This window comes from Paraburkholderia antibiotica, assembly GCF_012927125.1.
Lineage (GTDB): Bacteria > Pseudomonadota > Gammaproteobacteria > Burkholderiales > Burkholderiaceae > Paraburkholderia > Paraburkholderia antibiotica.
The window spans coordinates 170,035-227,705 of the sequence record NZ_JABBFZ010000005.1 but is presented as its reverse complement, the minus strand read 5'-3'; the positions used below and the strand labels follow the sequence as shown (position 1 = coordinate 227,705).

The following is a 57,671-nucleotide window of genomic DNA, read 5'->3' as shown; positions in this document are numbered from 1 at the left end:
CGCCGGGCAGCCAGATTTCATCGAGCACGGTGACTTCGCCGTCGAACTGCAGCAGGCGCTTGATCAGCACGACCGGATCGGCCGGCTTCAGATCGAGCTGCCGGGCGATCTCCGCCGAGGCCCGCAGCCGCCGGCACTCGAGCAGGCGGCTTACGTGCGGATGTTCGGCGCCGTCGTCGGCGAGCAATCTCAGAAAGCGGAACTGCGCCCGCTCTTCATTGTGCGTCGCAACAAAAGTGCCCTTGCCCTGACGGCGCACCAGCAGGTTGTCGGCCGCGAGTTCGTCGATCGCCTTGCGCACCGTGCCCTGGCTCACCTTATAGCGGGCGGCCAGTTCGACTTCGCTGGGAATGATTTCACCGGGCTTCCACTCGCCGCTCTCGAGGCTCTGCGTAATCAAGCCCTTGATCTGCTGATACAAAGGGCTGAAAGTAGGCGACGCGGCAGGCGCGGCGGCGGATACACCTTCGCCCGCGGCCCCATGGCCATTCGGGTTCGCAGGATTCGCCGGGTTCGAATTCATCCGGGCATTTCATCATAAAGCCCCCGGTTGCGTCTAGGCTTTTCCCTGTCATAGATATGTCTTATATAAGACATAAGATAATGTTGACTTTGTCAGTGTCGACTCCTACACTCCTTGGCGAGCAAGGGTTTGCGGGTTTTCCGCTGCTGTTCGATGCAGCGCCGCGATGCTCCGGCAGCCACTCTGCACCATGCCGCTCCCTCCGCAGTTCAGCTTTCGATTCGCCGCCATCCGCTGGCCAGACGCTTGCCGAAACGCGCTGTTTGCGGGAGTCCGCACCGTGCAGCGGCAGCCCCGGCGCAGTCGTCATCCCGTCCCGCTCGGTAGTACAGGTTTCCGGCACGGCGGTCTTGCCGCAGCGCGCCCCGGCCTCGGCACATTACGGGCCGCACGCGAACAGTGAATTCCGCCGTGTTTCACAACGCTACGCTGAACGCGCATATAGAATGGCGTTTTCCCTAGCGTCTAACGCATCGTCCTGGAGATTTCTCAATGGCTAAGCCCGCAAAGCGCGTTGCCGTCACCGGCGCCGCAGGTCAAATCGCTTACTCCCTGCTGTTCCGCATCGCCAATGGCGACCTGCTCGGCAAGGACCAGCCGGTGATCCTGCAACTGCTCGATCTGCCGCAAGCGCAAGGCGCCGTCAAAGGCGTCGTGATGGAACTGGATGATTGCGCATTCCCGCTGCTGTCGGGCGTCGTGATCACGGACGACCCGAAGGTCGCATTCAAGGACGCAGACGTCGCCCTGCTCGTCGGCGCACGTCCGCGCTCGAAAGGCATGGAGCGTAAGGACCTGCTGTCGGCCAACGCCGAAATCTTCACGGTTCAGGGCAAGGCACTGAACGACGTCGCCAGCCGCGACGTGAAGGTGCTGGTGGTCGGCAACCCGGCTAACACCAATGCTTACATCGCGATGAAGTCGGCGCCGGATCTGCCGAAGAAGAACTTCACCGCCATGCTGCGTCTGGACCACAACCGCGCGCTGTCGCAACTGGCCGCCAAGTCGGGCAAGCCGGTCGCGTCGATCGAAAAGCTGGCCGTGTGGGGCAACCACTCGCCGACCATGTACCCGGATTTCCGCGTCGCAACGGCTGAAGGTCAAGACCTGACCAAGCTGATCAACGACGAAGAATGGAACCGCAACACGTTCATCCCGACCGTCGGCAAGCGCGGCGCGGCGATCATCGAAGCGCGCGGCCTGTCGTCGGCGGCGTCGGCGGCTAACGCTGCGATCGACCACGTGCGCGACTGGGTGCTCGGCACGAACGGCAAGTGGGTCACGATGGGCATCCCGTCGGACGGCTCGTACGGCATCCCCGAAGACATCATCTACGGCGTGCCGGTGACCTGCGAAAACGGCGAGTACAAGCGCGTCGAAGGTCTGGCAATCGACGCGTTCTCGCGCGAAAAGATGGACGGCACGCTGCAGGAACTGCTGGAAGAGCGCGAAGGCGTTCAGCACCTGCTGGGCTAAGCATCCGATGCATAAAAACCGGAACTCCGAAGCTTCATCGCGACGGGTTCCGGTTTTTTTCGTTCCGGTTGCCGTGCAGTCAAGACCGTGGTCACAGCTGCGGTCACGGCATCCAGCCTCTGATCCGAACGTGTTTTGCCGCTGCCCGATCGCAGCCGCACAGAGCACGTCCGGATCCGGTCGCCTCTAACCCTCACCCACGCCCCACACGCCGACGATGCGCGTTCTCACCCCCGCCGAAGTGCTGTTTGACGGCGAAACGCCGCCCGCTGTGCTGCCCGCCTGCGATCACTACGCCGGCAGCGAAAAGCTGATGCTGAAGTCGCTCGCGTTGCAGCAGCAACTCGGCCCGGTGTTCGATATCACGCTCGATTGCGAAGACGGCGCCCAGGTCGGCCGCGAAGCCGAACACGCGGAGCTGGTCGCATCGCTGCTTGGCGGCGAACAGGATCGCTTCGGCCGCGTCGGCGTGCGCATCCACGATTTCGCTCACGCGCACTGGCGCGACGACGTGCGCCTGATTCTGCGCGCCGCGAAGCGAGCACCCGCTTACATCACGCTGCCGAAAATCCGCAACGTACCCGATGCCGCCGAAATGATCGCGTTCATCGAGGCGACGCGGCGCGAGCTCGGCATCGCGCAACCGGTGCCGGTGCAACTGCTGGTCGAAACGCACGGCGCGCTCACCCGTGTGTTCGAACTGGCCGCGTTGCCGGGCGTCGAAGCGCTGAGCTTCGGCCTGATGGACTTCGTGTCCGCCCACGACGGCGCGATCCCCGACACCGCGATGCGCTCGCCCGGCCAGTTCGATCATCCGCTGGTGCGTCGCGCGAAACTCGAGATTTCGGCGGCCTGCCATGCGTTCGGCAAAGTGCCGTCGCACAACGTCAGCACCGAAGTGCGCGACATGAGCGTGGTGGCGAACGACGCCCAACGCGCCCGCAACGAATTCGGCTATACGCGCATGTGGAGCATCCACCCGGCGCAGATCGAGGCGATCGTCGCCGCGTTTGCGCCGCGCGACGAAGAAATCTCGACGGCCACCGCGATTCTGCTGGCCGCCCAGGCGGCGCAATGGGGGCCGACGCGTTACGGCGATACGCTGCACGATCGCGCGAGCTATCGCTATTACTGGTCGGTACTACGCCGAGCGCAAGCCACCGGCCGCGACATCCCGCCAGACGCGGCGCCCCTCTTCGCGAAGTAGGCGCTAACAGACCAGCGGCGGGACCAACGGCAGCACCAGCGGCGGTATAGACGAAGCGGCATAAAAAGCGGTTCAACGGCGGCAGCAAGCCGGCACACAGGAGAACGCGGAAGATGAGCGAGACGACGCAAACCGCTGGTGCAGCAGGCAATAACGCGGGCAACAACGCAGACAGCAACCCCGGCAGCAACGCAACGCCAGGCGCCTTCAAGCCGAAAAAATCCGTCGCGCTGTCCGGCGTGACCGCGGGCAACACCGCGCTGTGCACGGTCGGCAAGACCGGCAACGATCTGCATTACCGTGGCTACGACATTCTCGACATCGCCGGCGCATGCGAATTCGAAGAAATCGCCTATCTGCTGGTGCATGAAAAGCTGCCGACCGCCGCCGAGCTGAAGGCCTACAAAACGAAGCTCAAAGGCATGCGCGGCCTGCCCGCCAACGTGAAGGCCGCGCTCGAATGGATTCCGGCCGCCGCGCACCCGATGGACGTGATGCGCACCGGCGTGTCGGTACTCGGCACCGTGCTGCCCGAGAAAGACGATCACAACCTGCCGGGTGCGCGCGACATCGCCGACAAGCTGATGGCCTCGCTCGGCTCGATGCTGCTCTACTGGTATCACTACTCGCACAACGGCAAGCGCATCGAGGTCGAAACCGACGACGACTCGATCGGCGGCCACTTCCTGCATCTGCTGCACGGCGTCGAGCCGTCGAAGGCGTGGGTCGACGCGATGCACGTGTCGCTGAACCTGTACGCCGAGCACGAATTCAACGCGTCGACGTTCACCGGCCGCGTGATCGCGGGCACGGGTTCGGACATCTACTCGGCGATCACCGGCGCGATCGGCGCGCTGCGCGGCCCGAAGCACGGCGGCGCCAATGAAGTCGCGTTCGAGATCCAGTCGCGCTACCAGACGCCCGACGAAGCGGAAGCCGACATCCGTCGCCGCGTCGAGAACAAGGAAGTGGTGATCGGCTTCGGCCACCCGGTCTATACGATCTCGGACCCGCGCAACAAGGTCATCAAGGAAGTCGCAAAGAAGTTGTCGAAGGAAGCGGGCAACATGAAGCTGTTCTCAATCGCCGAGCGGTTGGAGTCGGTGATGTGGGACGCGAAGAAGATGTTTCCGAATCTCGACTGGTTCAGCGCGGTGTCGTATCACATGCTGGGCGTGCCGACCGCGATGTTCACGCCGCTCTTCGTGATCTCGCGCACGGCCGGCTGGAGCGCGCACATCATCGAGCAACGCATCGACAACAAGATCATCCGGCCGAGCGCGAATTACACCGGACCAGAGAATTTGAAGTACGTCGCGCTAAATAGGAGAAAATAGCGGTCGCTGTGCGCTCCACAGCGCGCGCAGTTCAACCCGTGCGGCCGCCGGACCGGTCGTCCGCACACTGTTTAACTGAATCTAGATAGAAAGGTTTTCTCCATGAAAAAGCTGATGATCGCCGCCATGATCGGCGCCCTGTCCACGACGATGCTGTCCGTCGCGACTGACGCCGCCGCAGCGGACACGGCCACCACCGCGAAGAAGCCCACCAAGGCCGTCGCCAAGCGCCCGGAACCGCGTCGCCTGATCAAGCGCAAGCCGAGCGCGACGAAGGAAGCGAAGGTCGATCCGATCCCGGAAGGCGCTGAAAAGTGGTCGTGCAAGGACGGCCTGGCTTTCGAAATGAAAGGCGACATGAAGCGTGACCAGATCGTCACGGTTCACTGGGCGAACAAGAACTACAACCTGCCGCGCGAAACGACTACCACCGGCGCGGACCGTTTCCACGACGCCGCCACCGGTATGGACCTCGTCGTGATCCCGACCAAGGCCATGCTGTTCCAGGACAAGGACAGCTCGCGTCTCGCCGACGAGTGCAAGACGGTCGCGATGGAGCAAGGCGCTCCGGCCGCGACGCAATCGAACGCGATCAACCGTACCGGCAACTGATCGTCGCCATCAGGGACGCCTGACGATGTCCGCCCCGATTTCCAACGTACGACCCGACCCGGACACCGTCCTGGTCGATATCGTCGATTACGTGCTGGATTACCGGATCGACAGCGCGCTCGCGCTGGAAACCGCGCGTCATTGCCTGATCGACACGCTCGGCTGCGGACTCGAAGCGCTCACCTACCCGGCCTGCACCAAGCTGATGGGACCGATCGTGCCGGGCACGATCGTCCCCAACGGCGCGAAGGTGCCGGGCACGTCATTCCAGCTGGACCCGGTTCAGGCCGCCTTCAACATCGGCGCGATGATCCGCTGGCTCGATTTCAACGACACCTGGCTCGCAGCCGAATGGGGCCATCCGTCGGACAACCTCGGTGCCATTCTCGCGACGGCCGACTGGCTCTCGCGCACCGCCATCGCAGCCGGCAAAACGCCGCTGACGATCAAAGACGTCCTGATCGCGATGATCAAGGCGCACGAAATTCAAGGCTGCATCGCGCTCGAGAACTCGTTCAACAAGGTCGGGCTCGATCACGTGCTGCTCGTCAAGCTCGCGTCGACCGCGGTGGTCGGGCAGATGCTCGGCCTGTCGCGCGACGAGCTGATCAACGCGGTATCGCAGGCGCTCGTCGATGGACAGGCGCTGCGCACCTACCGCCACGCGCCGAACACCGGCTCGCGCAAATCGTGGGCCGCCGGCGACGCCACCTCCCGCGCCGTGCGTCTTGCGCTGATTTCGAAGACCGGCGAGATGGGCTATCCGTCGGTGCTCACCGCGAAGACCTGGGGCTTCTACGACGTGCTGTTCAACGGCAACGCATTCCGCTTCCAGCGCCCGTACGGCTCGTACGTGATGGAAAACGTGCTGTTCAAGATTTCCTTTCCGGCCGAATTCCACGCGCAGACCGCCGTGGAAGCCGCGCTCGCGCTGCATGCGCAGCTCGCGCGCCAAGGTCGCCGGGTCGAAGAAATTCGCCGCATCACGATTCGCACGCACGAAGCGGCGCTGCGCATCATCAACAAGAGCGGTCCGCTGAACAATCCGGCCGATCGCGATCATTGCCTTCAGTACATGATCGCGGTGCCGCTGATCTTCGGCCGCCTCACCGCCGCCGATTACGAAGATTCCGTTGCGCAGGACGTGCGCATCGACGCGTTGCGCGCGAAAATGACATGCGTCGAAGACACGCAATTCACGCAGAATTATCACGACCCGGACAAGCGTTCGATCGCCAATGCATTGACGATCGAATTCGACGACGGGTTTAAATTCGACGAAGTCGTAGTCGAATATCCGATCGGTCACAAGCGCCGTCGCGAAGACGGTATCCCGCTGCTGGTCGAGAAGTTCAAGACCAACCTCGCGCGGCGCTTTCCGGTCAGGCAGCAACTGGCGATCCTCGACGTATCCCTCGACCAGGCCAAGCTCGAAGCGACGCCGGTCAATGAATACGTCGATCTCTACGTCATTTAGGTTGAGTACTGTAGTTCCGCGATCCAAACCAAGGAAAACACCATGGCCCACAACCTCCACAAAACGCTCAAGGAATTTGACAGCGGTTCCGGCAAAGGCAAGTTCTACTCCCTGCCGCAACTCGGCAAGGCGCTGAACCTCAAGATCGACCGCCTGCCGGTCTCGATCCGTATCGTGCTGGAATCGGTGCTGCGCAACTACGACGGCAAGAAGATCGCCGAAGAACACATCACGCAACTGGCGAACTGGAAGCCGACCGCCGCGCGCGTCGACGAAATTCCGTTCGTCGTGTCGCGCGTCGTGCTGCAGGACTTCACTGGCGTGCCGCTGCTCGCCGACATCGCCGCGATGCGCGGCGTCGCGAAGGCCGTCGGCAAGAATCCGAAATCGATCGAACCGCTGGTGCCGGTCGATCTCGTCGTCGACCACTCGGTGCAGATCGACCACTTCCGCGAAAAGAACGCGCTCGACCTGAACATGAAGCTGGAATTCCAGCGCAACAACGAGCGCTACCAGTTCATGAAGTGGGGCATGCAGGCGTTCGACACGTTCAAGGTCGTGCCGCCGGGCGTCGGCATCGTTCACCAGGTGAACCTCGAATACCTCGCGCGCGGCGTGCACAAGAAGGCCGACGGCGCGGACACCGTGTACTACCCGGATTCGCTGGTCGGCACGGACAGCCATACCACGATGATCAACGGCATCGGCGTGGTCGGCTGGGGCGTGGGCGGGATCGAAGCGGAAGCCGGCATGCTCGGCCAGCCGGTGTACTTCCTGACGCCTGATGTTGTCGGTGTGCATCTGAAGGGCAAGCTGATCGAAGGCGTGACCGCCACCGACCTCGTGCTGACGATCACCGAACTGCTGCGCAAGGAGAAGGTGGTCGGCAAGTTCGTCGAGTTCTTCGGCGAAGGCACGCGCTCGCTGTCGGTGCCGGACCGCGCGACGATCGGCAACATGGCGCCGGAATACGGCGCGACGATGGGTTTCTTCCCGGTCGACGAAAAGACCATCGACTTCTTCCACGGCACGGGCCGCACGGACGCCGAAATCTCCGCGTTCGAAAACTACTTCAAGGCGCAGGAACTGTTCGGCATCCCGAACGACGGCGACATCGACTACACCAAGGTCGTTACGCTCGATCTCGCCACGGTCGCGCCGTCGCTGGCAGGACCGAAGCGTCCGCAGGACCGCATCGAAATCGGCCACGTGAAGTCGACCTTCACCGACCTGTTCTCGAAGCCGGTCGCCGAAAACGGCTTTGCGAAGAAGCCCGTCGATCTCGACACGAAGTACACGACCAGCAACGGCGTCGACGTGAAGAACGGCGACGTGCTGATCGCCGCGATCACGTCGTGCACCAACACGTCGAACCCGAGCGTGCTGCTGGCCGCCGGTCTGCTCGCGAAGAAGGCCGTCGAGGCTGGCCTGACGGTCGCGCCGCACATCAAGACCTCGCTCGCGCCGGGATCGCGCATCGTCACCGAGTACCTGACGAAGACCGATCTGCTGAAGTACCTCGACAAGCTCGGCTTCACGCTCGCCGCTTACGGCTGCACGACCTGCATCGGTAACGCGGGCGACCTGACGCCGGAACTGAACGAAGCGATCACGAAGAACGACATCGTCGCGGCAGCCGTGCTGTCGGGCAACCGTAACTTCGAAGCGCGTATCCACCCGAACATCCGCGCGAACTTCCTCGCGTCGCCGCCGCTCGTCGTCGCGTACGCGATCGCCGGCAACATCACGCGCGACCTGATGACCGAGCCGGTCGGCAAGGGCAAGGGCGGCAAGGACATCTACCTCGGCGACATCTGGCCGACCAGCGAAGAAATCAACGCGCTGCTGAAGTACGCGATGGATGCCGACGCGTTCCGCAAGAACTACTCGCAGCTCACGAAGAAGGGCGACCTGTGGAGCAAGATCGAAGGCGAGGAAGGTCAGGTCTACGACTGGCCGAAGTCGACCTACATCGCCGAGCCGCCGTTCTTCGGCAAGGACTTCTCGATGACGCCGTCGGGCAGCATCGAGCAGGTCAAGGGCGCGCGCGCACTGGGCATCTTCGGTGACTCGGTCACGACCGACCACATCAGCCCGGCAGGCTCGATCAAGGAAGACTCGCCGGCCGGCAAGTGGCTGAAGGAAAACGGCGTGCAGAAGGCCGACTTCAACAGCTACGGCTCGCGTCGCGGCAACCACGACGTGATGATGCGCGGCACCTTCGCGAACGTCCGGATCAAGAACCTGATGATCCCGGCGAAGGCGGACGGCTCGCGCGTCGAAGGCGGTCTGACGATTCACCAGCCGAGCGGCGAACAGCTGTCGATCTACGACGCGGCGATGAAGTACATCGACGCCGGCACGCCGACCGTCGTGTTCGCGGGCGAAGAGTACGGCACGGGTTCGTCGCGCGACTGGGCGGCGAAGGGCACGCAACTGCTGGGCGTGAAGGCCGTGGTCGCACGCAGCTTCGAGCGGATCCACCGTTCGAACCTCGTCGGCATGGGCGTACTGCCGCTGCAATTCAAGGGCTCGGATAGCGTGCAGTCGCTCGGCATCACCGGCGAAGAAACGTACGACATCGAAGGCCTCGGCGACGACTTCAAGCCGCAACAGGAAGTCACGCTCGTGATCCACGGCAAGAACGGCGACAAGCGCGTGCCGGTGCTGCTGCGTATCGACACGCCGATCGAAGTCGACTACTACAAGCACGGCGGGATCCTGCCGTTCGTGCTGCGTTCGCTGCTGGCTGCTTAAGCCTCGCGGCAACGCAAACAGCCTCGCTGTTTTGCAGGGGCTGCGTCCTGTGGAGGGCGCAGCCGACTTTGAAGCCCGACCTCAGGTCGGGCTTTTTTTATGGCGGGGGGTTTTGGGGGGGTTGGGTGGTGCGGAGCGCGAAGTGCTGAGTGCGAGCACACGCGCCGCTGACTGCGCGGCGCGTGCGGCACCCGCTTACTTCAGGCCGAAATCGACTCGCGTCGTCGCGCCCTTGTCCTTGATGTCGTCGGCATTGAGCTTCGGCGCGACGATGAACACGCGGCTGCTGTCGATCTTGCCTTCCAGATACTGCTGCACGCTCTGCGCGCGCTGCTGCGCGAGCTGGCGCAGGGCCGCGTCGTCGATCGGCGCGTTGGCCGCGAGCGCGCTCTTCATGTCGTCGTCGGGCACGCTCTTGGTCAGGCCGATGAAATTGCGCGGCTTCTTGAAGTCGGCGGATTTGTAGGCCTTGGTCAGATACTTGTCGTAGTCCTTCTGATCGACCGTGACCGTCGACAGATCGACGCTCTCGCCATTGCCCACCACGTCCTTGATCTTCTGCTGCTTGACCAGCTGGTCGACGTACTGCGTGCGCAGAGCCGGTTCGTCGACCTTCGGATCGACGCGGCCGATCAGGTCCATACGGATCGACGGCTTGTCGGCGAGCGCCTTCACGATCGTGTCGAGCTTCTGCCTGTCGGTGTCCGTCAGCTGCGCCGAACCCGCCTCGAATTCGACGTAGCCGAGTTCCTGGCCGTTGCCGCCGAACGCGTTCGCGATCAGCGAGAACGGCGCGGTCACCGCCTTCTCGATCAGATTCAGCACCGCGTGCCAGATCAGCCCGCCGACGCTGAACTCGGGACTCGACAGCGAGCCCGACACCGGCAGATTCACGTCGATCTCGCCGCGCGAGTTCTTCAGCAGCGAGATCGCGAGCCGCACCGGCAGCTTGGTCGCGGTGTCGTTGTCGATGTGATCGCCGAACGTCAGTTGATCGATGAACAGATGGTTGTTCGCGTTCAGCTGATCGTTGTCGAGCTTGTAGTGCAGATCGACGTTGAGCTTGCCCTTGGTAATCGGATAGCCCGCGTACTTCGACGAGTACGGCGTCAGGTTCGTGAGCTCGATGTCGTGCGCGGTCGCGGTCAGATCGAGCGCCGGTTTCGCGATCAGCGGATTGACAGTGCCGCGGATCGTCAGCGGACCGTTGGCCGCGAGTTTCGCGGCGACGTCGACCGGTGCGGGCGTCGTCGATTCCGTACCGAACGCGCCGACCGTGCCCTGAATGTCGACGAGATTCGCCGTGTAGTTCGGCTTGATGAAGTTGTCGGTGTAGGTCACGCGGCCTTGTTGCAGCAGCAGTTGACCGAAGTGCAGTTTGACGGGGCTCTGCGGCGGCGTGGCGGCCGTGACAGTGGCGACGGGCGCTGACGCTGCGGACGCCGCCTTGACCGGTGCGACCGCCGATGCCGCCACGGGCGCCGACGCCGCCACCGCTTCCGACACCGCTCCCGGCGTCAGCGGAATCGGCTCGGCACCGCTCTTGTCGCGCGTCAGCGACTGCGCCGCGCCGCTCTGATGCGCGACCACGTCCTTCAGGTTCAGCTTGCCTTGCGCGTCGAGCAGCACGCGCCCGTAGAACTTCGAAAACGTCACGCGGCTCGCGTCGACCACGGTGCCGCGTTCGTCGTAATCGGCCTTCAGGTTCGACAGCGCGAGCGTGCCCCAGCCCGCGAACGGGTCCGAAGTCGCCTTATCCAGCATGCGCACGTCGACGAGCGCCATGTCGCCGTGATAGTTCGCTTTCAGCGCCTTCGCCTGCGAGACCGCGAGTTCGCCGTTCGCGTTGAGCAGCGCGCTCGCGATCACCGCATTGAGCTTGTCGCCGAAATACGGCTCGAACGCGGCCGCGTCGAGCCGGTTCGCGTTGATCTTGACGGCGACCTTCAGCGGCGTCGCGGTCACGTCGCCCTTCAGCGCGAGCGTGCCCTTTTTGTTCAAGGTTGCCTGCAGATCGACCGGCAGCGGACGGCTCAGGTCGTCGCTGATCTGCTGCACTTTCAGTTGCAGCGGCGTGATGCTCAGCTTGACCGGCTGCGACGTGGTGTTGTCGGTGAAGTTCGCGGTCGCGTCCTTCAGCGTCAACTCGCCGATCTTGTAGTGCCACGCGGGCCCTTCGGCCTGCGCCTTTTTCGCCGCGTGAATCGCGGTGCGCTGCGGCGCCGCCTCATGCGCGCCGGCCAGCGAGCTCAGATTGATGTTGCCGTTCTTCAGGCGCTGCGCGTCGACCGCGAGGCCGGTGGCGTCGACGCTCGTCACGTCGGCGGTGCGCGCGGCCACGTCAACCTGCTTGACGACGACGTTGCCCTGCGCGAGCGCGATCACCGGCGCCTTGTCGCCGCGCGCCGCCAGCTTCAGCGACTGCACGCCAAGCTGCGTATCCGCGACCGTCACCGCGGCCGGCGACTTCGACCAGTTCGCATCGATATTCGCAGTCGCGGACAGCGCGCCGTCGAGCACCTGCGCGGACGTCGCGGTGTCGAGATACGGCTGCAATTGCGGCAGTTTCAGCGACTTCAGATCGAGCTTCGCGCTCGCGGTTTTCGCCGCGAGGCCGAGCGTGCCATCGCCGGCGAGCGAACCGGCGCCGTCCTTGAGATTGGTGTTGAGCGTGTAATGCGCGGGGCTCGATGCGAGCGTCGAAAAATCGCTCAGCGTGACCGCGAGGTTTTGCAGACCGACATCGACCGGACGCGATGCGGCTTCGTCGTGTACGTTCAGCGTGCCGTCGTTCAGCGCGAAACGTTTGATCGCGAGATCGAGCGGCGGGGCGGCTTTTTCGGCGGCCGCGGTTTTGGCGCCGGAGGCGGCTTTTGCCGCGGATGCGGTGGCCGACGCGCTAGCCGCCTGGGTCGTAGCGGTGGTTCTGGCCGCTTTCTGCGGCGCCGGCGCGAACATCTTCTCGACGCTCAGCACGCCGTCCTTGTCGCGCGCGAGATTCGCGCTCGGCGCATCGATGCGGATCTCGTCGAAGTGATAGACGCTCTTCATCGGCTCGAGCGACGCCGCCGCCACGTGCACCGCGCGCGCCGCGAAGAACGGCGCGCTGCGCTGATCCTGCACGTCGACGCCGTTCAGATCGACGGTACCCGCGACGCGCAGCGACGGCGCGTCGTTCGACATCACGAAGTTCAGCTTCAGATCGGTCGACAGCTTGCCCGACTGCACGATCACAGGCAGTTTGGTCGGCGAGTAGGAGATCAGCTTCGGCACATCGAGTTCGTCGAAACGCAGCGACACTTCCGACTCGCGCGACGCCGCGAAAGGCTTGGTCTTGCCGTCGATCGCAAGCTGACTGTTGCCGTCGATCCGCGCGCGCAACAGCGGCTCGACAAAGATATTGGTCTTCGACGGCAGCGTCGCGATGAACGGGATGCCGAGCTTCCACTGATCGATCACGTGGCTCGTGCCGAGCAGGCGGTCGTCGAAATGGATCTGGCCGTTTTCGACGCGAATATTCGAGACGGAGAACAGCGTCGGCTTGCTATCGGGTTTCGCCGGCTGGCTCGCGAACTTCTCGATCAGGTCGGTGAAATTGAAACGCTGCGCGTCATAACGAACGATATGAAAGCGCGGCGAATCGAGTTGCACTTCATCGACGATCGGTGCGCCGCGAAACAGCGAACTCCACGACGGCTTCACGATGAGCCGCGAAATATCGACGAAATCTCCGGCGCCGCCGCGCTCGCCGATATGCACGTTATCGGCCTCGAAGCGCAGCGTGTACGGATTGAGCGCGATACGGCCAATCGACGCCGGCCGGTCGAGCTGCTTGCTCAACTGCTGGCTCGCGATATGGCGAATCAGCGGCGGCGCGGCGAAAAAGCCGAGCAGACCGAAGACAACGAGAAAGATCAGCAGACCTATCAGAATGCGACGCGTACGACGCGACTGTGCGACTTCTCGCACGGTCTGCATGGAGGAGGCTAATGATGCTTTATTAAGGCTTGCCATGCTTGCTCTGAATGAATGCGGCGGCAAGCCCGCCGCGAAAAACAGAAATCCCGCTAGCGGCAGTATAAGTCGTGAATCCGTTGGGGAGGCAGTAATGTCAGGGGTGGCTTGACGATTCGCACGGCTTACGGAGCATTTTCAGACACTTTCGCTGCGTGGCGGGAAGGCCGCGGACAGGCATCGCTCGATGCATCGGACAGCGATGGGCTAGCTCGGGACAGCTAATGGAGACGCGCCGCCGTCATCTCGACGACGCGCTTTTCATCAGTGCGGTGCAGTGGGTTTTCGCGACCGGAGCGTGGGCTGCTCGCGCATGGAACGAAATGGAGCGAAGCAAAGCAAAGCGGCGCGCGTCAGGGCGACGCGCCCGCCTGCATCATTGCCGCACGACCGGCGGCGGTTGCCAGCTGCCGTCGGTGGCTTGCGGTTTCGGTGCGTACAGACGCAGCACCAGTTGCATATCGGCGCGCGGCGCGGGCAGCCAGTTGCCGCTGCGGCTGCGCGTCGACGACACCACCACGTCGAGCGAGCCGTCGCGATTACGGCGCGCGCCATTGCGATCGCCGACCGCGAGCCACGCCGGCGCGCTCTCGCTCAACGCGCCGTCCTTCGAGTACGCGGTGATCGACCAGAAGCCGCGCACCGGCGGCAACCGGTTCGCCGCGAAGTGGATCACGTAGCGATTCGCGCCGTTCAGCGTGTTGCCGTCGCTGTCCTGCGTAACGACCGCGCGCACTTCGTCGTCTTTCGTACCGATGCCCGGCTGCGTGCTCGCCGCATACGCGCGCAACGCGTAGTCGGGGCCGTAATTGCCGACGCCGTCGCCGAACCAGCTCCAGCCGTTCGCGCTCAGCAGATTCGACGGCGCCGTCGCGACGCGCTCGCGACCGTCGGCGAGACCGGCCGCGAGTGCGTCGGCGGCCTTCGGCAGCTTCACCGGATCGCCCGGCGTGACGCCGAGATCGGCGAGGAATTTCAGCGCATGCGGATCGGCCGGTGTCGGCGGATTGTCAGGCAATGCGTCGGCGAGACGGCTGAAGAAGCCGCTCGCGTCGAGCGCGGCGACCTGCTGGGCCGGCGTGCCGTTGGCACCCGCGCCGCCGTTGCTCGGATTGCCGCGCGCCGGCGCGGCCGGCGCCGCGTCGTCTGCGTAGACGCTCAGCGGCGCGAGACGGATCGCATGTTGCAGCTTGCGGATCGCGGTCAGATCGCGCGCGCCGTTCGACTGCACGCGCACGCCGATCCATGCATTGCGGGTCGGCACCTCGACGCGCTTCGCGCCCTTCGGCAACTCGCCCTGCCAACCCGGCGTGACGAATGCAATCGTTTGCGCGCGCACACCCTTCGCGCCAGCGCTGCCCGCGACGAACTGCGGCCCCGTCGACCACACCACGTTGCCCCACATGTCGAGCACGCGCGCATCGACGTAGCGGCCACGCGAATCGGGCAGCGACAGAATCACCGGCTCATCGGCGAGATCGAGCCAGCCGGTCGAATCGAGCGTATCGAGACTCGGCTGCGGCGGATTGGCCGCGCCGATCGGCGGCAATGCCTGCGCGTGACGCAGCGTGTTGAACGGTGCCTGCCCCGGATCGGTGCCGACCGCCGCGTCGCGCGCGGCGCTCATCAGTACCAGCGGATAACCGAATACATAGGAATCGGCGACTTCGTCCTTGATCCAGCCGGTGCTTTGGTGCGGCACGCTTGGGGTGGACGCACAGCTGGCCAGCAGTGCGATGCCCGCGAGCGACGCGCAGGTCCGTTGAAGAGAAAACAGTTCTCGGCGATTTTTTATCATTCGTTCAGAGTGCGGAACGTGCAGTCCTATGGGAGATGCCGGTGCGCAGCGCCAGGAAATATGCGCGGTTCTCCCCAAACACTGCGCAGCCGATCCGCGGATTGCGATTCCGACAACATCGCGTTGTATCGTATCCTTGCTGACGAGGCAAGCACAAGGCAGGAAATTGCGCCCGCCAGCGCGCATGCGGCTCATGGACAAGACGAACGGCACCACGCCGCACCCTCGTCCGTCTGCCGGTTCCGAGTCCGCCGCAGTGCACATCGGCGTGCCTTGCTTTTCGATTCGTCGCTTCATCGAGTTGCCCCCACTCTTTTGCCGTCCCCCCATCCGGAGCGCTTCAATGTATATGCCCGCCCATTTCGAAGAGAACCGTCCAGAGGTTCTTCATCGCCTGATCGCCGAGCAACCGTTCGGCGCGCTGATCACGCACGGCCCGCATGGGCTCGATGCGAATCATCTGCCATTCGAGGCACAGTTGCTGCCGGCCGCCGACGGCACGTCGGAAGCGTCGCGCTACGTGTTGCGCGCGCATGTCGCGCGCGCGAACCCGGTCTGGCAGGAGGCCGCGACGCATCCCGACGCGCTGGTGATTTTCCAGGGACCGGCCGCCTACATTTCGCCGAGCTGGTATCCGAGCAAGCACGAGGCCCACAAACAGGTGCCGACCTACAACTATATGGTCGTGCATGCGCATGGCAGGATTGTGGTGCACGACGATGAATCGTTCGTGCGTGGTCTTGTCGCGCGACTGACGCGCAAGATGGAAGCCGGCGAGGCGGTGCCGTGGAAGATGGGCGATGCGCCCGCCGATTTCATCGCGCAGATGCTCGGCGCGATCGTTGGCATCGAGATCGAGGTGACGCGGCTGGTCGGCAAATGGAAACTCGGGCAGAACAAGGCGGCAGCCGACCGGCGCGGTGCGGCGCAAACGCTGCTCGCACGCGACGGCGACGAGCAGAAAGCGGTTGGACAGGCGATGCTCGATGCGCCGCCGGCGTTTTGAGTCGAGCGCATGCCGGCGCTATGACTGCACTATCACCGCCGCGGCACTGTTTCGACACCTCTTACATCTCGCCATCTAGCGCGCTGCGGTGGCACGCTTACGTTCCGTACTCTCTCCACGGCCGCGCGCCTCTCAATGGCGCGCGTTACGCGGCAGCCGCATAATCCGTCCTTGACCTTCCAATGATAGGAAGGTCGATACTGGATCGATCATGCGGCCTCATGCCGCCACGAGCCTTCTAGCCATGACTGGACTTGCCAATCCGCCGCGTTCCGCCGACGCGGCTTCCTCCTCCACGCCTGCGCGCGTCGTCGAAATCGATGTCGGCGGGATGACTTGCGCGTCGTGCGCGATGCGGGTGGAAAAAGCGCTGTCGAAAGTGCCGGGCGTCGCGCGCGCAACCGTGAATCTCGCCACCGAACAGGCGCGGGTTGAAAGCGACGCCACCGTCGAACCCGAGCGACTCGCCGAGGCGGTCCGCAAAGCCGGCTACGAAGCCACGCTCCACGCGAATGCCGATATCTCTGTGCCAACGGAAACACTGCATGCAGCACCGCAGGCCACCGAATTGCAGATCGGCGGCATGACCTGCGCGGCCTGCGCGACGCGTGTCGAAAAAGCGCTGGCGAAAGTGCCGGGCGTCGCCCGCGCGTCCGTGAATCTCGCCACGGAAATCGCCACCATCCATGCTGAAAACGTTGCGTCCGCCGACACCGATGCGCTGATCGCCGCCGTCAAAAAGGCGGGCTATGAAGCGATGCCGATCGTGACGCCAGGCACGCCGTCGGCAACCGTCGAGGCGATCGACGCCAGCGCGCCCGCCGCAACTGGCGAGCACCACTCCGCGACCCACCCCGCCACCGCCGCCGAGCGCAAACAACGCGAGGCGCACCGCGATCTCGCCGGCGTCATCGCGTCCGCGCTGCTGACGCTGCCGCTCGTCGCGCCGATGTTCGGCGAATGGTTCGGCGTCCACGTGATGCCGCCGGCATGGCTGCAGTTCGTGCTCGCGTCGATCGTGCAGTTCGCGTTCGGCGCGCGCTTCTATCGCGCAGCCTGGCGCGCGGTGCGTGCCGGCGCCGGCAACATGGACCTGCTGGTCGCGCTCGGCACGTCGGCCGCGTATGGCATCAGCGTCTACGAACTCGCGCTGCATCCGGGCGACACAATGCATCTGTACTTCGAGGCGTCGGCGGTCGTCATCACGCTGGTGCGCTTCGGCAAATGGCTCGAAGCGCGCGCGAAGCGCCAGACCACCGACGCGATCCGCGCGCTCAACGCGCTGCGCCCCGATCGCGCGCGCATCCGCGACGGCGCCGGCGAGCGCGACGTGCCGCTCGCGCAGGTGCAGGTCGGCACGGTCGTGATCGTGCGACCGGGCGAGCGCGTGCCGGTCGACGGCGCGGTGCTCGAAGGCCGCACGCATATCGACGAAGCGCTGATCACCGGCGAAAGCCTGCCGGTGCCGAAGCAGGCCGGCGACGCGGTCACGGCCGGCTCGATCAACGGCGAAGGCCTGCTCGCGGTGACGACCACCGCGATCGGCGCGGAAACCACGCTCGCGCGCATCATCCGGCTCGTCGAAAGCGCGCAGGCGGAGAAGGCGCCGATCCAGCGGCTGGTCGACCGGGTCAGCGAAATCTTCGTGCCGGCGATTCTCGCGATTGCCGCGCTGACGCTGATCGGCTGGCTCATCGCCGGCGCAGGCGGCGAGACCGCGATCCTCAACGCGGTCGCGGTGCTGGTGATCGCCTGCCCGTGCGCGCTCGGACTCGCGACACCCGCCGCGATCATGGCCGGCACTGGCGTCGCGGCGCGCCACGGCGTGCTGATCAAGGACGCGGAAGCGCTCGAAATCGCGCATCGCGTATCGATCGTCGCGTTCGACAAGACCGGCACGCTGACGCTCGGGCAACCTTCGGTGACGGCGTTCGAGTCGGTCGGCGCAATCGGCCGCGACGACGCGCTGGCGCTCGCCGCGGCGGTGCAGCGCCATAGCGATCACCCGCTGGCGCGCGCGGTGGTGAACGCTTATGAGGCCGCGCAGTCCGGTGGAGCGGACAACTCGGTGGCTCAGGCGAGTGAGACGGTTGGAGCAGGTCAAGCAGTTGAGGCAGTTGGTGTGGTCAATGCAGGCGAAACGGTTGGAAAGGCCGGCGCGATTGGTGCCGCTGAAGCGACTGAGGCGACTGAAACGGCCAACGCCTCAACCGGACAAACTCCGGCGCAAGCACCACGTGCGTTGCAAACCGCAGCAGCGACGGCCACGACGCCGTCGACCCACACCCACGCAGCCGCCCCGCAAGCCACCGCCGCGCGTGCCGTTGCCGGCCGCGGCGTCGAAGCCGACATCGACGGCCGCACGATCGCGCTCGGCAGCACGCGCTGGCTGCGCGAACTCGGTATCGCGTTGTCGCCCGAACTCGCCGCGCGCGCGAGCGAACTCGAAGCGGCCGGCAACACCGTGTCATGGCTAATGACGCGCGCGCCGCACGCGCCCGCCGCGCTCGCGCTGATCGGGTTCGGCGATACGGTGAAGCCGAGCGCGCGCGCGGCCGTCGAACGGCTCGCGCGCATGGGCATCCGCAGCGTGCTCGTGACCGGCGACAACCACGGTAGCGCGGCGAGCGTCGCGCGCACGCTCGGCATCGACGAATTCCACGCCGAAGTGCTGCCCGACGACAAGGCCCGCGTGATCCGCGACCTGAAGATCCGCCACGCCGGCATCGTCGCGATGGCGGGCGACGGCATCAACGACGCGCCCGCGCTCGCCGCCGCCGATATCGGCATCGCGATGGCGACCGGCACCGATGTCGCGATGCACGCGGCCGGCGTCACGCTGATGCGCGGCGACCCGGCGCTCGTCGCCGACGCGATCGACATCTCGCGGCGGACCTGGCGCAAGATCCAGCAGAACCTGTTCTGGGCCTTCGTCTACAACCTGATCGGTATTCCGCTCGCCGCATTCGGTCTGCTGAACCCGATGCTCGCGGGCGCGGCGATGGCGTTTTCGAGCGTCAGCGTCGTGACCAACGCGCTGCTGTTGCGCGCGTGGCGCGGCGCGCGCCAGTAAGACCGTGGATGTCCCGCGCGTTGGGCCGCGCGGGACATGAGCCCCTTTCAGCCACCGAACTCGATCACGCAGTCGGCCGGAACATCTGGAACATTTCACCGATCTGCGCATAGTCGGCGCGATAGCCCGCGCGCATGATCGGCTGCGCGGCCTGCGTGTCGAACAGGCCGTCTTTCAGATACGCGTCGTTGATATGCACGCCGACTACCTGGCCGAGCGACAGATAGTTGTCCATCGGCTTACCGTCGACGTCGTGCAGACGCACGATCTGCAGCAGCTTGCATTCGAGCGCGGCCGGCGACTCGGCCACGTGCGGCACCGCGACGTTGCGGCCCGGCGCGGGCGTGAGGCCGGCCAGTTCGAACTCGTCGACGTGCGGCGCGACCGGCGCGGACGAGCGGTTCATCTGCTCGGCCAGCGGCCGGCTGGAAAGATTCCACACGAATTCGCCGGTCGCCTCGATGTTGGCCAGGCTATCTTTGCGGCCCTCGCTGCAAAAACCGATGATCGGCGGAAAGGTCGCGAACGCGCCGAAGAAACTGTACGGCGCGAGATTGAGCGTGCCGTCGGCAGCGCGCGACGAAATCCAGCCGATCAGCCGGGGCGCGACGATCGCCTTGAACGGATCGTGCGGCAAGCCATGACCGGCGGCGGGATCATAGAAGTAATGAGACATGACGTGGGTTCGGGTTGGCGTGTGACAGGAAAGGCCAGAAAAGATGGCGAACAAAGCGCCGCACGCGCATACGGTGCGCGCGGCGAACAGCCACTACTTATACCGCACTGAGCCGCACTAAGCCCGCGCTAGCCGCGCTCGATCACGCGCTTGCGCCCTTCCCGCACGCGCGCGAGCCGCGCTTCGTCCCAGTCGTGAAAGCCCGCGCCGCTGCGTACGCCGACGCGTCCCGCGTCGACCTGCTCGCGCAGCAGATCGATCACGTCCTCGTCCTTCGCGAGTTGCGGCAGCAGATGCGACGCGATGTCGACGTAGGTATCGAGCCCGCCCATATCCGCGCTTTCGAATGGTCCGACGATGCCCCACCGGCGTCCCAGCGAAGCCTTCATCACGCGGTCGACCACCTCAGGCGTCGCCGCCCCCGAGCGCACGATATTCAGCGCCTCGCGCAGCACCGCGAACTGCAGCCGGTTGCCGACGAAGCCCGGAATCGCCTTCGCGAGTACGACCGGTTCCATGCCGATCGCGCTCATCAGCGTGGCGGTTTGCGCGGTGACTTCGGGCGCGGTCGCGCTGCCGGGCACGACTTCGACGAGCGGAATCATGTGCGGCGGATTCCAGAAATGCGCGATCACGAAGCGCTCTTTCGCGCGCAGCGGCGTGGCGAGCTGATCGGGCGGGAAACCGCTGGTATTGCTCGCGAGAATCGCATCGGCGGCGAGCAGGCCGTTGAGCGTCGCATACAGACGGTGCTTGAGTTCGAGCACCTCGGGAATCGCCTCGATCACGAAGCGCGCCTCGGCGATCGCGTCGAGCCGCACCTGCGTTTCGATGCGCGCGAGCGCTGCCTGTTTGGCGGCAGCGTCGATGCGGCCCGCGTCGATCAGCTCGTCGAGCACCGCTTGCGCTTTCGGCGCGACGCTCGCGAGCCGCGTCGGATCGACGTCGTGCACGATCGTCCGATATCCATGCAAGGCCGCCTGCGTCGCAATGCCGACGCCCATCAGCCCCGTGCCCACCACACCTACCACCAGGTCCTGCGTTGCCTTGTTCACAAGCGCTCCCGCTGCCGTCGATGAAAGCTTGGAAGCATAGCGCAGCGCGCCGGTTCAGCAGACCGCACCCACAGACCGCGAATTCGAAAGTGCGGCCCCAGACGCGACGAAGCCGGCCTTTCCGTGAGGAAAAGGCCGGCTTCGTGGACTCACGCCGCGCGAGGCGGCGCCGTCATGCCCGCATTAGTAACGCGGCGGGGGCGGACGATGGTCATCGTCGTGGTGGCGCGGATCGCGGTCGTGCGGATGATGGCGCATCCACTCGTCGTGCTCCCAATAACGGTGGCCATCCCAGTAACGGTCGCCATGCCAGCCGATGTTGATCGACATGCCCACCGGCACCATGTGCGGCTGACCGTACACGACCGGCGCCGGGCCGTGATCGATGATCACGCGTTCCTGAGCGACTGCGCTGCCTGCCGCGATGAGCGCGCCGCCAGCCAACAGCGTTGCGATAACCGAGCGCGATGCCTTGCTGAAGTTTTTCATAATGACCTCCCGTCAAAGTTTTGTGCCAAGCCAGCGTCCGTGTTGGGCCGGGCTTCACGATTCGATCGAGGCGATTCGCGAGAGACCCGAAGCAGACGCCGTACGCTTGAGAGCCACTTTAGCGGCCCCAATCGCATGAAGACGTGAGGACTTGTAAGCGCGCATTTCATAGATGGGGACGGATGACGAAACCCCGTTTCCGCCGTCGAGCCCCATACCGCAAGCCCCAGCGCGCGACGCCACGATTTAGCCTGACGAATTGACGTCAGAGCCCGTTACATTCATTTCGCGGGCGAAATATTTGGCAAGGAGTGGGGAGGCGCTGATGAAAGGCTATCGCAAGCCTGTGGCGTGAGCGGTGTGCCGCAAGAGTTGCGAGAGCCGCTCCCTTGGAAACCACCACCCAAACAAAAAGCCACGATCCGCATTCACGAACAGTGGCTTCATAAGATGCGCACCCGATGTGCGCGCCCCGGCGCGTTGTCTCGCGCTCAGGAGGTGATGCAGGTCTTAGTCGGACAGCTTGATGCCGAACAGCGTGGCTTGCGCGCGGCGCATACGTTCCGCTTCGCGAGCACGCGCTTCGTACGAGTAGTCCGAATCCAGCGGAAGATGGGGCGACGCAAAGAGGTCGCTGACCTTTTGGAACAGTGCAAAGATGAAGCTCATGGCGACTCCCGGTTAGTAACTGCAATGACTAGGGTTTTCCCTTAAAAAGAATTATAGGGTTTTCCCTAGTTAAAATCTAGTGCAATGCAGCAAATTTTTAGCCGGAAGGCAACCTGATGCGTCGAATTCCTCATGATGCGTTGCACTATGACAACGTCCCCATTTAACAATTTAGGGGTCGAAAGCGTAGTGCTACTGAAGCGTGATCGGCGCTGGCTTGCGGCTGCGTGGAAGCTTGACGCCGGAGGCCGGTTTGCGCGGATTGACGACGGCCGCATCGAGCACACCTGCGGCGTCGCGGCCCAGGGGCATCTATCCGTTTGCGGGAGTAGCAGCAGGAGACAGGGCGCCGGAGAATGCGACGCCGGAGGGAAGCCGCCGCGCGCCGCCGGTTCGAGGGCTGGCGCGGCGGATGGTTGTAACGATCAGTTCGGGTTGACCGCTTTCGCCCGATGGCCATGCGGCGCGCGGGCATGTCGGCCGCGAGCCGGCGTTGCGCCGACCTGAGGTGCGGGAGTCGTCGCGGCCGGCGCGGAGCCGGCGTTCGCGGTCGCCGCGGCGGCCAGGGCCGCGTGCGTGTCGAGCAGGCTCACCATCGCAGCCTGCTGGCTCTGCATCATCTGCTCGAGGCGGTGTTGCTGCGCGGTGGTCTCGCGTGTCAGACGCATCAGCAGCAGCGTCTGCGCGATGCCGATCGCCACCGAGACCAGCAACGCGCCGACCACGATCGACAGCATCCATTTCATGCGGCGCGAATGATCGGTCGCGGCGCGGCGCTGGTCGGCGATCACGCCGTAGAGCGCATCGACGGTGTCGGCGAACGCGGTGACGCGCGCGCGATCGAGTTCCGGTTCGGCGCGCAGCGCGGCGGCGGCCGCCTCGGCGCGGCGCGCTTCGAGCCATGGCGCGGCGGAGGCGGCTTGAGTGTCGACAGAGGTCGGCGCGGCTGCCGGCGCTACGGTCGAGGGCGCGTCGGTGTCGGCGGCGAGCGCCGTCTCGGTCGATGCGGCATCCGTCGTCGCAACGACGGCCGTTGACGCGGTGGCCTCGTCGACGGACTGGTTCGCGCTGTTCGTATCGGTCGTCGCCGGTGAGGCAGAAGCGGAAGCCGGCGCCGGAATCGACGCCGCGTCGCGCGATGCCGTCGCGGCTTTCGCAAACGTCGCCGCGAAACGCTGTGGCGGCTTGCCACCTTGAGCCGACGCCGCACCACCCGCTTGCGCCGCCTGACGCAACGCGGTCACGCTGCGCATGACCGTTGCCGCCGCCATCGCCGGACTCGGCGGCAACGGCTGTTCACGCGTAGGGGTTGCCGGCTTATTGACGGTGGAAGCCACGGTGGAGGCTTCGGCCGTCGGCGCTCCGGCGTCCATAACGCTCGCTACGTCCTTCGCGGCGTCGCCCGTCGATGCATCGCCCGTCGTCGCACCAGTCTCCACGACACCCGCAACACCCGCATCAACCGGCATCGCCGGCTCCACATCGAACCCGCTCAACTGCCCGTTCACCGGCACCGGCGCTTCGCTCTTCGCCACGCGCGGCGCGCGCCGCGCCGCCTTGTCGACGGTGTTGTCGTCGAGCGCGCCAACCGCTTGCAGCACGACGTTGGGCAACTCGAAGCCATCCAGCGTGCCCTGGCGAATGTCGATATTCATCGCCTCGAGCGTCGCGCGCGTGGGATCGTCGGGGAACAGGTCGAGCGTGCTGTCGTCGCGGATCACGCCGCTCAGTTGCGCGAGACGTTGTGCGGAGCGCGCCGCGCGCGCCAGTTTCTTTTCGGTTTCGCTGGAGACTGCGCCCTGCCGCTGCTTCTTCGAAGCGGCGCGCCGGGGTTTGGACTGCGGGGATGCTGCGGAATCTGCCATAGAGAAAAAAGCGGTCGTCGCCGGGAACGGGGCGCCGGAAACCGCTCGTCATTGCCATTGGAATTTTTTAGAGACCGCATTGTCGCATGGCGGTCCGCCCGCGCCGAAGCCATTCCCCGACGATTTGCGCCGATTTCGCGATTCACGACGTCGCGTCGTCCTGCCTGAACTGCCGAACCCCCGGCAACTGCCGCAAGCGCGCGCAGATCGCCTCGTATTCCGTCGTCGACACGCGATGCAGCGTGATCATCACCTCGTCGCATTCGGGCGCGTCGTCGCTCTGCTGCATCACGAACTGCTTGACGCGCGGGCTCGCGGCGCCGAGCTCGTCGTGCAGCGAGTGGAACGTGAGCGCGCCGCGCTCGACGAGCATCGACACCTGGCGCCGCTGCTTGACCGTGATGAAACGCCGCTCGAGCGGCTTGATGCCGGCGAGGATGATCAGAATGATGATGGTCGCCGCGATCGACGCCGTGTACAGCCCGCCGCCGACCGCCAGCCCGATCGCCGCGACCGACCACAGGCTCGCCGCGGTCGTGAGTCCACGCACGATCTCGCCGCGCAGCAGGATCGAGCCCGCGCCGAGAAAGCCGATGCCCGACACGACCTGCGCGGCCATCCGCGACGGATCGAGCACCACGTGATCGCCGCGCAGCACCTCCGCGAAGCCGTACGCCGACACGATCATGATCAGCGTCGAGCCGACGCACACCAGCATGTGGGTGCGCAGGCCCGCCGCCCACGACAGCCGCTCCCGCTCGAAGCCGATCACGCTGCCGAGCGCCGCCGCGAGAACCAGGCGGGAAATGAGTTCGAGATTGCCCAACATCGTTGTTCCTCCTTATTTGTGATGAGCGTCGGCGAGCTGCCGTGGCAAACGCTCGCATGCATCGAGCATTGCCGATACTTGCGCCAAGATGCCAGCGCGAGAGCTTTGCTTTATGCTAAGCCGCACACCGCCGCGGCCTTGAAGCGCGGCATCGAAGCGCGGCCCCGCCCCGCATTCCCGGACCGCCGCTGAACGCCGCCTCGACACACCGCGCCCGACTCATTCGACTTATGCCAAGCACGACCCTCCCCTCCGCTTCGACGACCACCGCCGCAACCGCGCTGCGCGAACATTTCGCGCACGTGGTACTGCCGATGTGGCGCGGGCCCGGCTTCAACACCGCACTGAAACTGCCCTACGAAGCACTCGACGCCACCGGCCAGCAACCGCTGCCCGCGCAGCGCTACCGGGCGATGGCATGTGCGCGACAGTTGTTCACGTTTTCCCGGGCCGGCGACGCCGAGCACGCGCATTTACTGTTCGATTCGCTCAGGCATACCTTTCAGGACACTGACCACGGCGGATGGTTCTACAGCGTCGACGCGCTCGGCGTGCCGCTCGACACGACCAAGGACCTGTACACGCACGCGTTCGTGATCTTCGCGTGCGCCGAATACGCGCGCCGGTTCGACAGCCACGACGCGCTGCAACTGGTGCACAGCACGACCGCGCTGATCCAGTCGAATTTCACCGCCAACGGCGACCTGTTCAACGCGGCGCTGAACGTCGACTTCTCGAAAGTCGCCGGCACGCCGCTGCAAAATCCGCTGATGCATCTGACCGAAGCGTGGCTCGCCGCCTGCGAGGCGACCCGTGACAACGTATTCGGCGCCGCGCTGCGCCGGCTCGCCAGCGCGGTCGCACGGCATTTCGTGCACGCGCCGAGCGGCTGCGTCGCCGAATTGCCGATCGGTGCGAGCGGCAACCGTCTGGAGCCGGGCCATCAGTTCGAGTGGTATTGGCTCGTCAGCCAGGCCGGCGCGCTATTCGACGGCACCGGACTCGCCGAAGCGGTGGCGCGCGCGTTCACCTTCGCGCAGCAGCACGGCGTGGACCCGGACAGCGGCGGCGTATGCGCGTCGCTCGACGAATTCGGCAACGTCAAGGACGCGACGCAGCGGATCTGGGCGCAGACCGAATTCCTGCGCGCGCTCGCCTGTCACGACGACGCAACGGTGCGCGCGGCATTGCCGCAACAGATCGCACGTTTTCAGCAATCCTTCCTGCATAAAAACGGCTGGTTCGAATGCAAGACCCCGGAAGGCGAAGTGACCCGCCCCGACATGCCATCGACGACCCCTTATCACCTCACCACCGCCTATGCGGCACTGCCAGCCGAAGCGGAATCGGGGACGCCTTCTTGACGAATTTAGCCGGTAATCGAAGAAGTTAGAGGGTCGAATCGTTCGAAAAAAGCGCGCGCGTTTTTGAGAAAAATGCGCCGACCCTTTTCGGAAAAAGCCAATGCCGCTGGTTTACCCTGGCCACCGTAAAACCCTTGCCGAAGCTTTCCCGAGCCCTAAAAAAGGTCAAAACAGGGGAATACCCGGATGCAGGTTGATTGGCGTCTGTCATAAAGACGTGATACAACTCTCCCCTCGCGGCCGTTCTCATATCGAGCAATTGCGGTCGCGATGCAATACACAACATTTATTGGATTAAAAATGGCAACAGGTACTGTTAAGTGGTTTAACGATGCAAAGGGCTTTGGCTTCATCACGCCGGACGACGGCGGCGAAGACCTGTTTGCGCACTTCTCGGAAATCCAGGCATCGGGCTTCAAGTCCCTGCAGGAAAACCAGAAAGTGACGTTTGAAGTCAAGCAAGGCCCGAAGGGCAAGCAGGCTGCAAACATCCAGTCGGCCTAAGTACTTTCGTACTTTTGAGGCAGACTCGGACGCCGCAATAGGCGCCTCTCCAGGCCCTTGCGTCTGATGCAAAATGGCTCGCTTATAGCGAGCCATTTTCTATTTCGATGCCCGGTTTTCATGCATTGGCGCTTAAATCGCCGGCATCGTAGTTAAGCGAATTCCGCATTGGCCGCCCGCATTGCGCCCGGCTGTTGCGTGCGCAATACAGTTTCCGAATTTTCGGAAAAACGACAGCCGGAAAATCTTCAGTGACTTCGTTGCCATGGGCATACGAGGCTTGCGGCGATTGCGCGAAGAACGCCGGGCCGCACAGCACGGCCGGGCGCCTTTCGAACCGGCAGATAAACACTTGCCTTCGGCTATAGCGAGCGCGAGCGCTACGCCGCTGCAGCAGGCTCCCGCGACAGCCCCATCACTGCCTGCAATATCGCCGCGCGCGCCTGACCGAGAATCAGCCCGCGCCACACGTCGTCCTCGCAGTAGAAGCCGGCGCGGATCTCGTTGCGAATCGCGGCGATCCGTTGCGGGTCCGCGTCGGGATGCCGACGCACCCACGCGTCGGCGCGCAGCCGGTGCAACATGTCGACGAGGGGGACCGTGCCGTATTCGATCGCAATCGCCGTCGTGCGTGCATGCGGGCACGTGCGGCGCAGCGTGTCGAGCACCGGACCGGCGACGTTCGCCGCGACCGACGTGCCGTCGAGCGGACTCGTCACGTCGGCGCCCCACCACGCGCGAGCGCGCGGCAGTTCGTCGGCACCGAGCAGCCCCACGCAGATCTTTTCGCCGTGCCCATACGGCCCGAGACCGGTATGAAAGTCGATCCAGCCGATGCTGTCGCACGCCGCGCCGTAGTTCTCCAGCAGCGTCTGCATGAGGCGCGTGCTCCACACCGTGCGCACGCCGCCGAAGAACATGCCGTCGGCGTGCCGATACTGCCCGATCGTCAATGCCTGCTGATACGCCGCTTCGCCACGTTCGGCGATATACGCGGCGATCGCCGCGGCGTTATCGGCCGACGGCGGCCACTCCGGCGGCACCAGCAACGCGTGGAGATCGTCGTAGGCGGGATTGACCGGCAACGGCCGGGAAAAGTCGATGCTGTTGCGATTCAGGTCGACGTTGTCCTCGTTCGTGCGACTCAGATGCGAAAAGCCGTACGGGTTGATCGCGTGGACCACGAGGATCGCCACGTCGAGCTTCTCGAGCAGCGCATGCAACGACCGGTCGCACAACAGCGCGATCTGCGCGGCCGAGCCGCAAAAGCCCTCGACGCCATGCGTGCCCGACGTCAGCACCAGCAGACGGCGCGCCGTTTGCGGACCGAGACGCACGACGTCGGTTGCAAGCTCTTCGCCTTCGAGACCGCGCTGCGCCGGAATCGCATGGCTCTCGACACGCGCCGCCAGCGCGGCGGCGCAGCGCAGATACAGCTGTCGCGCTTCCCCGTAGGACGGCGCGAAACACGACGATGGGTTCATCGCAGCTCCAGTACTCATGCCGGCGTGAGGAACGATTCGGTCAGACGCACCCAGTAGGTCGAGCCGAGCGACAGCACGTCGTCGTTGAAATCGTAGCTGGTGTTGTGCAGCATGCACGGGCCGAGGCCGTGTCCGTGGTCGCGATGCTCGCCGCTGCCGTTGCCGATGTACGCGTAGCAGCCCGGCTTTTCGAGCAGCATGAACGAGAAATCTTCGGCGCCCATCGTCGGATCGATATGGGTCTCGACGTGCTCCTTGCCGACGATGTCCTGCATCACGCCCAGCGCAAAATGCGTTTCCTTCTCCGTGTTGACGGTCGGCGGATAGTTGCGGCGGAACGAGAATTCGACGCTGCAGCCGTACGCGAGCGCGGTCGCCTCGGCGAGTTGCTTCATGCGACTTTCGATCAGGTCCAGCACCTCCACCGAGAACGTGCGCACGGTGCCGGCCAGCGTCGCGGTATCGGGAATCACGTTGACCGCTTCGCCCGCGTTGATCTGCGTGATCGACAGCACGGCCGCGTCGATCGGACGCTTGTTGCGCGTCATGATGCTTTGCAGGCCCGTGCCGATCTGCATCGCGGTGAACACCGGATCGATGCCGTTGTGCGGAATCGCCGCATGCGCGCCGACGCCCTTCACGGTGATGCGGAATTCGTTGCTCGACGCCTGAGTGGCACCGACACGCGCGCCGAACTCGCCCGCGGGCATGCCCGGCCAGTTGTGCAGCGCGAACACCGAATCGACCGGGAAGCGCTCGAACAGACCGTCTTCGATCATGGCCTTCGCGCCGCCGCCGCCCTCCTCGGCCGGCTGGAAAATAAACACCACGGTGCCGTCGAAATTGCGATGTTGCGACAGATACTGCGCCGCGCCGAGCAGCATCGCGGTGTGGCCGTCGTGTCCACACGCATGCATCTTGCCCGGATGCTGCGACGCGTGATCGAACGTGTTCAGTTCCTGGATCGGCAGCGCGTCCATGTCGGCGCGCAGGCCGATCGACTTGCGGCTCGACCCATTGCGCAGCACGCCGACCACGCCGGTCTTGCCGAGCCCGCGCGTGACTTCGAGACCCCACGCTTCGAGCTTCTGCGCGACGACTTCAGCCGTGCGATGTTCTTCGTAGCACAGCTCCGGATGCGCGTGGATGTCGCGGCGAATCGCCTGAATGCCGGGATTCGCGTGAGCAATTTCGGGGATGATTTTCATGTCGAGTCCTTGTTTGCAGTGTTTTTTCAGCGGTCGAACGACCGCCGATGGCGAGGCTCGCGGTGAGCCTCGTTGCAGCGGAATCCATCCGCGGGCTACATCAGCGGCTGTTTCGAGCGGTCCTTGAGCAGCGCGATCGTGACCAGACCGATCACGCAACCGAACAGGCCGTAGTAGACGACCGCGAGTTTGTCTTCGGTGATCTTGATCAGCAGCGTCGCGATCGCGCCCGCGAAGCCGCCGAAGATCATCACCGCGAAGTTGTAGCCGATCGCCATGCCGGTCGAGCGCACATGCGCGGGAAACAGTTCGCAGACGAACGCGCAATACGAACCCTGAAAGAGCCCGAGCGAGGCCATCAGGCAGCACTGCACGAAAATCAGCACGGGCAGCGTCGGATGACTCGTCAGCAACGCGAACAGCGGATACGAGATCACGAGGCTCAACACGGTCGACGCGACCATCGGCTTCTTGCGGCCGATTGCATCGGAGAGATAGCCCGACGCGAAGGTCGCCGCGATATAGGCGATCGCCGCGCAGCACGACGCGATCACGCTGCTTGCGAACGGGATGTCGAGCGTCTTCGTCGCGTAGCTCGGCATGTAGTAGTAGAAGATGTACGTGCCGATCGTGCCGTACACGGTCAGCCCGAAACCGGCCAGGATCGCGCGCCAGTGCACGACGATCGATTCGAGGAACGGCGGCTTCGCGGTCGGCAGACGCTGCGCCTGGTGCTTGAAGACCGGCGATTCATCGAGCTTCGAGCGCACGTAAAGGCCCACCGGCACGATCAACAGTCCGAGCATGAACGGAATACGCCAGCCGAAATCCTCGAGTTGCGCGGGGCTCAGCACACGCGTGAGCGCGACGCCGGTCAGCGCGCCGAGCAACATGCTGCACGCCTGGCTGATCATCTGGAAACTGCCGTACACGCCGCGTCGCTCCACCGGCGCATGTTCGACCAGAAACGCCGTCGCGCTGCCCACTTCGCCGCCGGCGGAAAAACCCTGCAGAAAGCGGCCGATCAGCATCAGGACCGGCGCGAAAATGCCAATCTGCGCATACGTGGGCGACAGCGCGATGATGCCGACGCCCACCGCCATCAACGAGATCGTCACGACAAGCGCCGATTTACGGCCATGACGGTCCGCGTAATTGCCGAGAACGATGCCGCCGAGCGGTCGCGTCAGAAAGCCGACGCCGAACGTGGTCCACGCCGCGAGCAGCGAGGCGGTCGCGTTGTCGCTGGGGAAAAACTGCTTCGCGATGATCGCCGCGAAGAATGAGAAAACCGTGAAGTCGAACCATTCGAGCGCATTGCCGATGGTCGCGACGACGATCACGCGCGCGTCGAACGATCGGCTTGCGGGGGTGCTGTGCAGCGGCGCTTCGGACTCGCGCGAGTGAACGGATACATCCATTCCTGTCTCCTGGGGTGCGTCCATCGGTTTGTTCTGGTATTTGCACCCCATTGTCCACAGCCGTTTAAATCAAGGAAAGCTAAAATTTCTTGTTATTCGCTTCAAAAAATTTGATGTATCGTCGGTGGCGGAATGGCCTGGCTTCTCCTCTCTCCGCACGCCTTTCGCAGCCGATTCCATTTGCCCGAGGCCGTCTTGAGCACGATCCGCTTTCTGCGTACCTTCATCGCCGTCGCGCGCTACGGCTCGTTTGCGATTGCCGCCGAACAGATGGCGCTCACGCAATCGGCGGTCAGCATGCAAATGCGCGCGCTCGAAGCCGAGTTCAAACACGAGCTGTTCGACCGCAGCGGCCGCAAGATCATGCTCAATGCGATGGGCAAGAGCCTGCTGCCGCACGCGCAGCAACTGCTCTCCGTTTATGAAGCGATGCGCGCGATGGCGGGCGGCCTCGAAGAAGACGTCGGGCCGGTGTCGATCGGCGCGGTCGAATCGGTGGTCGGCGCATTGGCCGAAGCCGTCGCGCATCTGAAGATGACGCGGCCGAATCTCGACGTGCGCATCACGGCCGCGAAATCGGTCGACCTCGCCGCGCGCGTCGATTCGGGCGAAATCGACGCTGCCGTCATCATCGACACGCCGGGCCGCCGTCCGGCCAGCGTGCAATGGACGCCGGTCTATTCGGAGCCGCTCGTGCTGCTCGCCAGTGCGAATCTGGCCGAAGCGCCGGTGGCCGAGCTATTGCGCACACAGCGCTTTCTGCGCTTCGATCGGACCCAGCGCACCGGTGTGATCATCGATCGCGCGATGCGCAAGCAGCGCGTGAAGGTCAACGAGTTTCTCGAACTCAATTCGCTGGAAGGAATCGCCGAACTCGTGCGCCAGGGGATCGGCGTCGCGGTGGTGCCGCTGCTGCGCCGCTCCTCGTGGACCCGCGACGACGCGTTGCGCGTCGTGCCGCTGCCGGAAGCCGGCGTGCAGCGCAACGTGGGGATGCTGGAGCGCACGCAGCACGGGAAGATGGCCGTGACGGCGGCGATCGTGCGGCAGTTGAAGCGGGTGATCTGAGACGGACGATCTGACGCGGGTAATCTGAAGCGGATGATTTGACGTGAGGCCGGCGCCGACATCAAAGCGCCGACACCATACCGTCATTGTCGCTCCCTATATTTGTCAGCGCCCGATCCTGACAATTGCCGCACGACAGGTTACGGGCGTGCAACACAACATCCTTGAGCTTCCACGAGCGGGGTCTCGGCAGGCAGCCGTCCAAACGGGCGATATCGAGCATGGAGCGCGAACGGTGCAGACGGACCGGTCGTGACAAGCCATGCCGGTTCGCCGGACCAGCGGCTGCGGTGAACGCTATCAAAGGCTTCCACGATCAGCCAGAAAAGAAGGAGCACCCGCACCGTGAACTCCCGCCGCAAATTTCTTCAAGGTACCGCCACGGCCGGCCTGTCGGCTGCCGCACTGAGCGTATTTCCGCCCAGCATCCGTCGCGCGCTCGCGATTCCCGCTCACCATGAGAGCGGCACGATCAAGGACGTCAAACACGTCGTGATCCTGATGATGGAAAACCGCGCATTCGATCACTACTTCGGCACCTACAAAGGTGTGCGCGGCTATGGCGATCGCTTCACGATTCCGCTGCCGAACGGCCGCAACGTGTGGCAGCAGATCGATGCCAACGGCAACGTGGACCTGCCCTACCATCTGGACGAGACCAAGGGCAATGCGCAGCGCGTGACCGGCACGCCGCACAGCTGGGTCGACACACAGAACGCGTGGGACGGCGGCCGCATGGCGGCATGGCCGGTGTCCAAGCAGAATCAGACGATGGGCTACTTCGACACGGCCGAAATCCCGTTCCAGCGCGCACTGGCCGAAGCGTTCACCCTCTGCGACGACTACCACTGCGCGTTCCTGGGCGGCACGCACCCGAACCGCATCATCCACGCGACCGGCACGAACGGTCCGGCGTACGGCAAGACCTTCGTCAACAACTTCAGCGGCGACTTCGACGTCACGACGTCGGCATCCGCGTACTTCGACTGGAAGACCACCGCCGAGCGCCTCGAAGAAGCCGGCGTGAGCTGGAAGGTGTATCAGAACATCAAGAACACGTATGGCTGCAACCCGTTGCTCGGCTTCAAACAGTTTCGCAAGGCCAACGAGGCGCTGCCGACGGCGCGTCAGGTCAACACGTCGCTGACCCAGGCCGCCGAGCCGGTCTACAACCCCGCCGATGCGGCGGCGCAGCCGCTGATCAAAGGCTACGCGAACACGCTGCCGACCACGGACACCGACCCGAACACCAACGGCACCTTCGTCGAAGCGTTCGCCGACGATGTGAAAAACGGCCGTCTGCCGGAAGTCTCGTGGGTCGTGCCGACCGACGTCTACTCCGAGCACCCGGGGCCGTCGAGCCCGGTGCAGGGCGCGTGGTTCGTGCAGCAATTCCTCGATGCGTTGACCGCCGTGCCCGAGGTGTGGAGCAAGACCGTCCTGCTCGTCAACTTCGACGAGAACGACGGCTTCTTCGACCACGTGCCCCCGGCCGCCGTGCCGTCGCCCAACGGTGACGGCACCTACGCCGGCAAGACCACACTCGGCAGCACCGAGCTGGGCGTCGAATATTTCACGCATCCGTACGTGACGCGCGCCGACACGGGCGCAACGCCCAACAGCCAGCCGGCCGGCCCGGACGGCAAGCCGTATGGTCCGGGTCCGCGTGTGCCGCTGTGGGTGATTTCGCCATGGAGCCGCGGCGGCTGGGTCAATTCGCAGACGTTCGATCACACCTCGGTACTGCGCTTTCTCGAAGCCCGCTTCGGCATCAAGGAAAGCAATATCTCGACGTACCGCCGGCTCATCAACGGCGATCTGACGTCGGCCTTCAACTTCGCGACGCCGAACAACGAGCCGCTGCCGACCATCGCAGGCGAGAAGAGCAAGGCCGACGCCGATGCGTTGCGCGCCACCCAGCAGGCGCTGGGGCAGATCGTGCCGGACGCGAGCCGCGGCATGCCGAAACAGGCGAGCGGCTTCCGGCCGTCGCGTGCGCTGCCGTACGAGCTGCACGCCAGCGCGCATGCGGACGCGAGCGCCGGCACCGTCAAGCTGCTGTTCGCCAACACCGGTCGCCAGGGCGCCGTGTTCCACGTCTACGACAAGCTGCACCTGGACCATCTGCCGAAACGCTACGCCGTCGAGCCGGGCAAGACGCTGGACGACGTGTGGTCGCCCGCCTCCACGGACCTCGGCAAGTACGATCTGTGGGTGCTCGGCCCGAACGGCTTCCATCGCGAGTTCAAGGGCGACCTGAGCGCGTTGAAGGGGCACAAGGCCGTCAATCTGGAAGTGCGGGTGGGCTACGGCTCGCTGACCGGCAACCTGCATCTGCAACTGCGCAACGACGGTGCCGGTCCGGCCCAGTTCACCGTCAAGTCCAATCAGGTCTACGGCTCGCTGCAGGCTTTCCCGGGGCTGCCGTCCGCGGCCTTTGGGCAAGGTCCGTTGGGCTTCGGCGGCTTCCCGGTGCCGGGCTTCGGCGCATGGCCGACGCCCACGCCGTTCTCCCGCAACGATCGCCTCGGCGCGGGTCATGTCTGGACGGTCGGCACCAACGGCGCATTCCCGGTCGCGCTGTTCTGGAACCTCGCCCAGACCGGCTTCTGGTATGACTTCGAGATCACCAGCAGCACGGACAGCAGCTTCCTGCGCCGCGTCGCCGGGCGCATCGAGACCGGCCGTCACTCGGTGACCGATCCTGCGATGGGGATGACCGACCTGTTCTGATCGACGGGGAAGCGCTCAGAGAGGCGCCGGGCAGCGGCTCGGCACCTCTCGTGCAATGAATGAAGTCTTCGGGTGCATCGGCTTAAACACGCCGACGTCGTTCAACCTCGTCCCTTCGACACCCCGTCGGCCGCCCGGTCCGGCAACTCGCCGATTCCCGCCAGGCGCTGCGCCATGAATTCGCGCAGCACGCGCACCTTCGTCGAGAAACGTCGGTTCGGCAGATACGCCATGTAGATCTGCTTGCCGGTCAGCGCGTTTTCGAGCCGATAGTCGGGCAACACGACTTCGAGCTCGCCGCTCACCAGCAGATCGCGAATCAGCCAGATTTCGAATTCGGCGATGCCGAGCCCCGCGCGCGTCGTTTCGAGCAGCAGCTCCGAATGATCCGATTGCAGATTGCCCGACGGCAGAATCGACTGCACACCGTGCCCGTTCGTCAGATGCCAACGCGGATCCCCCTCCGGGTGCAGATAGCGCAGACAGTTGTGCTGCGCGAGATCGGCCGGCGTGCGCGGCCGACCGCGTCGCGCGAGATAGGACGGCGCGGCGCACAGGATGCTGTCGTTGCGCGACAGCGGCTGGACGATCAGGTTGTCCAGATAGTTTTCGCCCTCGTGAATGTCGAGGTCGAAGCCGCCCATCACCATGTCGTTGTGGTTGTCGGTCAGGCGCAAATCGAGCTGCACGGCCGGATAGAGCTCGAGGAACGGCGCCACCAGCGGCGCCAGATAGCGACGGCCGAACGCGACCGGCGCGGTCAGCTTCAGCGGGCCGCTCGGCGCCGAATCGAGCTCCGCGACCACGCGCAGCGTGTCGTCGAGGTCCGCGATCATCGACACCGCCCGCGCGTGATACAGGCTGCCCGCTTCGGTCAGCGCGACGTGATGCGTCGAACGATGCAGCAGCGTCACACCCAGCATCGCTTCAAGCGCGGTGATCTTGCGCGCGATCGTCGAGGTGGCGACCTTAAGCTCGCGCGCGGCGGCCGAGAAACTCCCGAGCTCGACGATCCGTACGAGCGCGCGCATCGCGCTCAGATGATCGAGACCGGCTTCCCTGGTACTTTTAGAGGGCATTTCTGCGTTGCGTCCAGTGCAAAACCATTTTCGAAAATACGGCTAATTGCTTTTTTTTGCAATAATTAAACTCCGCCATATCCGATCTCATTAACACGCATGCAATGACCCTCCCCTCGCACGTCCCGCTCGTCGTCGCCACCCGCAACGCTCATGTCGAACGGATTCACTGGGGATCGGTGGCGGTCGTCGATGCTTCCGGCGCGCTGCTGGCCCATGCGGGCGATCCGCAGGCGTGGGTGTTTTCCCGCTCGACGTTGAAGCCCTTCCAGGCGCTGCCCTTCGTGCGCGACGGCGGCCCCGCGCATTTCGGCTTCACCGACGCCGAACTGGCACTGAGCTGCGCGAGCCACGGCGGCGAGGACTTCCACGTCGACGCGGTCACGTCGATGCTCGCCAAGATCGGCATGGCCGAGTCGGATCTGCGCTGCGGCGTCCACATGCCCGACCACTACGGCGAAAGCAATCTGCCGCCGCGCGGCAGCGTGTTCGACCAGCGTCATCACAACTGCTCGGGCAAGCACGCGGGCTTTCTCGGCTATTGCTGCATGCACGGCTACGCGCGCGCCAGCTACCTCGACCGCGAACACGAGTTGCAGCAGGAGATCGGCCGCGAAGTCGCGCGGCTCGCCGGCGTGCCCGCATCGGAGCTGTGGTTCGGCATCGACGGCTGCAGCGCGCCGAACTTCGGCATGCCGCTATCGCGTCTCGCGATGATGTGGGCCAAGCTCGCCAACGGCACCTCCGGCGCGGGCGCCAGCAGCGATGCCGCGCTCTCGCACATCTTCTCGGCGATGGCTGGGCATCCGCGAATGGTGTCGGGCACGGGCCGCTGCGATCTCGCGCTCGCCAACGCATCGAACGGCGACTGGGTCGCGAAGGTCGGCGCCGACGGCGTCCATACGGTCGGCGTGCGCAGCAGCGGCATCGGCGTCGCGGTGAAGATGGCCGACGGCGACTTCAGCGCCGTCTACGCAACCACGATCGCCGTGCTGCAACAGCTCGGCCTGCCGCTGGAAACCGAAGGCACGCCACTCGAGCAATGGGCCGACCCGGTGTTGCGCAACGTGCGCGGCACGGCGGTCGGGCAACTGAAGGCCACGGTGCAACTGACATGGGCATGAACGAAAGCGCGCAACTCCGCCAGGCCGAGGCGCTCGTCTCGCTGCGTGGCGTGAACAAGTCGTTCGGCGCGCAGCAGGTGCTGTTCGACGTCGATCTCGACGTCGCGCCCGGCGAAGTGGTCGTCGTCATCGGGCCGTCGGGCTCCGGCAAATCGACGCTGTGCCGCTGCATCAACCGGCTGGAGACGATCGACTCCGGCGAGATCCTGCTCGAAGGCGCGCGTCTGCCCGAAGAAGGTCGAGCGCTCGCCGCGATGCGAGCGCAGATCGGCATGGTGTTCCAGTCGTTCAATCTGTTCTCGCACCGCACCGTGCTGCAGAACGTCGCGATGGGGCCGCGCAAGGTGCTGCGCCAGTCGCGCGACGAGGCCGAAGCGCAGGCGCGCCGGCTGCTCGCGCGTGTCGGTCTCGCGCACAAGGCCGACGCGGTGCCCGCGGAGTTGTCGGGCGGCCAGCAGCAGCGTGTCGCGCTCGCCCGCGCGCTCGCGATGCAGCCGAAGGTCATGCTATTCGACGAACCCACGTCAGCGCTCGATCCCGAGATGGTCAGCGAGGTCCTCGCGGTCATGCTCGAACTCGCGCAAAGCGGCATGACGATGGTCGTGGTCACGCATGAGATGGGCTTCGCGCGCCAGGCGGCGGATCGCATCGTCTTCATGGACGGCGGGCGCATCGTCGAAATTGCGGAGCCCGAAGCATTTTTTAGCGCGCCTCGCTCGGAGCGGGCGCGCGATTTTCTCTCCAGGATCCTGGAGCACTGATTTTTATCGATCGACCCGGCAGCGCCACCCTGCCGCGTATAACAGAGGAGATACCACCATGCGTTTGAAATCCATTGCAGTGCTGGCTTCGTGTGTTGCCGGCACCTTCTTCGCGGCGCTCGCGCCGGCCCACGCGGAAACCTTCCCGGCCGACTCGACGATGGCGAAAATCCAGAAGAAGGGCAAGCTCGTGGTGGGCACTTCGCTCAATACGCTGATGTTCTCGGTGCGCAATCCGATGACGGGCCAGACCGAAGGTTTCGAAGGCGACCTCGCGCGTCTGCTCGCGAAGAAGCTGACCGGCTCCGAGGACAACGTCGAATGGGTGAAGACCACCACCGAGAACCGCTTGCCGTTCGTCCAGAACGGCCGCGTCGACGTGGTGATCGCGACGCTCACCATCAACGACGCGCGCAAGAAAGTGATCGGTTTCGCGGGTCCGTACTATGTGGCCGGGCAGGACATTCTGACCAAACAGGCCAATACATCGATCCACGGCGTGACCGATCTGAACGGCAAGACTGCGTGCGTGCTGAACGGCACGACCGTCGAGGACAACGTGAAGAAGCTCGCGCCGCAGGCGAAATTCGTCACGTTCAACGATACGGCCGCGTGCGTCGAAGGTGTCGCCGACGGCCGCTTCGATGCGTATGTCGACGACGGCGCGACGCTCGCGGGCGAATCGCTGCGTCAGCCGAACAAGTTCCGCATCGTCGGCAAGCCGTTCACGCAGGAGCCGTACGGCATGGGCGTCGCGAAGGACGACGCGGTGTTCCGGCAATGGATCGACGCGCAACTCGCGCAGTCGATCAAGGACGGCACGTGGAACAAGCTGTATGCGAAGAACCTCGAAGGCACGCTCGGCAAGCCGCAAGTGCCGACGATCGAGCGTTGATCCTTTGTTGATTGTCGATCCGCTGCCCGCATGGACTTTCTGCTTCCTCTGCTGCCGTTCGCGTGGCGCTTCATCGAAGCGATGGGCGTCACGATCGAGCTGACCGCGCTGTCGTTCGCGATGGCGTTCGTGCTCGGCATCGCGCTGACCGTGATGGCCGTGTGCCCGCTCACGCCGTTACGCTGGTTCGCCGCGACCTACGTTGAAATCATGCGCATGACGCCGCTGCTCGCGCTGTTGCTGCTGTTCGTGTTCGGCTTGCCGAAGCTCGGCTTCATGTATTCGCTGACCGCCTCGTCCGTGCTCGTGCTGGGCTTCTACACCGCGGCGTGGGTCGCCGAGGTGCTCAGGGCCGGCGTCAACGCGGTACCGGCCGGTCAGATCGAGGCGGCGCGCAGCATCGGCATGCGCTTTAGCCAGGTGCTCGCGAACGTGGTGATTCCGCAGGCGATGCGCACGGTGATTCCGCCGCTCGGCAATCTGTTCGTGAATCAGATCAAGGCGTCGTCGATCGCGGCGGCAATCGGCGTGTTCGACATCACCTATACGGCGCAGCGCATCAACTTCGAAACCGCGCAGGCGGTGCCGACCTTCGCGGCCGCGATGGTCGCTTATATGGCACTGACAATTCCTCTCGGTCTCATGATGCGACGGCTCGAACGGAAAATGGCGGTGGCGCGATGAATCGGATGCCTACGCTTTATGAACCGGCAGGACCGCGCGGGCGCAGGCGGCAGCGGATTTTTTCGCTCGTGAGCACGGTGGCGGTGTTCGGTCTGCTGGCCGCCATCGGCATGCGCCTGCAAACGAGCGGCCAGTTCGACGCCGACAAGTGGGCAATCTTCCTGCATTGGGGCACCGCGAAGTTTCTGTTCGACGGGCTCGTCTCGACGATCACGGCGGCCGCCTGCGCGGCGCTCGCCGCGTTCGCGCTGGCCATACCGCTCGCGCTCGGGCGGCTGTCGATGCGGCCATGGATCAGCCGGCTCGCGGGTGCATACATCGAATTTTTCCGCGCGATTCCGTTGCTGCTGCTGATCCTGTTCATGGTGATCGAACTGCCGTCGCTCGGTTTCGACTGGCCGGCGCTCGGCTTTCTCGTGTTTGCGATGGCGCTGCATCATTCGGCGCTGACGGCCGAGGTCGTACGCGCGGGCATCCTGTCGTTGCCGCGCGGACAACGCGAAGCCGCGCTCGCGCTGGGCATGCGGCCCGCGCAGGCGATGCATCATGTGGTGCTGCCGCAAGCGCTGCGCAGCATGTTGCCGGCGCTGATCAGTTCGTTGCTCGCGATCGTGCAGGACACGTCGCTCGGTTATGTGATTCCGTACGATGAGTTGCTGCATCGCTCGCAGGACGTGTCGAGCTATGCGCCGCAGTCGCTGCTGCAGGCCGCGTTTATCGTGACGATGATGTACGGCGTCGTCAGTGCGGTGCTGCTTTATCTGAAGCGCTGGGTGGTGCGGCGGCAGCGGCGGGATGGGGCAACGCGCGGTGCGAAGGCCGCCATCACGGGTGCCGCTGGTGCCGCTGAGGATGTGGCAAAGCCGGCCACAAGATTCGGGAAACTATAAGTGCCTCACTTCGAATCCATATCGATAGGCTTGGTCCAGGGTAGATTTTGCAGTTATCGAGTTTGCCGGCGTCGATAAAGCGCCGGTTATTCGAGCCGTGCGATGGATTGCCTATTGGCGGTGCGGCGTGCGGGCCATCTGCCATTTCAGAACGCCCCACAGCCACAGGGTCACGATCCCGACGAGAAGACTGGCAATCAGTTCTGGCCGGGTAACGGCAAAGACACACCATCCCCACTGCAGAAGCCCTCTGAAGGGCTGCGGAACGAGCCTGTACTGCATCGCTGCCTTGCTGGCGAGAAGTCCTCCGGCGGCCGGCGACATCACGATGAACAGCGCCCATGCGTACCGATTGACGTGCCAGTCCGAAGACGTGATCGTCAAAGCGAACCCAACGGTACAGACCAACCACAGCACCGACAGTGTCCAGATCAGCCTGGGACGCTCAAGGATGCCCTTTGCCAGAAACGGTGCGAGGAACCGGAGGAAATACACGAAGAGCAGTCCATGCGCTGCGGCAAGCACCCACAAAGTATGATCGACCGACACGCAATATCCCATCACACCCAGCCCGACTGCGGTAAAGAGCGGCACGGTCAGCAATGAAGTCGCCGGCAACAGCCCATGTACGGCGGTCGCCCATAAAGTGCAGACGGTAAGCGCCACGACGGCGGCCGTCGCGTAATGATCTGTCGGCCCGGTCACCATCGCCGCCGCCATCGACACAAGCCAGACCACTGCCCAGCCATAGCGGGCCCATGGCGACGCGCGGAACGCATCGAGGCGAGAACGAAGCGACGCCCGGCAATCTGCTGCTGCCAGAATCGTGCACACATGGAACATCGTCGTCGCAAAGGCAAGCGCGATTTGCAGCGGCCCCCACGCCCCGATGTAGTTGTTGCCGTCGCCGTGCATCGCGGTTCCACTGGCGACAAGCCATCCTGACCACATCGATTGCAGTACGGACGGAATGACGACGTGCGTCAGACGTACCCGCCGGGACTGGCTACGTGCCCAGAACTCGAATTGCGCAGCGTCGATGCGAAACCGCAGCACATTCGGGTAGTAATGACGGAGTGCCGTGAGCAAACTATCCATCTGCTTGCGCTTGCCGGAATCGAGCAACGCGCCTGCTGCGTTCAGGTACCGTCGCGTCGGCGCCACCAGCAGTGCGAGCGCGTCGGGAAACCGCTGGCGCAGCGTCTGATAGTCTTCGTCGGCGAACGTGCGCGCCAACGCAAGATTGGCGAGCGCCGCATCGCGCTGTATCAGATGTCGCGAGTTGTCCCGCCAACCGAGTACGTCGCAAAGGTCGATGCGAAGTTCGGCGCTGGCATCGTCACGCAGGCAGTAACGCAGCGCCTGCCATTCCAGCTCGTCGCGAAGACGGAAATTCACGACATTCTCGAACATCGCCTTCATCGCACGGCGCGATGTATTTCTGGAAGGATCAGCGACAAACGCCTGCCACATCTGCGCGGCCGTTTCTATCGGATCCGGATCCGGTTGCGGCACCGGTATTTCCCGCACCTCATTCACCGGAAGCACGGCCGGGTCTCCGGCGGTCGCAACGGCTTCATGAACGACCGGCACGGCAACGACCGGTTGCCCATCTGGTTCCGACTGCGCGGAGGCCGTCGCGAGCCGTAATGCAGCTTCATACGCTTCCCGCAGACGTTGGAAGGCGACCGGATCGTGCTCAGGCCGCTGCTGTTTCAGTGCGCGCGCATACGCGCGGCGCACCGTACGCTCGTCGGCATTCTCGTCGACGAGAAGCAAGGACCACGGCCATGCATTCATAGAGACTTCATCCATATCCGCCCACTCATTCAGTAGGTCTGCTGAGCGTCGAAGCTGTCGAGCAGCGAACTCAATTCCTTGTGCGCATGGGCAATCTCCTGCGCATCCTGCCGTTCGAGCAGCGCCTGAAAACGGGCGATATGGTTGGCCAGAAACATCCGGCTTTCGCCGAGCAATTCTTCGTAGATGCGATCGGCGCGGGCCAGTAGCGCGCGATTCTCCATGCGTTCGCGCGGATGAATCTTGATGTCGGCGAGCGCGGCCATCCGCTCGCGAACTTCGTCGGGGCTCAATACGCCGGGGTTCTCCTCGATCACGATCGAACGCGTGCCGCCGTCGGGTATCGCGGTCGCCTGCACTTCAAGCACACCGCTCACGTCGTAAGTGAAACGCACATCGGCGCCCGCCTGGCCAGCTGGCTTGCGCGGCACTTCGAGTCTGAATTCGCCGAGCGAGACGTTATCGCGCGTGAGACGGGCTTCACCCTGAAACACACGGATGATGACGACGTCCTGCTGATCGCGCACGGTGAAGACACGTCGCACGCGACTCACCGGCACAATGGTGTTGCGTTCGATGATGGGTAGAAAGTGTCCCGGCACAAAGTCGTTCTGGCCTACCTGCACCGATGTATCGATGCCGAGGCTATACGGCGCGACGTCGGTGAGCACGAGCTCCTCGAGTCCGGCATCCTGTGCGACCAGTCCCGCCTGCACCGCGGCTCCCAGCGCGACCACTTCGTCAGGATTCAGGTGCACCGCGGGTAGACGACCGAACATCTTCGACACCAGCTTGCGGACAACGGGCATGCGCGTGGCACCACCGACAAGAATGATTTCGTCGAGCGAATCGACCGGAATCCTGGCATCACGTAACGCTCGTTCGACCGGTTTGCGCAGTCGCTGCAGGAGGGACTCGAACAAACGTTCGGCCTCTGCGGCATCGATCTCCATCGTGTAAGGCTTGTCTTCGACGGTGAGCGTCATCGCAATCGCTTCACCGCTGTTCTGCGTGAGCTGGCGCTTGGCGCGCTCGGCCAGTTGATTAAGCCGTTGCGCAGCGGTGGGTGACAGGGTGCTCATCGAAAGATGGTTGCGCCGGCAGAGAGACTGGGCCAGCGCTTCGGTGAAATCGTCACCGCCGAGAAAGTTATCGCCCGTGCTCGCGCGCACTTCCATCACGCCTTCGAAAAAATCGAGCACCGATACGTCGAAGGTGCCGCCGCCAAGATCGAAGATCAGGAATTTGCTCTCACGGTCGCCGAGATGCACACCATAGGACAACGCGGCCGCGGTGGGTTCGTTGATGAGCCGGCGCACGTTCAGTCCCGCGAGTTCGCCCGCGATGCGCGTGGCTTTTCGCTGCGCGTCGCTGAAATAGGCCGGCACGGCGATCACCGCATCGCGCACTTCGGCACCGAGAAATGCCTCTGCGTCGGCCTTCAGCGACTTCAGCACGAACGCGGACAGCTCCTCGGGACGAAAGGTGCGCGAACCCAGGCGAACTTCCCGGTCGGTGCCCATGTAGCGCTTGAAACTGGAGGTGCTCAGTCGCGGATGCGTATGCACGCGGTCATGAGCCGCGCGTCCTGTCAGCACAGAACCATCGTCGTCGATCGACACGCAAGACGGCGTAAGGACGTGGCCAAGTGCATTGGGAATCAGAACAGATTGGCCGTCTCGCCATACCCCTACCGCACTGTTCGTTGTTCCGAGATCGATTCCGATGATCGATGACATGCTCTGCTTTCCGTTATTTTTCTCGGGCGCCGCAGCGCGACGCCGGTTGAACTGGCTAAAAGTGGTCAACGCGCCCGCGTTTTCGCCTCATGCCGCGTGAGCAGCCTCATACCGCCACTCGCTCCCCCGACTGCCGATTGAGCCATCCGTATCCCCGATAAAGCTCACTTTTAACGTCGCCGCGATGACCGGTCTTTGTAACCATATGTTAATTCCCGGGCGCATGATAGTCGCGATCGCGTCATGCGATGTTCAGCAATTGCAAAGCAGGCGGTTTCGGGAGAACGGCGTCGCGAACCGGAAGCCAATTGCGCCGGTGCAAGATCGACGCTGGCCGACAGACGGGCATCAACACTTAAATCGCCGACATCCCGGTCAACGCGAATTCCGCATTACCAGCCCGCATCGCGCCCGGTTGTTGCGTGCGTAATACCGCTTCCGAAATTTCGAAAACGGACACGGCCTGCTTCAATTGTTCGGTCTGCTGATGCAGCGACGCGGCGGCCGCCGCGGCCTGCTCGACCAGCGCCGCGTTCTGCTGGGTCATCTCGTCCATCTGCACGACCGCCTGATTCACCTGCTCGATGCCGGTGCTCTGTTCAAGCGACGACGCACTGATCTCCGCCATCATCTGCGTGACCCGCGAGATCGACGCGGACACGTGGCTCATCGCCTCGCCCGCACGTTCGACCAGCGCCGAGCCGCCCTGAATCTCCGCGGCCGACTCGCTGATCAGCGTCTTGATCTCCTTCGCCGACTGCGCGCTGCGCTGCGCGAGCCCGCGCACCTCGCCGGCCACCACCGCGAAGCCGCGGCCCTGCTCGCCCGCGCGCGCCGCCTCGACGGCCGCGTTGAGCGCGAGGATGTTGGTCTGGAACGCAATGCCGTCGATCACCGAGATGATTTCCGCGATCTTGTCCGAGCTTTGCGCGATGCCGTGCATCTTGTCGACCACCTGGTCGACGACTTCGCTGCCGCGCGAAGTCGCGTCGAGCGCGGTCTCGGCGAGCGCGCTCGCCTCGCGCGCGTGATCGGCGTTCTGGCGCACCGTGGCCGTGAGCTCTTCCATGCTCGACGCGGTTTCCTCCAGCGACGCCGCCTGGTTTTCGGTGCGCGCCGACAGATCGGCGTTGCCGGTCGCGATTTCGTCCGCGCCGAGATGGATCGAGTCGGCCGATTCGCGCACCGTCTTCACCGTGCGCGCGACGCTCGCCTGCATCGTCGCGAGGCCCGAGAACAGACGGCCGATTTCGTTGCTGCCGCGCGCGGCGATCGGCTGATCGAGACGCCCTTGCGCGATGCGCTCGAAGTGACGGCCCGCTTCCTCGAGCGGCGCGACGACGCCACGGCGCAGCGCCGTATGCACGGCCAGCGTGCCGGCGACCAGCACCAGCAGAATCGCGACGCTGACGATGCGGAAGGCCGCCATGCGCGCATCGATCGAATCGAGCGACGCGCGGCTCGCGGCGTCGCCGAACTGCACGAAGTTGTGCACGTCCACGAGATAAGCGTCCTGGAACGACTGCGTCGGCTGATCGAGAAACGCCTGGATATCGTTCGAGTCGAGATACTGCACGAGTTCGCCGAGCGCGCCGCGCAGCTTCTTGTAGCGCTCTGCAAGTGCGGCCGCGCGCGTGCCGTTTTCGTCGCTGGTCTTCGGCGCGCTCATGAACGCGGCGAACGACTGGTCGGCGGCGACGAGCTGCTCGCGCGCGTGCTGCACGATGTCGGTCGGCTCGGTGCCGCCGCGCACCATGCGCGTGCCGGCGCGCGACAGGTTGATGCGCGCGTCCATCAGGCGCTGGGTGGTCTGGTTGACCGCGTCCACCTGTTTGAGCGCGATATTCGAGAGATCGTCGACGTCGTCATGGGTGCGCGTGAGCGACCAGAAACCCAGCCCCACCGTGACGAGCTGAAAGACGCAGAACGCGACCAGTACACACAACAGGCCGGATGCGACCTTGATCTTGCTGAACATCGTGGACTCCTGGGAGCAAAAGGATGACGGGAGCTATCCCAGGGTTAACGGCAGGTTCGCGTGTCGCTTGAGAACAATTGCGGCAAAAAGCGTCCTATATGCGGGTTTCATCGGCGATCGTGATGATTGGAGCCGTTTTGCGCAACAATGCGGCGCTCCGCGCATCGCACGCGGAATCACCTTGCGCAGCGCGACGGCGCTTCCTAGAGTGGGTAGGAACCGCGCGGAGCACGCCGGCGCGGCCACATCGACGCACCCGGCGCATTCGATGCACTCACGAGGCGTTGCCTGAAGGAACCACGATGACCGACCTACTCGACCGGGCGCGCGGCGCACTGCACGCCCAGCCGTTCAGCATGCTGCTAGGCGCGGAGTTGATGCATGCCGGCGGCAACGAAATCACGCTGTGTCTACCGATTCGCGATGAACTGAGGCAGCAGCACGGCTTCGTGCATGGCGGCGTCATCAGCTATCTGGCCGACAATGCGCTGACCTTCGCGGGCGCGCTGTCGCTCGGCCCGAAGGTCGTGACCGGCGAATACAAGATCAACTATCTGCGCCCGGCGATAAACGGCACGCTGATCGCGCGCGCCAACGTGATCCATGCGGGCCGGCAGCAGGCGACCTGCCTGTGCAGCGTGTATGTGATGGAGGGCAACCGCGAGAAGCTGGTGGCGGTCGCGCAGGGGACGATTAGCCGGGTTGGGGAGAGTGGGGAGGACGCGGAGGGGATATAAGAGGGCGTGCATTACGCCAGCGGAAGCTCGCGCAGGTAGGGACAAAAATCCACGACCACCGCCTCCTTGCACGTAATCCGGATATCGGGAGCGACGTTCGAGAAGAGGTCGAGCTTCAGCAGCCCATTGGGCGCCTTCGACAAAGACCATCCACTTAACGGTACTCGTCAACTTCGACAGTCCCGCCCATTGCTTCCATCATCGTTCGAATGTCTTCCGGCACATCTGTCACCCGGTCGCCAGACTCGTTATCCCAATAGCAGAAGAAGCGCATGGAACCGCCGGTGCGCGCGATAAGCCCGCCCAAATCTACGCGCGGCAGTTGGAGCCGCTCGATCAGATAGCGCAGGTGCGGTGTCAAATCGTCGCTGATTACCGCATCGGCGCTCGAAAAACTCCATATACCTTGTCGCCACGGCGTGCTGCTCATCGCACCGGACGGCATCGGTCGAAATTGCCCTTTGACTCCCGCGCGAGAAGGCGACACGCCGAAGTAGTTCGTCCAGAATTCGGGCGGCTCCGTGTCCTGATAGATCGTGAACGACGCATATGCGAGGTTGTGTCCGGTTGCCATCGCGTTTCCCTCAGGGTGCCCAGCCATGCATGTTGTCGATAATCGTGCCTCTGAACTCGACGTCTCCATTGTCGTGCCAGATAACGTTGTGATCCCCGCGCAATTGATGGTCTTCTTTCATCATGTGAATCATCTTCCCGAACGTCTTCCGGTCGTAACCCAACATCTTCGCGGCGTAGTCCGGCTCATTCGTGCTGGATGCCAGTTCTTCGACGTTACGGCTCACCAAGCCCGGCGTATACGTGAATGGTCGTGCGTCACTGAACGGCATCGCCACCTCCGCCGCCACTTCTCGCTGCGCCGCTCTGTGCACCGCCGCCAGTTGCCTGCGGTTGTCCTCGATATACCGCCTGATCTCCTCTTTCGGCGGCACAAACACCAGCGTTCCCTGCTTCAACAACTCATACAGCGCCCGTCTCACTTCCGCATCGGTCAATTTGTTGACCGCATAGCGTCCCGCGCCCCCCCACGACAGCAAGCCTCTCAGACTGTACATATCCAGGCGGCTGGTGCTCCACCTCTCCGGATTCACCCACCACAGAAAATCGGCGCGCGCGGCATCCAACGCCTGCTGCACTTCCGCAGTGTCCTCACGGGTCAATTGCGCGCCAATCCCGCCCCACCAGGAAGCCAGCCTGAACGTCCACCCCTCCTTCAGGAATTTGAAATCCATACTGAACAGCATGAATACTCCCCTGTCACTGCATGCGATCTGTCGACATGAACAGCTACATCGTGACGGTCCGTGCGGCCGATGCACCGCGTATTGGTAAGCCAGCGGGGCCAGAGCTATGCTTCGCACGAGTCACGAAACAGCACTCCGCCGGCAGCCCCTTAACTTACAGGGCAACGCCAAGCAGCGATATGGGCGAAGGATGATTTGTTTCCACCCAAAGTCCGAAAACGCGTCGGCGCGTTGCCAACCATCGGCGACGGAAATCACAAACAAAAAAGCCGTCCCCGCACAATACGGGAACGGCTTTCTGATTTACGCCGATACAGCTACAGCTAGCGAATCTCCAGCGACTCAAGACCGACACACCGAAGCGCGCCACTCCTGAACCGCCACCAACTCACTCCGCCGCGTACGTCGTCTGCGTCTGCTCGCCCAGGCCTTCGATACCCAGGCGCACCGTCTGCCCCGCCTTCAGGAACACCGGATTCGGCTTCACACCCATGCCGACGCCCGGCGGCGTGCCCGTCGAGATCACGTCGCCCGGTTGCAGGCTCATGCACTGCGACACGTACGACACCAGCTTCGCGACGTTGAAGATCATCGTCTTCGTGCTGCCGTTCTGGTAGCGGTGGCCGTCCACTTCGAGCCACAGGTTCAGGTTCTGCGGATCGGCGACTTCGTCGCGCGTGACGACCCACGGGCCGATCGGGCCGAACGTGTCGAAGCCCTTGCCCTTGTCCCACGTACCGCCGCGCTCGATCTGCCATTCGCGCTCGGAGACGTCGTTGACCACGCAGTAGCCGGCCACGTGCTCGAGCGCGTTCGCTTCGTCGACGTACTTCGCGGCCTTGCCGATCACCACGCCGAGCTCGACTTCCCAGTCGGTCTTCTTCGAGCCGCGCGGGATTTCGATGTCGTCGTTCGGACCGCTGATCGCGCTCGTCCACTTGTTGAAGATGACCGGTTCGGCCGGCACCGGCAGATTCGATTCCGCCGCGTGATCCGCGTAGTTCAGGCCGATGCAGATGAACTTGCCGATCTTGCCGACGCACGGACCGATGCGCGGATTGCCTTCGACGACCGGCAGCGTGGCCGGATCGAGCGCGCGCAGTTTCGCGAGGCTCTCGTCGCCGAGCACGGCGCCGTCGATGTCGCCGACCACCTTCGACAGATCGCGAATCTTGCCTTGCGCGTCGAGCAGGCCCGGCTTTTCCTGGCCTTTCGGCCCATAACGAAGCAGTTTCATCGTTGCACTTCCCTTTACGTTCAGTAAGTAGTGTTCGGTTCGGTGAGCCGTGTTGCGCCCAGCAGAATCAGTTCGACCAGCCGCCGTCGATCACGTGGAGCTGGCCCGTCGTGAACGACGACTCGTCGGACGCGAGATACAGCGCCAGCGCGGCGATTTCCTCCGGCTTGCCGATGCGGCCCATCGGCTGACGCGCCACGAACGCTGCCTGCACCGCGTCGACGGACGCGCCCTGCGCCTGGGCCTGCGCGGCGATTCGCTGTTCGAGCGACGGCGAGGACACCGTGCCCGGGCAAATCGCGTTACAGCGTACACCACGCGTGACGAAATCCGCGGCGACGGCCTTGGTCAGCCCGACCACCGCCGCCTTCGACGCACCGTACGCGAAGCGGTTCGGCACGCCCTTCACGCTCGACGCCGCCGACGACATGTTGATGATCGAGCCGCCGCCCTTCTCCAGCATCGCCGGCAAAAACGCGCGAATCATACGGTACATCGCCTTCGCGTTGAGGTCGAACGCGAAGTCCCAATCCTCTTCGCTGCATTCGAGGATGCTGCCCGCGTGCACGAAGCCCGCGCAGTTGAACAGCACGTCGACCGTACCGACTTCGGCGGCGAGCGCCTTGATTGCCGCGCCGTCGAGCACGTCGAGCTTGCGTGCCTCGAACGGTTTGCCGGCGAGGCCGTCGATGCGGATATCGGTGGCGATCACGCGCGCGCCCTCGCGTGCGAACAGTTCGGCGGTGGCGAGACCGATGCCTTGTCCCGCCGCGGTGATCAGGGCCGTTTTGCCGGCCAGTCTTTGTGTCATCTACGACTCCAGTTGAATGGGCTGCTAACGTTGCTGGGTTGCATGAATCAAAGCCGGTAAAACGCCGCGGCGTTGTCGCCGAACACCGCCGCCTGTTCGGCGTCGCTCAACGACGCGAGCAGCGTGGTCGCCACCGAATGCCACAGCAGATAGTCGCCGTTCAGGTCGAGCACGGGCCAGTCGCTGCCCCACATCAGCCGCGCGGGGCCGAACGTGTCCAGCAGATGCTCGACGTAGCGCCGCAGCGTCTCTTCAGTCCAGCCGGGCGACGCCTCGGTCGCGAGACCCGAGAGCTTGCAGTGCACGTGCGGAAACGCGGCGAGCCGCGTGATCGCGTCGCGCCACACCTGATAGCCGGCCTGGCCGTAACGGATCGGTGGCTTCGCGCCATGATCGACGACGATGCGCAGCGCCGGAAAACGCTGCGCGAAAATCTCCATGTATTGCACGTGGCGCGCGTAGATCAACGCATCGAACACGAGGTCGTGCGCAATCAGCGCGTCGATTGCCGGCGCGAGATCGGGATTCGCGATCCAGCCATCGTCGGGCAGGTCCTGCAGCATCGGCCGCACGCCCTTGAACTTCGGCTCGCGCGCGAGCGCCTCGATCAGCTCGGGCGCGGTCGGCAACAGCATCGGCACCCAGCCGACCACGCCGGCAATCGACGGCTCATGCCGCGCGAGGTCGAGCAGGTAGCGGGTTTCGTCGAGCGTCGGCGCGGCCTGCACGACCACGGTCCGCTCGATGCCGGCCTGCTCGCGCAGCGGCTTCAGGTCTGCCGGGCCGTACGGCCGGTAAAGGATTTTCAGCTCCGGCGTCAGCCACTCGTAGTCCCCGCGCGCGGGGTCCCAGTAGTGCTGATGAGCGTCGATCGGCATGTCGGATCAGTCCTCAGGAGCGGGCGCGCGGGCGTCGAGCAGGCCTGCCTCGCGCAACGCGGACCACAGCGCGGCGGGAATCGGCTGCTCGAACGACGCGACGTTCTCGCGCAATTCGTCGGCACTGCGCGCGCCGGTCAGCACGGTGGCGACCGCCGGATGCGCATACGGAAACTGCAACGCGGCGGCGGCGAGCGGCACGCCATGCGCGCGGCACACCGCCTCCAGACGCGCGACGCGCTCGATCACCTCGGGCGGCGCCGCGCCATAGTTGAACTTCAGATCGCCTTCGACGCCGCGCGCCAGAATGCCGGAATTGAACGCGCCGCCTAGCAGGATGCCGACGCCGCGCGCTTCGCAGGTCGGCAGCAGGTCGTCGAGGGTGCTCTGCTCAAGCAGCGTATAACGGCCCGCGAGCAACGCGCAATCGATATCGAACTCGGCCAGCGCGTCGAGAATCACCGCGCCTTCGTTGACGCCGAGGCCGACCGCCTTGATTGCGCCGCTCGAACGCAGGCGCTCCAGCGCGCGAAAGCCGCCGCCTTCGGTGAGTTGCCGCCAGTAGTGCGGATGCCGCTCGCCGTGCGTGGCGCGGCCGATGTCGTGCACCAGCAGGATGTCGATATCGACGATGCCGAGGCGCTGCTGGCTGTCTTCGAACGAGCGCAGGATGCCGTCGTGCGTGTAGTCGTAGATCGCTTCGAACGGCAGTGGATTCTGCCAGCCCTCGCGGTCGTCGAATGGCGAAGTGCGCGGCACGAAGCGGCGGCCCACTTTGGTCGACAGCACGTAGTCGCCGCGCGGGTAATGACGCAGCGCGGCGCCCAGCCGATGCTCGGCCTTGGTGTTGCCGTAATGCGGCGCGGTGTCGAAGTAGCGCACGCCCGCGTCCCACGCGGCGGCGACGGTCGCGTGGGCCTCCTCGTCGGACAGGTCGCGGTACAGGCCGCCGAGCGGCGCCGTGCCGAGACTCAGTCCGGTCACCTGCAAGGCGCCGCGGCCGATGCGGCGGCGCCGCGCGAGCTTCGATCCGACCGATGCCGTCATGAGCGCGTCTCCAGATTGGATTTATCTCTTGGTTTTACCATGCGCCGCCCACGCGCATCGCTAACATGCATTCATTCACCAATGAACGTATTATTCATAGCCGAATTTTCGCAAGTCAAGCAAAGTGCGCGGCATGGAGGCCCGGGTTTTCCCTGGCGCCAGCGATCCCGTTCGTGAATTGCCACGCGCGGCGCCACTCAGATCAGATAATAAGAACTCCAGACGAAATTCCACCGCAGATCACGATGGACGCAGACGACAAAGACGACGACCGCTACCGCGCCCCCGCGCTCGACAAAGGCCTCGACATTCTCGAGCTGCTGTCCGAACAGAAAGAGGGTCTGACGCGCGCCGAAATCACCCGGCAACTCGGCCGCAACGCGAGCGAGATGTACCGGATGCTCGAACGCCTCGTCGCGCGGCAGTACGTGGTGCGCTCGGCGGCCGGCGACCGCTATTCGCTGAGCCTGAAGCTGTATGCGCTCGCGCACCGTCATCCGCCGATGAACCGGCTGATCGCCGAAGCGCTGCCGCTGATGCAGCGTTTCGCCGACGCCGCCGAGCAGTCGTGCCACCTCGTCGTCTACGACCGTGGCAACCTGCTCGTGATCGCCCAGGTCGACGGGCCGGGCACGTGGGGCATGTCGGTGCGGCTCGGCTCGCGCGTCGGCCTGATCGACACCGGCTCCGGGCGCGTGATGCTCGCGTTCCAGAGCGTCGAGCAACGCCGGCAGATGCTTGCCGAGCACACGAAGGTGAAGGGCGAAGTCACGATCGATCGCGACGCGCTGGAGGAAGCCTGCGAGCGCATCCGCGCGGCCGGTTTTTCGCAGAAGGACAGTCAGCAGACGTTCGGCGTCACCGACCTGACCTTTCCGCTGCTCGGGCCGTCGGGTCAGGCGATCGCGGTGCTGACCTGCCCGTATCTGCGACGGATCGACGAATACGTCGCGCCGACGCTCGAAGCGGCCACCGCGCTGTTGCGCGACACGGTGCAGGCGCTGTCGATGCATCGGGACTAGGCCGCGTGACGGGCAAAGTGAGCGGCGCCGCCGCGCGCGGCGGCACGCTCGCGCACATGGTTTAGAATGGCGGCCCTTCCAAAATTACGCCGCATGAGTGGCTCATGCGAGCGCATCGATTGAGCAATGGCCAAACTTCTGACCGATTCCGAATTCCAGCGTTTTTCCGAACTCCAGCAGAAGCAGTCGAGCTTCACGATCACCGCCGCCGAGGCCGACGAATTGCGCGACATCGTCGCGCACGCGCAGAAGCGCCGTGACGACCGCGCCGCGGCGATGCAAAGCATCGAGACTTTCATCCAGCAGTTCGACATCACGCCCGACGAGCTGTTTTCGCCCGAGCAGATCGGCGAAGCGGCGCGCACCTACGGCCTGATTCCGGCCGCGCGCAAGGAGCGCGTGCTGCCGCCGTCGCTGACGTTCAACGGCAAGCCGTATCAATGGACCACGCGTGCGCTGCCCGAGGAAATCCGCGTGCCGCTGTTCGACGCGTTCAAGGCCGGCGAATCGGTGAAGTCGTTTATCGCCACTCTGAAAGACGCGAACCGTTGCGCGGCGACGATCGCGCGTCTGGAGCGCGAAACCGGCGCGGAGTATGCGCCGGCATGGCTCGACGAGTTGTCGGTGACACGCGCCCAGGTCGACGAAGCCGCGCAGAAGCTGGCGGCGTAAGCCCCGTGTAGTTCAACGCGCCGGCGGTTACCGCGCGGGCTGCGCGTTCGTCGCGCCCGCGTCCGCCGCTTCGGCGTCGTCCAGCGGCATCCGGAAACCGACCACGCCGGGATCTTCGGTCCGCGTGATCGTGAAACCGCATGCCTTCGCGAGCGCGATCATCGCGCCGTTCTCGCGCAGCGCCTCGCCGATCAGCCAGTGCGTACCGCGCGCCCGCGCATACGCGATGATCCGCTCCATCAGCAACTGACCGAGCCGCCGGCCCTTCTGGTCCGAGCGCACGGTCACCGCGAATTCGGCCGTCTCGTTGTCGGGATCGGCGACCGCGCGCACCACGCCGAGCGTGCGCTCGACGCCGTCGCCGGTGTCGGCCGTCGCGATCAGCGCCATCTCGCGGTCGTAGTCGATCTGCGTCATGCGCGCGAGTTGCGAATGGTCGAAGGTGCGGACCGCGCCAAAGAAACGCAGACGCAAATCCTCCGGCGTCATCGCCTGCACGAAGTCGCGATGCGCGCTTTCGTCTTCCGGGCGGATCGGCCGCACCGTGATGCGCAGACCCTGCCAGTCGACGGTTTCCTCGAAGCGGCGCGGGTACGGCACGATCGCCAGACGGCTGCGCTGCGCGCCGACCCGCAACACGGGATCGACCACCGTCACGCGGTCGCGATAGACCCGCAGCGCCAGCGTCAAACCAATGATTTCCCGCACGTCGCAGACCGCCTGCGAGAGCGCCGTCAGCGCCGCGAGCGTCGGCTCCGGCGCGACCAGCCGCGCGTAGTGCGAACGCGTGACGATGTCGCGCGCGAGCATCGGATTGAGCGGCGGCAGCCCGTAGACGCGCAACGCGTCGGACACGCCATCGATCGCGGGCGCGGTGAAGCGGAACACGGGGCCGAAGTTGTCGTCGTCGTGGAGTTCGATGGCGATGTCGACGATGGGTTTGAGCGTCGACGTGCTCAGGGGTGCTGCGGCTGCGGCTGCGCCGTCGGCGGTGCTCGCCGCCGCCGCGTTGGTTGCGTGACCCGCGGAGGCATCCGTCGTCGTGCTGCTTGTAGCATTGCGTGCCGCGCCATGTCCCTCGCCCTCCGCCCCCTCCACCCGCAATCCAAAGCGCGCGAGAAACCGCGCCGCCGCCGCCCCCGTCAATTCATGCTCGCCGGCCGCGACCGCCTCGCGAACCTGGGCCAGGGCGGCGTCGATCGCGTCGGGAATCTGCGCGGGCAGCCCCTCCGGCGTCTGCATCAGCAACTCGCGACCCAGCCGGTAATCGACCAGCCGCGCGAACGCGCGCGCGAGCCGCTGCGGCGTCGTGTGCACCGGGATGCCCTGCGCGTGCAGCGCATCGCGCCGCGCCGCATCGACGCCGCCGAAGAAGCACGCGAGCAGCCCGCGATACGCGAAACGGTGGTGGTCGATCAGCGCCTGCGCGACTTCGTCGACCGGCGCGCCGTGGGTCGACGCATGGACCACGAACGCGGTGCCGGTCACGCGATGTTCGGCGAGCAGCTTCAGCGCGGTGCCGAAATGCTCGGGCCGCGCGCCGTCGCCGAGCAGCAGCGGATTGCCGCCGACCGCATGCGGCAGCACCTCGCGCAACGCGTCCGATACGTCCGCGGGCCACGGCGCGAGCAGGCCACCGGCGGCGGCGAACGCGTCGCGCGCGAGCGTCGCGAGGCCGCGGTCGCTGGTGATCAGCGTCGCGGTGCCGCCCGCCGCCACGCGACCGACGCTGAGCGTTTCGATTTCGTCGAGCAGATCGTCGAGCGCATCGACACGCACGAGGCCCGCGCGCCGGAACGCCGCCGTGTAGAGCCCATCGGCGGGATCGTCGCGGCCGGAGCGCAGCGCCAGCACCGGCTTGTTGCGCGCCGCCGCGCGCGCGGCCGACATGAACTTGCGCGCGGCCCGCACGCTGTCGAGTTCGAGCAGGATCGCGCGCGTGCCGGGATCGCTCGCGAGATAGTCGAGCACGTCGCCGGCATCGACGTCGGCCTCGTCGCCGAGCGCGACCGCATGCGAAAAACCGAGCCCGCGCGCTTCGGCCCAACCGAGCACCGCGTTGGTCAGCGCATTCGACTGCGACACCCACGCGACGCCGCCCGCCTTGACCCTGCACGACGGCGCGCCCAGTTGCGCGCCGAGCGCCGGCGACACCACGCCGAGACTGCCCGGCCCGACGATCCGCAGCAAATGCGGCCGCGCCGCCGACAGCGCATGCCGCACCGCGAGCCGATCCTCGTCGCTGCGCGCTTCACCAACCAGGATCGCCGCGCGCGTGCCCATACCGCCGAGTTTGTGGATCAGCGCGGGCCAGCTCGCGGGCGGCGTGCAGATCACCGCTACGGTCGGCGCCTGCGGCAGATCGCCGGCATCGTGGATCACCGCGTGCTCGCCGAGCGTGTCGTACTTCGGATTGACCGGCCACACTGGCCCGTCGAAGCCGCCTTCGAGCACGCGCGCCCACACCATCGCGCCGGTGCTGCCCGGCCGCTCGGACGCGCCGATCACGGCGACGGATTTGGGTCGAAACAGGGCGTCGAGATTGCGGACGGTCACGGGCGCTCCGGGCGGGTTGCGGTTGGAGGAGTAAACCAGCGCCGCGATGGTGCGCGCGGTTACGTCAGCATAGGCGAAGTCCGCGACAGTGGCGTGGAATGCGCGGCCAGACCGGGCTCCAGCCCCGGCGCGACGAGGATTTTGATCTGGCTGCGATCGTTGAGCAGCGCGTCGAATCCTCCTGAGACCGCGTCCTCCAACGTGACCGTCTTCGTGACGATCGACGCCGGGTCGATGACGCCTGCTTCGACCATCCGCAGCAGGTCGTCGTACGCATGCCTATAGCCGACGCTGGTCGTAATGGTCAGTTCGTCATTGACAGCGCGGAATGCGTCGAAGCTCGCATGCGGCATCAGCCCGACCATCACGAGCCGAGCGCCCTTGCGTAAAGCCCTCGATGCGCTCTCGAAGGTACTCGGCAAGCCGGCCGCCTCGAAGCTGACGGCGACGCCGGGACCGCCCGTCGCCGCGCGGATGGCCTCGTTCAATGCGAGCGCGTCGTACGCACGCGCGTCGAACGCGTGAGTCGCCCCCAGCTCGACGGCTTTCGCGAGCCGCTCGGGCGAGACATCGACCGCGACGATCGTCGACGCACCCTGCAGGCGCGCGAGCACCACGAGCAGCAAGCCGATCGGCCCGAGGCCAAACACCGCGCAGGTATCGCCGAGCCGCAGATCGCCACGTCTGAGCGCATGCAACGCCACCGCCGCGGGTTCGAGCACAGCCGCCTGCCGCAGACTGACGGTGTCCGGCAGGCGATAGAGCATGTAAGAAGGTACGACCGCGTAGTCGGCCATCCCGCCGTCGCCCATCAGCCCCGCGAAGCCCATCGACTCGCACAGGTTGTACGACCCAATGCGGCAATACATGCAACGGCTGCACCGATACTCGGGTTCGACCGCGACCCGATCGCCCGCGCGCAGCGTCGTCACGTGGGCGCCGACTTCGACCACCGTGCCGCAGAATTCGTGACCGAGGGTCAAGGGCGCGGTTCGACCCGACAACGCATGCGGCGTCCCGATCGGAATCGCGTGAGGCCCATCGGCATATTCGTGAAGATCGCTGCCGCAGATGCCGCAGTACGCGACCTCGATACGCACCTCGTCGGGTCCCACCTCCGGAATCGCAATATCGACGAGCCGCACGTCGCGCGGCCCAAACCACTGTAATGCCCGCATCAGGAACGCCCTCCCGCGTTTCGCACACCAAGGCTCGCGGCGGCCCGCCCGGCCAACGCGCGGCGATCGAGCACAGCCGGAGCCGTTTCGACCAATCCGAATGAAAGCAGGCAGGCAAGCAGCGCGCCGCCCGACGACATCCACATGGCGACCGACAACCCGTATTTATCCGCTGCCAGGCCGGCGACCGTCGGCGCGAGAAAACCCCCTATCAACTCTCCCGCCCCCATGATGAGACCGAGCGCACTCGCCATCGCGTGGGGCAGCACCGTCTCAGCGGGGATCGTCGCCATGAACAGCGTGAAACATCCGAGGCCGGTATAGGTCAGGAACACCAGCACGCCAAGGGCGTACGCGGAATCGACATAGAGGAGCGAGATCGGACACAGTGCGGCCACCAGCGCGAACAGGATCATCGTCGGCTTACGTCCGATCCGGTCGGAGATCGCTGGCACCACGAAGCCCCAGACCACCCACGCCGCGCCAAGACAGCTCATGACGAGACCCATGTCGGTTGGGGAGAAGTGGCGAGTCGACACCAGAAACGTGGGTGCGAACGAGATGATCACGACGAACCAGGTGAGAAAGAAGCAGCTGATCAGCACACAGAGCAGCACGTTGCGCTCCTTGAGCAGCGCCCAGCGGCTGGTCGCGGGCAGGGTCGACGCCTGCGCGAGTT

At 64.8% G+C, this 57,671-nt stretch carries 46 protein-coding genes (2 of these 46 only partly in view); 20 read left to right on the top strand and 26 right to left on the bottom strand.

Features of this window, described 5'->3' with window-relative positions:
• Window positions 1–523, bottom strand: the 5' portion of a protein-coding gene (locus HHL14_RS11930) for a GntR family transcriptional regulator (RefSeq protein WP_169497808.1). It extends 278 nt beyond the left edge of the window; only the first 523 of its 801 coding nucleotides appear in the window; its start codon is at window positions 521–523; its stop codon lies off the left edge, out of view.
• Between the two features lie 492 nt (window positions 524–1,015).
• On the opposite strand from HHL14_RS11930, the gene HHL14_RS11925 reads away from it, so the two are divergent.
• The 6 genes from HHL14_RS11925 (at window position 1,016) to acnA (ending at window position 9,389) form a co-directional block, all read left to right on the top strand.
• The gene (locus HHL14_RS11925) at window positions 1,016–1,999 is read left to right on the top strand and encodes a malate dehydrogenase (RefSeq protein ID WP_169497807.1); all 984 of its coding nucleotides are present in this window, start codon (window positions 1,016–1,018) and stop codon (window positions 1,997–1,999) included.
• Between the two features lie 217 nt (window positions 2,000–2,216).
• Window positions 2,217–3,206, top strand: coding sequence for an HpcH/HpaI aldolase/citrate lyase family protein (locus HHL14_RS11920; protein WP_169497806.1), 990 nt, complete (start codon window positions 2,217–2,219; stop codon window positions 3,204–3,206).
• 113 nt (window positions 3,207–3,319) lie between these two features.
• A complete protein-coding gene (gene prpC / locus HHL14_RS11915; protein WP_169497805.1) occupies window positions 3,320–4,543 on the top strand; it encodes a bifunctional 2-methylcitrate synthase/citrate synthase in 1,224 nt (407 codons plus the stop codon).
• A 102-nt stretch (window positions 4,544–4,645) separates the two neighbouring features.
• Window positions 4,646–5,155: a hypothetical protein gene (locus HHL14_RS11910; RefSeq protein WP_169497804.1), complete on the top strand. Its 510-nt coding sequence runs from the start codon at window positions 4,646–4,648 to the stop codon at window positions 5,153–5,155.
• 25 nt (window positions 5,156–5,180) lie between these two features.
• Window positions 5,181–6,632: a bifunctional 2-methylcitrate dehydratase/aconitate hydratase gene (locus HHL14_RS11905; RefSeq protein WP_169497803.1), complete on the top strand. Its 1,452-nt coding sequence runs from the start codon at window positions 5,181–5,183 to the stop codon at window positions 6,630–6,632.
• Between the two features lie 42 nt (window positions 6,633–6,674).
• Complete coding sequence (acnA, locus tag HHL14_RS11900) at window positions 6,675–9,389, top strand: aconitate hydratase AcnA (RefSeq protein WP_169497802.1); 2,715 nt, start codon at window positions 6,675–6,677, stop codon at window positions 9,387–9,389.
• A 195-nt stretch (window positions 9,390–9,584) separates the two neighbouring features.
• Here the strand turns inward: acnA and HHL14_RS11895 are convergent, their stop codons facing one another.
• Window positions 9,585–13,403: a DUF748 domain-containing protein gene (locus tag HHL14_RS11895; RefSeq protein WP_169497801.1), complete on the bottom strand. Its 3,819-nt coding sequence runs from the start codon at window positions 13,401–13,403 to the stop codon at window positions 9,585–9,587.
• A gap of 376 nt (window positions 13,404–13,779) precedes the next feature.
• Window positions 13,780–15,201 (bottom strand): DUF1254 domain-containing protein, encoded by a 1,422-nt coding sequence (locus HHL14_RS11890; RefSeq protein WP_169497800.1) that lies wholly within the window; start codon window positions 15,199–15,201, stop codon window positions 13,780–13,782.
• 343 nt (window positions 15,202–15,544) lie between these two features.
• Here HHL14_RS11890 and HHL14_RS11885 point away from each other — a divergent pair, with 343 nt between their 5' ends.
• Window positions 15,545–16,207, top strand: coding sequence for an FMN-binding negative transcriptional regulator (locus HHL14_RS11885; RefSeq protein ID WP_169497799.1), 663 nt, complete (start codon window positions 15,545–15,547; stop codon window positions 16,205–16,207).
• A 244-nt stretch (window positions 16,208–16,451) separates the two neighbouring features.
• Window positions 16,452–19,280, top strand: coding sequence for a heavy metal translocating P-type ATPase (locus HHL14_RS11880; RefSeq protein ID WP_169497798.1), 2,829 nt, complete (start codon window positions 16,452–16,454; stop codon window positions 19,278–19,280).
• Window positions 19,281–19,344: 64 nt separating this feature from the next.
• On the opposite strand, the gene HHL14_RS11875 is transcribed toward HHL14_RS11880, so the two are convergent.
• The 6 genes from HHL14_RS11875 to HHL14_RS11850 all read right to left on the bottom strand — a co-directional run bounded on the left by HHL14_RS11875 (window position 19,345) and on the right by HHL14_RS11850 (window position 24,863).
• Entirely contained in the window at window positions 19,345–19,956 is a 612-nt protein-coding gene (locus tag HHL14_RS11875) for a flavin reductase family protein (protein ID WP_169497797.1), read from the bottom strand.
• Window positions 19,957–20,084: 128 nt separating this feature from the next.
• Window positions 20,085–20,960 (bottom strand): 3-hydroxyacyl-CoA dehydrogenase family protein, encoded by an 876-nt coding sequence (locus HHL14_RS11870; RefSeq protein ID WP_230413008.1) that lies wholly within the window; start codon window positions 20,958–20,960, stop codon window positions 20,085–20,087.
• Between the two features lie 234 nt (window positions 20,961–21,194).
• Window positions 21,195–21,500, bottom strand: coding sequence for a hypothetical protein (locus HHL14_RS11865; protein WP_169497795.1), 306 nt, complete (start codon window positions 21,498–21,500; stop codon window positions 21,195–21,197).
• Window positions 21,501–22,010: 510 nt separating this feature from the next.
• Complete coding sequence (locus HHL14_RS11860; protein ID WP_169497794.1) at window positions 22,011–22,169, bottom strand: hypothetical protein; 159 nt, start codon at window positions 22,167–22,169, stop codon at window positions 22,011–22,013.
• A 425-nt stretch (window positions 22,170–22,594) separates the two neighbouring features.
• Complete coding sequence (locus tag HHL14_RS11855; protein WP_169497793.1) at window positions 22,595–24,034, bottom strand: hypothetical protein; 1,440 nt, start codon at window positions 24,032–24,034, stop codon at window positions 22,595–22,597.
• A gap of 142 nt (window positions 24,035–24,176) precedes the next feature.
• Window positions 24,177–24,863 (bottom strand): MgtC/SapB family protein, encoded by a 687-nt coding sequence (locus HHL14_RS11850; protein WP_169497792.1) that lies wholly within the window; start codon window positions 24,861–24,863, stop codon window positions 24,177–24,179.
• 230 nt (window positions 24,864–25,093) lie between these two features.
• On the opposite strand from HHL14_RS11850, the gene HHL14_RS11845 reads away from it, so the two are divergent.
• Both HHL14_RS11845 and HHL14_RS11840 read left to right on the top strand, forming a co-directional pair.
• Window positions 25,094–26,227, top strand: a complete 1,134-nt coding sequence (locus HHL14_RS11845; protein ID WP_169497791.1) for an AGE family epimerase/isomerase — start codon at window positions 25,094–25,096, stop codon at window positions 26,225–26,227.
• Window positions 26,228–26,527: 300 nt separating this feature from the next.
• The gene (locus HHL14_RS11840; RefSeq protein ID WP_075304847.1) at window positions 26,528–26,731 is read left to right on the top strand and encodes a cold-shock protein; all 204 of its coding nucleotides are present in this window, start codon (window positions 26,528–26,530) and stop codon (window positions 26,729–26,731) included.
• A 380-nt stretch (window positions 26,732–27,111) separates the two neighbouring features.
• On the opposite strand, the gene HHL14_RS11835 is transcribed toward HHL14_RS11840, so the two are convergent.
• From HHL14_RS11835 to HHL14_RS11825, 3 genes are all read right to left on the bottom strand, one after another.
• Window positions 27,112–28,215 carry a M14 family metallopeptidase gene (locus HHL14_RS11835; protein ID WP_169497790.1) on the bottom strand — a complete coding sequence of 368 codons (1,104 nt, stop codon included), beginning with the start codon at window positions 28,213–28,215 and terminating at the stop codon, window positions 27,112–27,114.
• Window positions 28,216–28,229: 14 nt separating this feature from the next.
• Window positions 28,230–29,423, bottom strand: coding sequence for a M20 aminoacylase family protein (locus HHL14_RS11830; RefSeq protein ID WP_169497789.1), 1,194 nt, complete (start codon window positions 29,421–29,423; stop codon window positions 28,230–28,232).
• Between the two features lie 95 nt (window positions 29,424–29,518).
• Window positions 29,519–30,844: an MFS transporter gene (locus HHL14_RS11825; protein WP_230413001.1), complete on the bottom strand. Its 1,326-nt coding sequence runs from the start codon at window positions 30,842–30,844 to the stop codon at window positions 29,519–29,521.
• Window positions 30,845–31,039: 195 nt separating this feature from the next.
• Between HHL14_RS11825 and HHL14_RS11820 the strand changes: the two genes are divergently transcribed.
• Window positions 31,040–31,912, top strand: coding sequence for a LysR family transcriptional regulator (locus tag HHL14_RS11820; RefSeq protein WP_169497787.1), 873 nt, complete (start codon window positions 31,040–31,042; stop codon window positions 31,910–31,912).
• 345 nt (window positions 31,913–32,257) lie between these two features.
• Window positions 32,258–34,645 (top strand): phosphocholine-specific phospholipase C, encoded by a 2,388-nt coding sequence (locus tag HHL14_RS11815; protein WP_169497786.1) that lies wholly within the window; start codon window positions 32,258–32,260, stop codon window positions 34,643–34,645.
• Window positions 34,646–34,746: 101 nt separating this feature from the next.
• Here the strand turns inward: HHL14_RS11815 and HHL14_RS11810 are convergent, their stop codons facing one another.
• The gene (locus HHL14_RS11810) at window positions 34,747–35,724 is read right to left on the bottom strand and encodes a LysR family transcriptional regulator (protein ID WP_169497785.1); all 978 of its coding nucleotides are present in this window, start codon (window positions 35,722–35,724) and stop codon (window positions 34,747–34,749) included.
• A 104-nt stretch (window positions 35,725–35,828) separates the two neighbouring features.
• On the opposite strand from HHL14_RS11810, the gene HHL14_RS11805 reads away from it, so the two are divergent.
• From HHL14_RS11805 to HHL14_RS11785, 5 genes are all read left to right on the top strand, one after another.
• Window positions 35,829–36,848 carry an asparaginase gene (locus HHL14_RS11805; protein ID WP_169497784.1) on the top strand — a complete coding sequence of 340 codons (1,020 nt, stop codon included), beginning with the start codon at window positions 35,829–35,831 and terminating at the stop codon, window positions 36,846–36,848.
• Complete coding sequence (locus HHL14_RS11800) at window positions 36,845–37,609, top strand: amino acid ABC transporter ATP-binding protein (protein ID WP_169497932.1); 765 nt, start codon at window positions 36,845–36,847, stop codon at window positions 37,607–37,609. The genes HHL14_RS11805 and HHL14_RS11800 overlap by 4 nt, the downstream gene beginning before the upstream one ends.
• 58 nt (window positions 37,610–37,667) lie before the next feature.
• The gene (locus tag HHL14_RS11795) at window positions 37,668–38,504 is read left to right on the top strand and encodes a glutamate ABC transporter substrate-binding protein (protein ID WP_169497783.1); all 837 of its coding nucleotides are present in this window, start codon (window positions 37,668–37,670) and stop codon (window positions 38,502–38,504) included.
• A 30-nt stretch (window positions 38,505–38,534) separates the two neighbouring features.
• Entirely contained in the window at window positions 38,535–39,188 is a 654-nt protein-coding gene (locus HHL14_RS11790) for an amino acid ABC transporter permease (RefSeq protein ID WP_169497782.1), read from the top strand.
• A gap of 68 nt (window positions 39,189–39,256) precedes the next feature.
• Window positions 39,257–40,078 carry an amino acid ABC transporter permease gene (locus tag HHL14_RS11785; protein WP_169497781.1) on the top strand — a complete coding sequence of 274 codons (822 nt, stop codon included), beginning with the start codon at window positions 39,257–39,259 and terminating at the stop codon, window positions 40,076–40,078.
• Window positions 40,079–40,189: 111 nt separating this feature from the next.
• Here HHL14_RS11785 and HHL14_RS11780 read toward each other — a convergent pair whose 3' ends face one another.
• The 3 genes from HHL14_RS11780 to HHL14_RS11770 form a co-directional block, all read right to left on the bottom strand.
• A complete protein-coding gene (locus HHL14_RS11780) occupies window positions 40,190–41,893 on the bottom strand; it encodes a J domain-containing protein (protein WP_169497780.1) in 1,704 nt (567 codons plus the stop codon).
• A 14-nt stretch (window positions 41,894–41,907) separates the two neighbouring features.
• Window positions 41,908–43,617, bottom strand: a complete 1,710-nt coding sequence (locus HHL14_RS11775; protein WP_169497779.1) for a molecular chaperone HscC — start codon at window positions 43,615–43,617, stop codon at window positions 41,908–41,910.
• Window positions 43,618–43,972: 355 nt separating this feature from the next.
• Window positions 43,973–45,595 (bottom strand): methyl-accepting chemotaxis protein, encoded by a 1,623-nt coding sequence (locus tag HHL14_RS11770; RefSeq protein ID WP_169497778.1) that lies wholly within the window; start codon window positions 45,593–45,595, stop codon window positions 43,973–43,975.
• A gap of 302 nt (window positions 45,596–45,897) precedes the next feature.
• Here HHL14_RS11770 and HHL14_RS11765 point away from each other — a divergent pair, with 302 nt between their 5' ends.
• Window positions 45,898–46,332 (top strand): PaaI family thioesterase, encoded by a 435-nt coding sequence (locus tag HHL14_RS11765; protein WP_169497777.1) that lies wholly within the window; start codon window positions 45,898–45,900, stop codon window positions 46,330–46,332.
• Window positions 46,333–46,343: 11 nt separating this feature from the next.
• Here HHL14_RS11765 and HHL14_RS33580 read toward each other — a convergent pair whose 3' ends face one another.
• From HHL14_RS33580 to HHL14_RS11735, 7 genes are all read right to left on the bottom strand, one after another.
• On the bottom strand, window positions 46,344–46,475 hold the full coding sequence (locus tag HHL14_RS33580) for a hypothetical protein (RefSeq protein WP_268966609.1): 132 nt from the start codon (window positions 46,473–46,475) through the stop codon (window positions 46,344–46,346).
• 11 nt (window positions 46,476–46,486) lie between these two features.
• Window positions 46,487–46,906, bottom strand: a complete 420-nt coding sequence (locus tag HHL14_RS11760; RefSeq protein WP_169497776.1) for a DUF4279 domain-containing protein — start codon at window positions 46,904–46,906, stop codon at window positions 46,487–46,489.
• 10 nt (window positions 46,907–46,916) lie between these two features.
• The gene (locus HHL14_RS33170; protein WP_230413000.1) at window positions 46,917–47,591 is read right to left on the bottom strand and encodes a hypothetical protein; all 675 of its coding nucleotides are present in this window, start codon (window positions 47,589–47,591) and stop codon (window positions 46,917–46,919) included.
• A gap of 388 nt (window positions 47,592–47,979) precedes the next feature.
• On the bottom strand, window positions 47,980–48,828 hold the full coding sequence (locus HHL14_RS11750; protein WP_169497775.1) for an ureidoglycolate lyase: 849 nt from the start codon (window positions 48,826–48,828) through the stop codon (window positions 47,980–47,982).
• Between the two features lie 67 nt (window positions 48,829–48,895).
• Window positions 48,896–49,639, bottom strand: coding sequence for an SDR family oxidoreductase (locus HHL14_RS11745; RefSeq protein ID WP_169497774.1), 744 nt, complete (start codon window positions 49,637–49,639; stop codon window positions 48,896–48,898).
• A gap of 47 nt (window positions 49,640–49,686) precedes the next feature.
• Window positions 49,687–50,517, bottom strand: coding sequence for an amidohydrolase family protein (locus HHL14_RS11740; protein WP_169497773.1), 831 nt, complete (start codon window positions 50,515–50,517; stop codon window positions 49,687–49,689).
• A gap of 6 nt (window positions 50,518–50,523) precedes the next feature.
• A complete protein-coding gene (locus HHL14_RS11735) occupies window positions 50,524–51,564 on the bottom strand; it encodes an aldo/keto reductase (RefSeq protein WP_169497772.1) in 1,041 nt (346 codons plus the stop codon).
• Window positions 51,565–51,809: 245 nt separating this feature from the next.
• Between HHL14_RS11735 and HHL14_RS11730 the strand changes: the two genes are divergently transcribed.
• Window positions 51,810–52,586 carry an IclR family transcriptional regulator gene (locus HHL14_RS11730; protein ID WP_169497771.1) on the top strand — a complete coding sequence of 259 codons (777 nt, stop codon included), beginning with the start codon at window positions 51,810–51,812 and terminating at the stop codon, window positions 52,584–52,586.
• Between the two features lie 126 nt (window positions 52,587–52,712).
• On the top strand, window positions 52,713–53,258 hold the full coding sequence (locus HHL14_RS11725) for a hypothetical protein (RefSeq protein WP_169497770.1): 546 nt from the start codon (window positions 52,713–52,715) through the stop codon (window positions 53,256–53,258).
• Between the two features lie 27 nt (window positions 53,259–53,285).
• Here the strand turns inward: HHL14_RS11725 and HHL14_RS11720 are convergent, their stop codons facing one another.
• The 3 genes in view from HHL14_RS11720 to HHL14_RS11710 are tightly spaced (at most 59 nt apart) and all read right to left on the bottom strand, a layout consistent with a single transcriptional unit that may run on beyond the window.
• The gene (locus HHL14_RS11720; protein WP_169497769.1) at window positions 53,286–55,814 is read right to left on the bottom strand and encodes a GNAT family N-acetyltransferase; all 2,529 of its coding nucleotides are present in this window, start codon (window positions 55,812–55,814) and stop codon (window positions 53,286–53,288) included.
• 59 nt (window positions 55,815–55,873) lie between these two features.
• Window positions 55,874–56,992 carry a 2,3-butanediol dehydrogenase gene (locus HHL14_RS11715; protein WP_169497768.1) on the bottom strand — a complete coding sequence of 373 codons (1,119 nt, stop codon included), beginning with the start codon at window positions 56,990–56,992 and terminating at the stop codon, window positions 55,874–55,876.
• Window positions 56,992–57,671, bottom strand: partial view of an MFS transporter gene (locus HHL14_RS11710; protein ID WP_169497767.1) — the 3' portion only. Its footprint extends 607 nt past the window's final position; the window shows 680 of its 1,287 coding nt (coding positions 608–1,287); its start codon lies beyond the right edge, outside the window; its stop codon occupies window positions 56,992–56,994. Before HHL14_RS11710 ends, HHL14_RS11715 begins: the two co-directional genes overlap by 1 nt.

What these genes read in the sequence shown, in the direction of transcription:
- HHL14_RS11925 (WP_169497807.1), top strand. Translation starts at nt 1,016, where the DNA reads ATGGCTAAGCCCGCAAAGCGCGTTGCCGTCACCGGCGCCGCAGGTCAA.
- HHL14_RS11920 (WP_169497806.1), top strand. Translation starts at nt 2,217, where the DNA reads ATGCGCGTTCTCACCCCCGCCGAAGTGCTGTTTGACGGCGAAACGCCG.
- prpC (WP_169497805.1), top strand. Translation starts at nt 3,320, where the DNA reads ATGAGCGAGACGACGCAAACCGCTGGTGCAGCAGGCAATAACGCGGGC.
- HHL14_RS11910 (WP_169497804.1), top strand. Translation starts at nt 4,646, where the DNA reads ATGAAAAAGCTGATGATCGCCGCCATGATCGGCGCCCTGTCCACGACG.
- HHL14_RS11905 (WP_169497803.1), top strand. Translation starts at nt 5,181, where the DNA reads ATGTCCGCCCCGATTTCCAACGTACGACCCGACCCGGACACCGTCCTG.
- acnA (WP_169497802.1), top strand. Translation starts at nt 6,675, where the DNA reads ATGGCCCACAACCTCCACAAAACGCTCAAGGAATTTGACAGCGGTTCC.
- HHL14_RS11895 (WP_169497801.1), bottom strand. Translation starts at nt 13,403, where the DNA reads ATGGCAAGCCTTAATAAAGCATCATTAGCCTCCTCCATGCAGACCGTG.
- HHL14_RS11890 (WP_169497800.1), bottom strand. Translation starts at nt 15,201, where the DNA reads ATGATAAAAAATCGCCGAGAACTGTTTTCTCTTCAACGGACCTGCGCG.
- HHL14_RS11885 (WP_169497799.1), top strand. Translation starts at nt 15,545, where the DNA reads ATGTATATGCCCGCCCATTTCGAAGAGAACCGTCCAGAGGTTCTTCAT.
- HHL14_RS11880 (WP_169497798.1), top strand. Translation starts at nt 16,452, where the DNA reads ATGACTGGACTTGCCAATCCGCCGCGTTCCGCCGACGCGGCTTCCTCC.
- HHL14_RS11875 (WP_169497797.1), bottom strand. Translation starts at nt 19,956, where the DNA reads ATGTCTCATTACTTCTATGATCCCGCCGCCGGTCATGGCTTGCCGCAC.
- HHL14_RS11870 (WP_230413008.1), bottom strand. Translation starts at nt 20,960, where the DNA reads ATGGGCGTCGGCATTGCGACGCAGGCGGCCTTGCATGGATATCGGACG.
- HHL14_RS11865 (WP_169497795.1), bottom strand. Translation starts at nt 21,500, where the DNA reads ATGAAAAACTTCAGCAAGGCATCGCGCTCGGTTATCGCAACGCTGTTG.
- HHL14_RS11860 (WP_169497794.1), bottom strand. Translation starts at nt 22,169, where the DNA reads ATGAGCTTCATCTTTGCACTGTTCCAAAAGGTCAGCGACCTCTTTGCG.
- HHL14_RS11855 (WP_169497793.1), bottom strand. Translation starts at nt 24,034, where the DNA reads ATGGCAGATTCCGCAGCATCCCCGCAGTCCAAACCCCGGCGCGCCGCT.
- HHL14_RS11850 (WP_169497792.1), bottom strand. Translation starts at nt 24,863, where the DNA reads ATGTTGGGCAATCTCGAACTCATTTCCCGCCTGGTTCTCGCGGCGGCG.
- HHL14_RS11845 (WP_169497791.1), top strand. Translation starts at nt 25,094, where the DNA reads ATGCCAAGCACGACCCTCCCCTCCGCTTCGACGACCACCGCCGCAACC.
- HHL14_RS11840 (WP_075304847.1), top strand. Translation starts at nt 26,528, where the DNA reads ATGGCAACAGGTACTGTTAAGTGGTTTAACGATGCAAAGGGCTTTGGC.
- HHL14_RS11835 (WP_169497790.1), bottom strand. Translation starts at nt 28,215, where the DNA reads ATGAACCCATCGTCGTGTTTCGCGCCGTCCTACGGGGAAGCGCGACAG.
- HHL14_RS11830 (WP_169497789.1), bottom strand. Translation starts at nt 29,423, where the DNA reads ATGAAAATCATCCCCGAAATTGCTCACGCGAATCCCGGCATTCAGGCG.
- HHL14_RS11825 (WP_230413001.1), bottom strand. Translation starts at nt 30,844, where the DNA reads ATGGATGTATCCGTTCACTCGCGCGAGTCCGAAGCGCCGCTGCACAGC.
- HHL14_RS11810 (WP_169497785.1), bottom strand. Translation starts at nt 35,724, where the DNA reads ATGCCCTCTAAAAGTACCAGGGAAGCCGGTCTCGATCATCTGAGCGCG.
- HHL14_RS11805 (WP_169497784.1), top strand. Translation starts at nt 35,829, where the DNA reads ATGACCCTCCCCTCGCACGTCCCGCTCGTCGTCGCCACCCGCAACGCT.
- HHL14_RS11800 (WP_169497932.1), top strand. Translation starts at nt 36,845, where the DNA reads ATGAACGAAAGCGCGCAACTCCGCCAGGCCGAGGCGCTCGTCTCGCTG.
- HHL14_RS11795 (WP_169497783.1), top strand. Translation starts at nt 37,668, where the DNA reads ATGCGTTTGAAATCCATTGCAGTGCTGGCTTCGTGTGTTGCCGGCACC.
- HHL14_RS11790 (WP_169497782.1), top strand. Translation starts at nt 38,535, where the DNA reads ATGGACTTTCTGCTTCCTCTGCTGCCGTTCGCGTGGCGCTTCATCGAA.
- HHL14_RS11780 (WP_169497780.1), bottom strand. Translation starts at nt 41,893, where the DNA reads ATGGATGAAGTCTCTATGAATGCATGGCCGTGGTCCTTGCTTCTCGTC.
- HHL14_RS11775 (WP_169497779.1), bottom strand. Translation starts at nt 43,617, where the DNA reads ATGTCATCGATCATCGGAATCGATCTCGGAACAACGAACAGTGCGGTA.
- HHL14_RS11770 (WP_169497778.1), bottom strand. Translation starts at nt 45,595, where the DNA reads ATGTTCAGCAAGATCAAGGTCGCATCCGGCCTGTTGTGTGTACTGGTC.
- HHL14_RS11765 (WP_169497777.1), top strand. Translation starts at nt 45,898, where the DNA reads ATGACCGACCTACTCGACCGGGCGCGCGGCGCACTGCACGCCCAGCCG.
- HHL14_RS11760 (WP_169497776.1), bottom strand. Translation starts at nt 46,906, where the DNA reads ATGGCAACCGGACACAACCTCGCATATGCGTCGTTCACGATCTATCAG.
- HHL14_RS33170 (WP_230413000.1), bottom strand. Translation starts at nt 47,591, where the DNA reads ATGCTGTTCAGTATGGATTTCAAATTCCTGAAGGAGGGGTGGACGTTC.
- HHL14_RS11750 (WP_169497775.1), bottom strand. Translation starts at nt 48,828, where the DNA reads ATGAAACTGCTTCGTTATGGGCCGAAAGGCCAGGAAAAGCCGGGCCTG.
- HHL14_RS11745 (WP_169497774.1), bottom strand. Translation starts at nt 49,639, where the DNA reads ATGACACAAAGACTGGCCGGCAAAACGGCCCTGATCACCGCGGCGGGA.
- HHL14_RS11740 (WP_169497773.1), bottom strand. Translation starts at nt 50,517, where the DNA reads ATGCCGATCGACGCTCATCAGCACTACTGGGACCCCGCGCGCGGGGAC.
- HHL14_RS11735 (WP_169497772.1), bottom strand. Translation starts at nt 51,564, where the DNA reads ATGACGGCATCGGTCGGATCGAAGCTCGCGCGGCGCCGCCGCATCGGC.
- HHL14_RS11730 (WP_169497771.1), top strand. Translation starts at nt 51,810, where the DNA reads ATGGACGCAGACGACAAAGACGACGACCGCTACCGCGCCCCCGCGCTC.
- HHL14_RS11725 (WP_169497770.1), top strand. Translation starts at nt 52,713, where the DNA reads ATGGCCAAACTTCTGACCGATTCCGAATTCCAGCGTTTTTCCGAACTC.
- HHL14_RS11715 (WP_169497768.1), bottom strand. Translation starts at nt 56,992, where the DNA reads ATGCGGGCATTACAGTGGTTTGGGCCGCGCGACGTGCGGCTCGTCGAT.